55 protein-coding genes, 1 tRNA gene and 2 pseudogenes (2 of these 58 running past the window's edge) are annotated in these 55476 nt (G+C 73.1%); 32 read left to right on the top strand and 26 right to left on the bottom strand.

The window, feature by feature from the left end; genetic code table 11:
- Window positions 1-428, top strand: the 3' portion of a protein-coding gene (locus tag ABZO31_RS33220) for a DUF6882 domain-containing protein (protein ID WP_406865047.1). It extends 58 nt beyond the left edge of the window; 428 of the gene's 486 nt are visible here — the last part of the coding sequence; the start codon falls outside the window, past its left edge; it ends in the stop codon at window positions 426-428.
- A gap of 16 nt (window positions 429-444) precedes the next feature.
- Window positions 445-1080 (top strand): hypothetical protein, encoded by a 636-nt coding sequence (locus ABZO31_RS33215; RefSeq protein ID WP_406865046.1) that lies wholly within the window; start codon window positions 445-447, stop codon window positions 1078-1080.
- A gap of 121 nt (window positions 1081-1201) precedes the next feature.
- On the opposite strand, the gene ABZO31_RS33210 is transcribed toward ABZO31_RS33215, so the two are convergent.
- The 5 genes from ABZO31_RS33210 to ABZO31_RS33190 all read right to left on the bottom strand — a co-directional run bounded on the left by ABZO31_RS33210 (window position 1202) and on the right by ABZO31_RS33190 (window position 6968).
- Window positions 1202-2119, bottom strand: a complete 918-nt coding sequence (locus tag ABZO31_RS33210) for an RNA polymerase sigma-70 factor (protein ID WP_406865045.1) — start codon at window positions 2117-2119, stop codon at window positions 1202-1204.
- Window positions 2116-3309 (bottom strand): NAD(P)/FAD-dependent oxidoreductase, encoded by a 1194-nt coding sequence (locus ABZO31_RS33205; protein ID WP_406865044.1) that lies wholly within the window; start codon window positions 3307-3309, stop codon window positions 2116-2118. The genes ABZO31_RS33210 and ABZO31_RS33205 overlap by 4 nt, the downstream gene beginning before the upstream one ends.
- A 183-nt stretch (window positions 3310-3492) precedes the next feature.
- The gene (locus ABZO31_RS33200) at window positions 3493-4350 is read right to left on the bottom strand and encodes a maleylpyruvate isomerase N-terminal domain-containing protein (protein WP_406865043.1); all 858 of its coding nucleotides are present in this window, start codon (window positions 4348-4350) and stop codon (window positions 3493-3495) included.
- Between the two features lie 78 nt (window positions 4351-4428).
- Window positions 4429-5310: a diacylglycerol/lipid kinase family protein gene (locus ABZO31_RS33195; protein WP_406865042.1), complete on the bottom strand. Its 882-nt coding sequence runs from the start codon at window positions 5308-5310 to the stop codon at window positions 4429-4431.
- Window positions 5311-5372: 62 nt separating this feature from the next.
- Entirely contained in the window at window positions 5373-6968 is a 1596-nt protein-coding gene (locus tag ABZO31_RS33190) for an FAD-binding oxidoreductase (protein WP_406865561.1), read from the bottom strand.
- A 128-nt stretch (window positions 6969-7096) separates the two neighbouring features.
- Here ABZO31_RS33190 and ABZO31_RS33185 point away from each other — a divergent pair, with 128 nt between their 5' ends.
- The 4 genes from ABZO31_RS33185 (at window position 7097) to ABZO31_RS33170 (ending at window position 11623) form a co-directional block, all read left to right on the top strand.
- On the top strand, window positions 7097-7696 hold the full coding sequence (locus ABZO31_RS33185) for a TetR/AcrR family transcriptional regulator (RefSeq protein WP_406865041.1): 600 nt from the start codon (window positions 7097-7099) through the stop codon (window positions 7694-7696).
- A complete protein-coding gene (locus tag ABZO31_RS33180; RefSeq protein WP_406865040.1) occupies window positions 7693-9258 on the top strand; it encodes a glycerol-3-phosphate dehydrogenase/oxidase in 1566 nt (521 codons plus the stop codon). Before ABZO31_RS33185 ends, ABZO31_RS33180 begins: the two co-directional genes overlap by 4 nt.
- 140 nt (window positions 9259-9398) lie before the next feature.
- On the top strand, window positions 9399-11012 hold the full coding sequence (locus tag ABZO31_RS33175) for a serine/threonine-protein kinase (protein WP_406865039.1): 1614 nt from the start codon (window positions 9399-9401) through the stop codon (window positions 11010-11012).
- Window positions 11009-11623 carry a hypothetical protein gene (locus ABZO31_RS33170; RefSeq protein ID WP_406865038.1) on the top strand — a complete coding sequence of 205 codons (615 nt, stop codon included), beginning with the start codon at window positions 11009-11011 and terminating at the stop codon, window positions 11621-11623. The genes ABZO31_RS33175 and ABZO31_RS33170 overlap by 4 nt, the downstream gene beginning before the upstream one ends.
- A gap of 16 nt (window positions 11624-11639) precedes the next feature.
- On the opposite strand, the gene ABZO31_RS33165 is transcribed toward ABZO31_RS33170, so the two are convergent.
- The 3 genes from ABZO31_RS33165 to ABZO31_RS33155 form a co-directional block, all read right to left on the bottom strand.
- Complete coding sequence (locus ABZO31_RS33165) at window positions 11640-11891, bottom strand: type B 50S ribosomal protein L31 (protein ID WP_406865037.1); 252 nt, start codon at window positions 11889-11891, stop codon at window positions 11640-11642.
- Window positions 11892-11994: 103 nt separating this feature from the next.
- Window positions 11995-13179, bottom strand: coding sequence for a helix-turn-helix domain-containing protein (locus tag ABZO31_RS33160; RefSeq protein ID WP_406865036.1), 1185 nt, complete (start codon window positions 13177-13179; stop codon window positions 11995-11997).
- A 23-nt stretch (window positions 13180-13202) separates the two neighbouring features.
- The gene (locus tag ABZO31_RS33155) at window positions 13203-13352 is read right to left on the bottom strand and encodes a hypothetical protein (RefSeq protein WP_406865035.1); all 150 of its coding nucleotides are present in this window, start codon (window positions 13350-13352) and stop codon (window positions 13203-13205) included.
- Window positions 13353-13537: 185 nt separating this feature from the next.
- Between ABZO31_RS33155 and ABZO31_RS33150 the strand changes: the two genes are divergently transcribed.
- The 8 genes from ABZO31_RS33150 (at window position 13538) to ABZO31_RS33115 (ending at window position 24136) form a co-directional block, all read left to right on the top strand.
- Complete coding sequence (locus ABZO31_RS33150) at window positions 13538-14521, top strand: DUF3068 domain-containing protein (RefSeq protein ID WP_406865034.1); 984 nt, start codon at window positions 13538-13540, stop codon at window positions 14519-14521.
- A 248-nt stretch (window positions 14522-14769) separates the two neighbouring features.
- On the top strand, window positions 14770-15999 hold the full coding sequence (locus tag ABZO31_RS33145) for a glycosyltransferase family 4 protein (protein WP_406865033.1): 1230 nt from the start codon (window positions 14770-14772) through the stop codon (window positions 15997-15999).
- On the top strand, window positions 15996-16715 hold the full coding sequence (locus ABZO31_RS33140; protein WP_406865032.1) for a class I SAM-dependent methyltransferase: 720 nt from the start codon (window positions 15996-15998) through the stop codon (window positions 16713-16715). The genes ABZO31_RS33145 and ABZO31_RS33140 overlap by 4 nt, the downstream gene beginning before the upstream one ends.
- Window positions 16712-20884 carry an alpha-(1->3)-arabinofuranosyltransferase domain-containing protein gene (locus ABZO31_RS33135; RefSeq protein WP_406865560.1) on the top strand — a complete coding sequence of 1391 codons (4173 nt, stop codon included), beginning with the start codon at window positions 16712-16714 and terminating at the stop codon, window positions 20882-20884. Before ABZO31_RS33140 ends, ABZO31_RS33135 begins: the two co-directional genes overlap by 4 nt.
- On the top strand, window positions 20884-22158 hold the full coding sequence (locus ABZO31_RS33130; RefSeq protein ID WP_406865031.1) for a condensation protein: 1275 nt from the start codon (window positions 20884-20886) through the stop codon (window positions 22156-22158). The genes ABZO31_RS33135 and ABZO31_RS33130 overlap by 1 nt, the downstream gene beginning before the upstream one ends.
- 50 nt (window positions 22159-22208) lie before the next feature.
- On the top strand, window positions 22209-22940 hold the full coding sequence (locus tag ABZO31_RS33125) for a class I SAM-dependent methyltransferase (protein WP_406865559.1): 732 nt from the start codon (window positions 22209-22211) through the stop codon (window positions 22938-22940).
- A 4-nt stretch (window positions 22941-22944) separates the two neighbouring features.
- Window positions 22945-23832, top strand: coding sequence for a hypothetical protein (locus ABZO31_RS33120; RefSeq protein ID WP_406865030.1), 888 nt, complete (start codon window positions 22945-22947; stop codon window positions 23830-23832).
- Between the two features lie 112 nt (window positions 23833-23944).
- Entirely contained in the window at window positions 23945-24136 is a 192-nt protein-coding gene (locus ABZO31_RS33115) for a Trm112 family protein (RefSeq protein WP_406865029.1), read from the top strand.
- A 3-nt stretch (window positions 24137-24139) separates the two neighbouring features.
- On the opposite strand, the gene ABZO31_RS33110 is transcribed toward ABZO31_RS33115, so the two are convergent.
- Window positions 24140-24841 (bottom strand): bleomycin resistance protein, encoded by a 702-nt coding sequence (locus ABZO31_RS33110; RefSeq protein WP_406865028.1) that lies wholly within the window; start codon window positions 24839-24841, stop codon window positions 24140-24142.
- Between the two features lie 133 nt (window positions 24842-24974).
- Between ABZO31_RS33110 and ABZO31_RS33105 the strand changes: the two genes are divergently transcribed.
- On the top strand, window positions 24975-25541 hold the full coding sequence (locus ABZO31_RS33105) for a GNAT family N-acetyltransferase (protein WP_406865027.1): 567 nt from the start codon (window positions 24975-24977) through the stop codon (window positions 25539-25541).
- Between the two features lie 281 nt (window positions 25542-25822).
- Here ABZO31_RS33105 and ABZO31_RS33100 read toward each other — a convergent pair whose 3' ends face one another.
- Both ABZO31_RS33100 and ABZO31_RS33095 read right to left on the bottom strand, forming a co-directional pair.
- The gene (locus ABZO31_RS33100) at window positions 25823-26548 is read right to left on the bottom strand and encodes a dienelactone hydrolase family protein (RefSeq protein ID WP_406865026.1); all 726 of its coding nucleotides are present in this window, start codon (window positions 26546-26548) and stop codon (window positions 25823-25825) included.
- A gap of 269 nt (window positions 26549-26817) precedes the next feature.
- On the bottom strand, window positions 26818-27300 hold the full coding sequence (locus ABZO31_RS33095; protein WP_406865025.1) for an SRPBCC family protein: 483 nt from the start codon (window positions 27298-27300) through the stop codon (window positions 26818-26820).
- A 64-nt stretch (window positions 27301-27364) separates the two neighbouring features.
- Between ABZO31_RS33095 and ABZO31_RS33090 the strand changes: the two genes are divergently transcribed.
- Window positions 27365-27958, top strand: a complete 594-nt coding sequence (locus ABZO31_RS33090; protein WP_406865024.1) for a TetR family transcriptional regulator — start codon at window positions 27365-27367, stop codon at window positions 27956-27958.
- A 560-nt stretch (window positions 27959-28518) separates the two neighbouring features.
- Here the strand turns inward: ABZO31_RS33090 and ABZO31_RS33085 are convergent.
- The gene (locus ABZO31_RS33085) at window positions 28519-29397 is read right to left on the bottom strand and encodes a hypothetical protein (protein ID WP_406865023.1); all 879 of its coding nucleotides are present in this window, start codon (window positions 29395-29397) and stop codon (window positions 28519-28521) included.
- Window positions 29398-29594: 197 nt separating this feature from the next.
- Between ABZO31_RS33085 and ABZO31_RS33080 the strand changes: the two genes are divergently transcribed.
- Entirely contained in the window at window positions 29595-30137 is a 543-nt protein-coding gene (locus tag ABZO31_RS33080; protein ID WP_406865022.1) for a transposase family protein, read from the top strand.
- Between the two features lie 134 nt (window positions 30138-30271).
- On the opposite strand, the gene ABZO31_RS33075 is transcribed toward ABZO31_RS33080, so the two are convergent.
- The 4 genes from ABZO31_RS33075 to ABZO31_RS33060 all read right to left on the bottom strand — a co-directional run bounded on the left by ABZO31_RS33075 (window position 30272) and on the right by ABZO31_RS33060 (window position 33764).
- Window positions 30272-30856 (bottom strand): DinB family protein, encoded by a 585-nt coding sequence (locus tag ABZO31_RS33075; protein WP_406865021.1) that lies wholly within the window; start codon window positions 30854-30856, stop codon window positions 30272-30274.
- A 233-nt stretch (window positions 30857-31089) separates the two neighbouring features.
- Window positions 31090-31851 (bottom strand): maleylpyruvate isomerase family mycothiol-dependent enzyme, encoded by a 762-nt coding sequence (locus ABZO31_RS33070; protein WP_406865020.1) that lies wholly within the window; start codon window positions 31849-31851, stop codon window positions 31090-31092.
- Between the two features lie 103 nt (window positions 31852-31954).
- The gene (locus ABZO31_RS33065; protein ID WP_406865019.1) at window positions 31955-32617 is read right to left on the bottom strand and encodes a response regulator; all 663 of its coding nucleotides are present in this window, start codon (window positions 32615-32617) and stop codon (window positions 31955-31957) included.
- Window positions 32592-33764, bottom strand: a complete 1173-nt coding sequence (locus ABZO31_RS33060; RefSeq protein ID WP_406865018.1) for a sensor histidine kinase — start codon at window positions 33762-33764, stop codon at window positions 32592-32594. The genes ABZO31_RS33065 and ABZO31_RS33060 overlap by 26 nt, the downstream gene beginning before the upstream one ends.
- A gap of 175 nt (window positions 33765-33939) precedes the next feature.
- Between ABZO31_RS33060 and ABZO31_RS33055 the strand changes: the two genes are divergently transcribed.
- Both ABZO31_RS33055 and ABZO31_RS33050 read left to right on the top strand, forming a co-directional pair.
- Window positions 33940-36210: an MMPL family transporter gene (locus ABZO31_RS33055; protein ID WP_406865017.1), complete on the top strand. Its 2271-nt coding sequence runs from the start codon at window positions 33940-33942 to the stop codon at window positions 36208-36210.
- Window positions 36211-36587: 377 nt separating this feature from the next.
- Window positions 36588-36887 carry a DUF6506 family protein gene (locus ABZO31_RS33050; RefSeq protein ID WP_406865016.1) on the top strand — a complete coding sequence of 100 codons (300 nt, stop codon included), beginning with the start codon at window positions 36588-36590 and terminating at the stop codon, window positions 36885-36887.
- Between the two features lie 15 nt (window positions 36888-36902).
- Here ABZO31_RS33050 and ABZO31_RS33045 read toward each other — a convergent pair.
- A pseudogene (locus tag ABZO31_RS33045) lies at window positions 36903-37615 on the bottom strand (IS5 family transposase).
- Between the two features lie 48 nt (window positions 37616-37663).
- Window positions 37664-37996, bottom strand: a complete 333-nt coding sequence (locus tag ABZO31_RS33040; RefSeq protein ID WP_406865015.1) for an ArsR/SmtB family transcription factor — start codon at window positions 37994-37996, stop codon at window positions 37664-37666.
- 100 nt (window positions 37997-38096) lie between these two features.
- On the opposite strand from ABZO31_RS33040, the gene ABZO31_RS33035 reads away from it, so the two are divergent.
- Window positions 38097-39089, top strand: coding sequence for a quinone oxidoreductase family protein (locus tag ABZO31_RS33035; RefSeq protein ID WP_406865014.1), 993 nt, complete (start codon window positions 38097-38099; stop codon window positions 39087-39089).
- Window positions 39090-39455: 366 nt separating this feature from the next.
- Here the strand turns inward: ABZO31_RS33035 and cpt are convergent, their stop codons facing one another.
- Window positions 39456-39977, bottom strand: coding sequence for a chloramphenicol phosphotransferase CPT (cpt, locus tag ABZO31_RS33030; protein ID WP_406865558.1), 522 nt, complete (start codon window positions 39975-39977; stop codon window positions 39456-39458).
- Between the two features lie 21 nt (window positions 39978-39998).
- The gene (locus tag ABZO31_RS33025; RefSeq protein ID WP_406865013.1) at window positions 39999-40448 is read right to left on the bottom strand and encodes a nuclear transport factor 2 family protein; all 450 of its coding nucleotides are present in this window, start codon (window positions 40446-40448) and stop codon (window positions 39999-40001) included.
- 157 nt (window positions 40449-40605) lie between these two features.
- Between ABZO31_RS33025 and ABZO31_RS33020 the strand changes: the two genes are divergently transcribed.
- The 9 genes and pseudogenes from ABZO31_RS33020 (at window position 40606) to ABZO31_RS32980 (ending at window position 47462) form a co-directional block, all read left to right on the top strand.
- Window positions 40606-41409 (top strand): helix-turn-helix transcriptional regulator, encoded by an 804-nt coding sequence (locus ABZO31_RS33020; protein ID WP_406865012.1) that lies wholly within the window; start codon window positions 40606-40608, stop codon window positions 41407-41409.
- A 71-nt stretch (window positions 41410-41480) separates the two neighbouring features.
- Entirely contained in the window at window positions 41481-42560 is a 1080-nt protein-coding gene (locus ABZO31_RS33015; protein ID WP_406865011.1) for a questin oxidase family protein, read from the top strand.
- 79 nt (window positions 42561-42639) lie between these two features.
- The gene (locus ABZO31_RS33010) at window positions 42640-43173 is read left to right on the top strand and encodes a hypothetical protein (protein WP_406865010.1); all 534 of its coding nucleotides are present in this window, start codon (window positions 42640-42642) and stop codon (window positions 43171-43173) included.
- A 15-nt stretch (window positions 43174-43188) separates the two neighbouring features.
- A pseudogene (locus ABZO31_RS33005) lies at window positions 43189-43320 on the top strand (acetolactate synthase); the annotation flags it as partial.
- Between the two features lie 295 nt (window positions 43321-43615).
- The gene (locus tag ABZO31_RS33000; protein ID WP_406865009.1) at window positions 43616-43816 is read left to right on the top strand and encodes a hypothetical protein; all 201 of its coding nucleotides are present in this window, start codon (window positions 43616-43618) and stop codon (window positions 43814-43816) included.
- A 104-nt stretch (window positions 43817-43920) separates the two neighbouring features.
- Window positions 43921-44448 carry a MauE/DoxX family redox-associated membrane protein gene (locus ABZO31_RS32995; RefSeq protein WP_406865008.1) on the top strand — a complete coding sequence of 176 codons (528 nt, stop codon included), beginning with the start codon at window positions 43921-43923 and terminating at the stop codon, window positions 44446-44448.
- 43 nt (window positions 44449-44491) lie between these two features.
- On the top strand, window positions 44492-45088 hold the full coding sequence (locus tag ABZO31_RS32990) for a TlpA family protein disulfide reductase (RefSeq protein WP_406865007.1): 597 nt from the start codon (window positions 44492-44494) through the stop codon (window positions 45086-45088).
- A 12-nt stretch (window positions 45089-45100) separates the two neighbouring features.
- On the top strand, window positions 45101-46999 hold the full coding sequence (locus tag ABZO31_RS32985; protein ID WP_406865006.1) for an ABC transporter ATP-binding protein: 1899 nt from the start codon (window positions 45101-45103) through the stop codon (window positions 46997-46999).
- 34 nt (window positions 47000-47033) lie between these two features.
- Window positions 47034-47462, top strand: coding sequence for a S26 family signal peptidase (locus ABZO31_RS32980; RefSeq protein ID WP_406865005.1), 429 nt, complete (start codon window positions 47034-47036; stop codon window positions 47460-47462).
- Window positions 47463-47475: 13 nt separating this feature from the next.
- Here ABZO31_RS32980 and ABZO31_RS32975 read toward each other — a convergent pair whose 3' ends face one another.
- Both ABZO31_RS32975 and ABZO31_RS32970 read right to left on the bottom strand, forming a co-directional pair.
- Window positions 47476-48000, bottom strand: coding sequence for an HAD domain-containing protein (locus tag ABZO31_RS32975; RefSeq protein ID WP_406865004.1), 525 nt, complete (start codon window positions 47998-48000; stop codon window positions 47476-47478).
- A gap of 37 nt (window positions 48001-48037) precedes the next feature.
- Window positions 48038-49516 carry an amidase gene (locus ABZO31_RS32970; protein ID WP_406865003.1) on the bottom strand — a complete coding sequence of 493 codons (1479 nt, stop codon included), beginning with the start codon at window positions 49514-49516 and terminating at the stop codon, window positions 48038-48040.
- A 131-nt stretch (window positions 49517-49647) separates the two neighbouring features.
- On the opposite strand from ABZO31_RS32970, the gene ABZO31_RS32965 reads away from it, so the two are divergent.
- A complete protein-coding gene (locus ABZO31_RS32965; protein WP_406865002.1) occupies window positions 49648-50217 on the top strand; it encodes a TetR/AcrR family transcriptional regulator in 570 nt (189 codons plus the stop codon).
- A 43-nt stretch (window positions 50218-50260) separates the two neighbouring features.
- The gene (locus tag ABZO31_RS32960; protein ID WP_406865001.1) at window positions 50261-51217 is read left to right on the top strand and encodes a hypothetical protein; all 957 of its coding nucleotides are present in this window, start codon (window positions 50261-50263) and stop codon (window positions 51215-51217) included.
- A gap of 42 nt (window positions 51218-51259) precedes the next feature.
- Here the strand turns inward: ABZO31_RS32960 and ABZO31_RS32955 are convergent, their stop codons facing one another.
- Together ABZO31_RS32955 and ABZO31_RS32950 are read right to left on the bottom strand one after the other, a co-directional pair.
- The gene (locus tag ABZO31_RS32955; RefSeq protein WP_406865000.1) at window positions 51260-52645 is read right to left on the bottom strand and encodes an FAD-binding protein; all 1386 of its coding nucleotides are present in this window, start codon (window positions 52643-52645) and stop codon (window positions 51260-51262) included.
- Between the two features lie 248 nt (window positions 52646-52893).
- A tRNA-Met gene (locus ABZO31_RS32950) sits at window positions 52894-52967 on the bottom strand.
- Between the two features lie 398 nt (window positions 52968-53365).
- Here ABZO31_RS32950 and ABZO31_RS32945 point away from each other — a divergent pair.
- Window positions 53366-53728 carry a hypothetical protein gene (locus tag ABZO31_RS32945; RefSeq protein WP_406864999.1) on the top strand — a complete coding sequence of 121 codons (363 nt, stop codon included), beginning with the start codon at window positions 53366-53368 and terminating at the stop codon, window positions 53726-53728.
- 182 nt (window positions 53729-53910) lie between these two features.
- On the opposite strand, the gene ABZO31_RS32940 is transcribed toward ABZO31_RS32945, so the two are convergent.
- Both ABZO31_RS32940 and ABZO31_RS32935 read right to left on the bottom strand, forming a co-directional pair.
- A complete protein-coding gene (locus ABZO31_RS32940) occupies window positions 53911-54654 on the bottom strand; it encodes a helix-turn-helix transcriptional regulator (RefSeq protein WP_406864998.1) in 744 nt (247 codons plus the stop codon).
- A gap of 169 nt (window positions 54655-54823) precedes the next feature.
- Window positions 54824-55476, bottom strand: the 3' portion of a protein-coding gene (locus tag ABZO31_RS32935; protein WP_406864997.1) for a LacI family DNA-binding transcriptional regulator. Its footprint extends 370 nt past the window's final position; the window shows 653 of its 1023 coding nt (coding positions 371-1023); its start codon lies beyond the right edge, outside the window; it ends in the stop codon at window positions 54824-54826.

The raw sequence follows: 55476 nt of genomic DNA, 5'->3' as shown, positions 1-55476 counted from the left end.
GCGAGCGCGCCCGTGGGCGGCAGGCCCGGATGGTGGAGGACTTCGGCCTCTCGGGGGACGTGCAGTACGACTGGTCGACGGACGACGCGCGGATCACCTGGTCGCGGGCGGGCCGGGTGTTCCTCACCGGCCGGCTCACCATGATCGGCAGCGTGAGCCTGCCGCAGCAGACCTGGCTCTGGGCCTGGGCGAACGAGGGGCTGCCGGCCGCGGTCCTGGGCGACATCGCCCGGGTACGCGCCTACGGGGAGGCGCACGGTTTCCCCGTCCTGCCGTGGCCCGGTTTCCGGTACGACCCCGAACTCGTCGCCGAGGCACGGATGGTCGCCGCCTCGGTGCTCGACGCCGAGGGCCTGTGGGCGGACACCGTGGACGACGTCCAGCTCCACTTCCTGGTGCACGACCTGACGCCCGTACCGAACGGCTGAGGGGGACGGCCCTACCGTGGGGACCGACATACACGGCTTCGTCGAGTGCCGGACCTGGGGACCCGGCCTCGACCACGACGAGACCGCCTGGTTCGCGGCCGTCGAGCTGTCCATGCTCGGGATGACCCGCGACTACGCCGGCTTCGCCTGCCTCTTCGGCGTACGGGACGTCGGCGGCCGCTGGCGTCCGGTCGCCGCCGACCGGGGTCTGCCCGACGACGTGTCGGAGACCGCCCGCGCCGAGCATGCCTCCTGGGGCGAGGCCGCGTTCGGGGCCTCGTGGCTGGGCTGGGACGATGTGCTCGCCGCGGATTGGGACGAGCCCGCGATCCCGAGGGCGACCCGCATCGCGCGGTACCGGCGCCGGCCGGACGGCGGCCTGGAGCTGCTGCACCGGCACGACTGGAGCCGCGGGTTCGCCCGGGCCGCCGGGATCGACACGCTGACCGTCGACCCCGACCGCATCGCGGACCTCTGGGCCGAGGGCACGGAATGGGACGCCGGTACGACCGTCTTCCGCGCCGAGCGGGAACGGCGTCGCGACGCCGTTCCCGCCGACGGCCCCTGGGAACCGGTGTGGACGGTCATGCGCGCTCTCGCCGGCGTGCACGGCGAGGGCAACGTCCGGCTCGTCGTGTGGTTCGAGGATTGAGCCCTCCCCGCCCTGAAGGGATGTGATTCGCGTCCGCTTCCACCTGGGCAGGGGCTGTGCCGGGGCGGCGGGTCCGGGCTCGCACAGCGGTTGCGGAGGGTGTCGACAACGATCGGGCGGCTCACGGGAGTTCGTGCCGAGTTCCGTCGGCGACTGCGTAGAGTTTGTCGGGGTTGGCCACGTTGTGGATGGTCGAGATGCGGCCTTCCGGGTCGAAGTCGAAGGTCAGCGTGGCGACCACGCGGTCCGGGCCCCGGAAGACCACGCCCGGGCCGCCGTTGATCCGGGTGAGCTCGGCCCGCATCTGCCCGGGCTCGATGCCCTGGTAGGTCGTGGTGCCGAGCGCGGCGAACCAACGGGCCACGGTCTCCAGGCCGACGACCGGCTTGAGGGCCTGGCGGACCTTGCCGCCGCCATCGGTCCACAGCGTCACGTCCGGGGAGAGCAGCTCCATGAGGGTGTTGATGTCGCCGCCGGCCGTCGCCGCGAAGAAGCGCTCGGTGACGTCGCGTTGGCGGGCGCGGTCCGCGGTGAAACGGGGCCGGCGGGCCTGGACGTGCTCGCGGGCGCGGTGCGCGGCCTGCCGGACCGCCGCCTCCGAGCGTTCCACCGCCTCCGCGATCTCCGCGTAGCTGAAGGCGAAGACCTCCTTCAGCACGAAGACCGCCCGCTCCAGGGGACTCAGCGTCTCCAGCACGACCAGCAGGGCCATGGAGACAGAGTCCGTCGTGGCGACGCCGTCAGTTGTGTCCGGACCGGTGAGGATCGGCTCGGGGAGCCATGGCCCGACGTAGGTCTCGCGCTGGTGGCGAGTCGAACGAAGCCGCTCCATCGCCAGGTTGGAGACGATACGGGTCAGGTAGGCCTTGGGGTCGGCGACCTGGGAACGGTCGGCCGCCGACCACTTGAGCCAGGCGTCCTGGACCACGTCCTCGGCATCGGCGGCGGTGCCGAGGATGCGGTAGCCGACGGAGAAGAGCAGGGTGCGGTACTGCTGGAAGGCAAGCTGGTCGGGGCCGGCCTGCTGCGGCTGGGTCACTTGGCGCTCCGAATCCGGGTGTAGCGGCCGCCGCGCGGCCAGAACGCGCCCGAGGCGGGCATCTTCTTCATACGGGCGAACGTCGGCCACGGCGCGGCGCTGACCGTCTCCTTGTACTTCACGGCCCGCTTGCCGGTCAGCACGATCCGGCGCGGGCTGTCGTCGGGGTGGGTGAACTGCACGACGGCATCGTTCCGGCCCAGGCTGACAGGTGTGTGGTAATAGCCGAAACGGAAGGGCTTGGGCTCCTTGCCGGCCAGCACCCGCAGGATCGACAGGGCCGCGTGCACGCCGGTCGGCATGCCCCCCTGACATGTCCCGTGCATCACGCCGTAGCCCTGGCGGATCGCCGCCGCGTCGCCCACGGCATAGACGTCCGGGTGGGAGACCGAGCGCAGCGCGTTGTCGGTGACCACACGGCCGCGCTCGTCGACGGTCAGGCCCGCGGCGGCCGCCAGCGGCGAGACACGGGTGCCGATGGTCCACAGCACCGCGCCCGCCGGGATGCCGGAACCGTCCGCGAGCTCGACACTGTCCGGCAGCACCTTGGCCACCTCGACGCCGCTGCGCACCCGCACGCCGAGCCGGGCGAGTGCCGCGTCCAGGTGGGCCTTGGCCTTCGGGTGCATGCTCGCGCCCGGCTCCTGCCGGCCCAGCAGCACCACCTCGAGCTCCGGGTACCGCTCGGCGATCTCCGCGGCGGCCTCGACGCCGGTGAGGCCGCCGCCGCCGACCACAACGGTCCCACCGTCGAGCCGGGCCAGCCGGTCGGCGAGGAGGGCGGCGTCCTCCGGGCTGTCGAGGGTGTACACGTGGTCGTCCACGCCGGGGACGGCGGCGGTGTCCGCGATGCTGCCCAGGCCGTAGACCAGAGTGTCGTAGCGCAGGACCCGGTCGTCGTCGATGCGGACGGTCTTCGCCTCGGCGTCCACGGCGGTGACCCAGCCGCGGACGAAGCCGGCGCCGGTGCCGTCCAGCAGCTCCGGGATGTTCATCTCGGCCGTCTCCTGACCGGTGGCGGTCATGTGCAGCCGGAGCCGCTCGGTGAAGGTGTCGTAGGGGTTGACCAGCGTCACTCGCAGGCTCCCACGCTTCCTGGTGCGGGCCGCGAGCTGGATCGCGGCGGAGAGCCCGGCATAGCCGGCACCCAGGACCAGGACCTCGTGCTGCTGCGCTGCTGTCGCGTTCATCGCTCTGCTGCCTCTTTCGTGTGGGTCGTTCCCGCCGTACGGACGACCACCAGACGCAGGCTGACTTTCCGTTCGTGACATGGGGCCGACGTGACCCGCGTCACATGGCGAAGAGAGAGCGCGGGACAGTGACCGCGACCTGGAGACCTGGACCTCCTGGGAGAAATCAGGTGACGCCGGGCATCACGGTGTCGCGATGAGGCGGCTGAGCTGGGTCGCCAGCCACGGCTTGCGGCCGCCGGCGCGCATCCGGCCGGTGGCGATCACCTTCCAGAGCGGGACGCGGCGGAAGGAGGCCAGCAGGAACGCGGTCGGTTCGGCCGTGATCCGGCAGTCGTAGCGGCGCGGCAGGGCGTCACGGGTGACCGTGACCGTTCCGTCGTCGACGACGACCGCCAGCCGCGGGCCGCCCTTGACCGCCAGGTCGAACGCGATCCGGACACCCCGCGCCCGCTCGCGGTTCACGGCCAGCGGCATCATCGTCGGCATCGACTGGCCGATCACCAGGCGCGCCTCGTCGGGGTCGACGGGCCAGGGGCGGCGTGCGCCGCGTGCGATGTCCAGGCCGTGGACCAGGCATTCGCCGAGCAGCGTCCCGGTCGCGGCGTCCAGCGGCACGGTCGCGCCGTCGCCCAGCCACGGGGCGGGGACCGGGGTGTCCGGAGCGAGGCCCTTCGTCGCCCGCAGGAACGCCTCGCCGCGTTCGGCGACGATCTCGCCCAGGCGGGCGCGCTCCGTGCTGCCGACAAGACTGACGGACAGCGCGTTCACGGCCGCGACCCGCTCGCCCAACGGCCGGTCGCCCGGCGGCACGACGGCCTCCCACTGCATGGGGTCACCCGTGAAGGTCGAGCCGTACGCGAGGTATCCGGCCGCGAGGTGCACGCCGACGTCGCCGACCGTCCAGTCGGGGACGCCGGCGGGCGCGTCCATGTCGGTGACCTCGCCCAGCATGCGGACCAGCCGCTGCAGCGCCGTGCTCAGCACGTCGCGGGTGCGCTCGTGCTCGGTGACGGGATCGAACGTCGTGACGGTGCCCATACCACTCCCCCATGTCGTGGACGGGCCCGAACATTACCGCCGGGTAAGTACCTTGCGGTAGTGCTCGGGCGTCACGTGTCAGGCCAGGACCTTCAGCGCCCCGGGCTGGACCCGGACGGTCACCGGCAGGGTCGCGTCGACCTCGCCGTCCGCGCCGTACGGGATCGGGCGGTCGGCCTCGATTCGGATCTCCTTGCCGCGCAGGACCTCGACCTGAGGGCGCTTCAGGTGGTCGCCGGTCTTCAGTTCGTTCATCGTGGCGAAGAAGTGCCGCTTGGGCGCGTCGCCGATGACGACGATGTCCAGGACGCCGTCGTCGAGGCGGGCACCGGGGGCGATGTTGCGGCCGAAGCCGTAGTAGCCGGAGTTGGCGGCCACGACCGTGTAGCCGCTGCGCTCGTGCTCGACACCGTCGACGGTGATCCGGTACGCGGCCGGCCGCCAGGCCACGACCGCCCGGAGACCGCCCGCGTAGTACGAGGCGGCGCCCCGCAGCAGGCGGGACCGGTTGGCGTGGCGGTTGGCGACCGCGTCGACACCCGCGTACACGCTGCCGAGTACGGAGATCCCCGGGTGCACCGCGGACTCCACCGCGATGGTGTCGACGGCGCGCGGCTCGGCCTCGAGGAGCACCTTCGCGAGCGCGGGGGCGTCGGTGGGCAGTCCCAGCGCGCGGGCGAAGTCGTTGCCGCGCCCGGCGGGGACGAGCCCGAACACCGTGTCCGTGCCGCTCAGGGCGCCGCCGATGCAGCCCGCCATCCCGTCGCCGCCGACGGCGAGCACGACGTGCCCCTGTTCGCCCGCCCGGTGGGCGAGTTCCTGCGCGTGCTCCAGGCTCCGGCTGTACACGGTGTCGAGCCGGGCACCGGCCTCGCGCAGCAGCCGGGCCAGCGGGAGCAGGCCCGCCGCCCCGCTGGAACCCCCTGCGGTGGGGTTGACGACGGCGGTGAACTGTCGCATGGATCAGGCCTCCGGACGGGCAGAAAGGGGTGGGCGGTCGGGCAGCGGGGGACGGTTGGCGGTCAGCGGACCGGGATCAGCACGCCGGGGCTGAGCACGCCCGACGGGTCGATCTCGGCCTTGACGGCCTGGAGCATACGGATGCCCAGCGGACCGATCTCCCGGGCGTACCAGTCGCGGTGGTCGGTGCCCACGCCGTGGTGGTGGCTGATGGTGCCGCCGGCCGCCAGGATCGCGTCGTTGGCGGCGGCCTTGACGGGCTCCCAGTGAGCGACCGCGTCCTCGCCCTGGGCGGAGACGACGGTGAAGTACAGCGAGGCGCCGTTCTCGTACGTGTGCGAGATGTGGCACATGATCAGAGGCGGGGTGCCCGCCTCGGTGAGCCTGGCCGTGAGGGCCTCGCGCACGCCGGCGTACAGCTCGGGCAGCTTCGACCAGAAGGCGGCGGTCTCCAGCGTCTCGGCGAACGCACCGGCGTCGAGCAGGGCGTCGCGCAGGTACGGGGCGTTGTACCGGCCGTGCTCCCACTTGTCGCCGGGCTCCTCGCCGAGGTACTCGCCGCCGCAGGCGAGCAGGATCTCGCGGGCGGCGGCGCGCCGGACGGCGGTCTCCTCCTCGGTGCCCTCGTAGCCGGCGATCGCCATGCAGCCGCCGGCCTGCGGCGCGTCGCCGGCGCCGATGGCGTCGGGCTGGGCGAGGCCGATGAAGGTCTCGGTCTCGTCGGACAGGCGCAGCACGGTGGGCCGCGGGCCGTCCTGGGCGAGGGTGCGGAGCGCGGCGGCGCCCGCCTGGAAGTCGGCGAAGCGCCAGCCCTCGTAGACGCGCTTCTGCGGCAGCGGGCGGATGCGCACGGTCACGGCGGTGATCACGCCGAGCGCGCCCTCGGAGCCGAGGATCAGCTGGCGCAGGTCGGGGCCGGCGGCGGAGCGGGGTACCCGGCCGGTCTCGAGGGTGCCCTCGGGGGTGGCGACGGTGAGGGCGAGGACCATGTCGTCGAAGCGGCCGTAGCCGGAGGACGCCTGGCCGCTGGAGCGGGCCGCGGCGAAGCCGCCGACGGTCGCCCACTCGAAGGACTGCGGGAAGTGGCCGAGGGTCCAGCCCTGGGCATTGAGCAGGGCCTCGCACTGCGGGCCGCGCAGGCCGGGCTGGAGGGTGGCGGTGCGGGAGACCTCGTCGACGGCGAGCATCTGGTCGAGGCGGCGCAGGTCGAGCGCCACGAACGGCCGCTTCGTCTCGGGGCGGAGTCCGCCGACGACGGAGGTGCCGCCGCCGAACGGCACGGCGGACAGGCCGTGTACGGCGCAGGCGCGCAGTACGGCGAGGACCTCGTCGTGGCTGCCGGGCAGGAGGACGGCGGCAGGAAGGTCCTCGACCTCGCCGGCGCGGATGCGCAGCAGGTCGGGGGTGGACTTGCCACGGGTGTGCCGGATGCGGCTCTCGGCGTCGTCGCGGAAGCCGTCCTCGGCGGCGAGCGCGGCCCGCAGCGCCTCGCGGGCCTCGGCGGTCAGGGCCGGGGCGGGGACCTGGATGTCGTCGAGGGTCGCCGGGCCGGTCTCGCGGGGGGTGACGCCGAGCAGGTCGCGCAGCAGTCCGGTCACCGCGTCGGGCAGCGGGGCCGCCTTGGCCGGGTCGCCCCAGCCGCTCCACAACATGTCCACTTCGAACGTCCTCACGGTCTTGTTCATGGTCTGTTTCGCGGCCATTTCACAGCTTCTCGGTGGTTCGTCATGCTTCATCTCACCGAGGGAGCTGCCGTTCGGCCCGCTCTGCCATTACACTGTGACAGATGACGCCCATTCGTCACAACCACTCGGACGCAGATCCCGTGCTCGACGCCGCACGGGACTGCGTGCTCGCCGTCGGTGTACGGCGCACGACCCTGACCGACATCGCCCGCCGGGCGGGCGTCTCCCGGATGACCATCTACCGGCGCTGGCCCGACGTGCGGAGCCTCGTCGGCGACCTGATGACCCGTGAATGGGTCGCCGTCGCCGAGGACGCGATGCCGCCGGCCGACGACACCCGGCCGGTACGGGAGCGGATCGTGGACGGGCTCGTCGCGGGAGCGGCCGCCTTCCGGGCCCACCCGCTGTTCCACAAGATCCTCGACGTGGACCCCGAGCTGCTGCTCCCGTACGTCCTCGACCGCCGCGGCGCCAGCCAGGAGGCCCTGCTCGCGATCCTCGCCGCGGGGCTCGACGAGGGGCACCGGGACAAGTCCGTACGCGCCGGGAACACCGACCTGCAGGCCCGGTCGCTGCTCCTCGTCGTCCAGTCCTTCACGCTCTCGCTGCGCACCATGACCGACGAGACCGATCCCGAACTGAGCGAAGCCGCCTTCCTCGACGAGCTGCGCACCCTGCTGGAGAGGACCCTCACCCCATGAACCCCACGAGCAGTCCCGCCCTGACCGGCTCCTCCCTCGACGCCGAGCGCCGTGGCCGCGAACTCGCCGAACTCGCCGACGGCGCCGAGGTCGACGTCCTGGTCGTCGGGCTCGGCGCGACCGGCGCCGGCGCCGCGCTCGACGCGGCCACCCGCGGGCTCCGCGTCGCCGCGATCGACGCCCACGACCTCGCGTTCGGCACGTCCCGCTGGAGCTCCAAGCTGATCCACGGCGGCCTGCGCTACCTGGCGGTGGGGCAGCTCGACGTCGCACACGAGAGCGCCGTCGAACGCGGCGTCCTCATGGAGCGCACCGCCCCCCACCTGGTCCGTGCCCAGCCCTTCGTGCTCCCCCTCACCCCGCTGGTCGGCCGCGCCCAGGCCGCGCTCGCCCGCGCCGGGTTCCTGGCGGGCGACATGCTGCGGGCCGCCGCCCGCACCTCGCGGTCCACGCTGCCCGCGCCGCGCACCCTGTCCGCGGTCGAGACCCGGCACCTCGCCCCCGCGCTGCGCACCACCGGGCTGCGCGGCGGACTGCTGTCCTGGGACGGCCAGCTCACCGACGACGCCCGCCTGGTCACCGCGATCGCCCGCACCGCCGCCGCCCACGGCGCGCGGATCCTCACCCGCATCCGCGCCCTCGAACTCGGCGGCGACGGGGCGCTGGTGCGCGACGAGACCACCGGCGAGGAACTGCGCATCCGTGCGCGCACGGTCGTCAACGCGGCCGGTGTGTGGGCGGGCGGCCTCGTCGACGACGTCCGCCTGCGGCCCTCCCGCGGTACGCACCTGGTGCTGCGCTCCGAGGACCTCGGCCGGCTCTCGGCCGGTCTGCACATCCCGATCCCCGGCGAGACCAACCGCTTCGTCCTCGTCCTGCCCCAGGGCGACGGCCGGGTGTACGTGGGCCTCACCGACGAGCCCGTGGACGGCGACATCCCGGACGTGCCGGAGGTCCCCGAGACCGACATCGGCTTCCTCCTCGACGTCCTGGGATCCGCGCTCGACGTCACCGTGCAGCGCGCGGATGTGGTCGGGGCGTTCGCGGGGCTGCGTCCGCTGCTCGACACGCAGAATTCGGACGGCAGCACGGCGGACATCTCGCGCAAGCACGCCGTGCTGACCTCGCCCGATGCCGTCGTCACCGTCGTCGGCGGCAAGCTGACCACGTACCGGCGGATGGCCCAGGACGCCGTCGACGCCGCCGTGGCCGCGCGCGGACTGGCCGCCGGCCCGTGCCGCACCACGTCCGTACCGCTCGTCGGCGCCGATCATCCGCGCCGCCTCGCACAGCTCGACGTGCCCGCCCGGCTCGTCCGCCGCTACGGCACGGAGGCCGCGGCGGTGCACGCGCTCGGCGTCGAGGACCCGGAGCTCGCCCGCCCCGTCGTCCCCGGCCACCCCGTCACCGGGGCCGAACTGCTGTGGGCGGTCCGGCATGAGGGCGCGCTCGACGAGGGCGACGTCCTGGACCGCCGGACCCGTGTCGGTCTCGTCCAGGAGGACCGGGGCGCGGCGGAGTCGGCGGCCCGGGAGGCGCTCGCCAGGGCGGCGACCGTCTGAGGCCGTTCCGAATGCGTTCCGAAGCCGCCCCCTCGTCCGCTACGTAAGGTTTTCCACAGGCCTGTCGGGAACCGTCCGTGGCTGGAATCCTGTCCCTGTCGACGGGGTTCGCGCGGCAGCGCGACGCCGAGGGGGGACGGATGAACGGATGGACGGTCCCGGGCTACACGGAGCACCGGGAGCTGGGGGCGGGGGCGAGCGGTCGTGTCGTGCTCGCCGTGCACGACATGACCGGGGTGCCGGTGGCCGTGAAGTACCTGAGCGAGGAGCTGTGCGCGGACGAGGCGTTCGTGCACGGCTTCCGCGCCGAGGCCAGGCTGCTCGGGGCGCTCCACAGCCCGCATGTCGTGGGGTTCTTCGAGTACGTGGAGGCGCCCGAGGGCGCGGCCATCGTCATGGAGCTGGTCGACGGTGTGCCGCTGCGCGCGCTGATCGCTCAGGAGGGCGCGACCGGCCCGGAGGCCGCGCTGGTGGTGCTGAAGGGCTCGTTGCTGGGCCTGGCCGCCGCGCACGCGGCGGGCGTCGTGCACCGCGACTACAAGCCGGCGAACGTGCTGGTCGCCGCCGACGGCCACTCCAAGCTGGTCGACTTCGGCATCGCGACCGGCCGTGGCAGCACGCCGGGCGCTGCCGGTACGCCGGCCTACATGGCGCCCGAGCAGTGGCGCGGTGCCCCGGCCTCGCCGTCGGCGGACGTGTACGCGGCGACCGCCACGTTCTTCGAGTGCCTGACCGGCCGGAAGCCGTACCCGGGCGCCAACGTCGCGGAGCTGGCGCTGCAGCATCTGGACGCGCCGGTGCCGGACGGGCAGGTGCCGGAGCCGCTGCGGCCGCTGGTCCGGCGGGGGCTGGCCAAGAGCCCGGAGGAGCGCCCGCAGCACGCGGAGGCGTTCGTGACCGAGCTGGAGGCGGTGGCGACGGCGGCGTACGGGCCGGACTGGGAGGAGCGGGGTCGCGGCCGGCTCGCGGCGCTCGCCGCCCTGCTGCCGCTGCTGTTCCCGCTGTCCGCCGGTGTGGCGGAGGGAACGACGGCGCTGGCGACGACGACACTGCCGCGCCCGTGGTGGCGGATCCCGTACGGACTGCCGGCGGCCGTCGCCGCGCTCGTCCTGGCCGTGCTGATCGCGATCGCCGCGAGCGCGGGCGTCCCGGACTCCGACGTGGAGGAGACCGCCGCCCGGGCGCTCGCGACGACGAGCGCGGTGCCGGAGGAGCCCGAGCCGAGTACGAGTACGGGGCCGGAGTCCCCGTCGCCGAGCGCGGAGCCGTCGGCCTCGGCGACCAGTACCGAGCCTCCCCCGACGCCCACCACCGAGCCCTCGGACGAGACGTCGACCGAACCGCCGACGCCTCCCGGGACCACGACCACCACACCTCCGGTCGAGCCGCCGACCACGCCTCCGACCACGTCCGAACCGCCGACGCCCGTCGTCTCGGTGACCTCGGTGTCGGTCACGAGCCTGCGCCAGATCGGGCCGACTTCGGCCGAGGCCGTCGTCGAGGTCACGACGGACGGGCCCGGGGCGGTGACGGTGGCCGTCGACTGGTTCACCAGTGACGCGAAGGGCGTCCCCGGCGCGTCGGACGGCTCCGAGTCCTTCCGTCGCGAGGGCGCGACGCAGTACACGCTGACGCTCCGCCACACCGTCCAGGGCGGGGGCTGCTACTGGGGCGTGCGCGCCACCACCGACCCCGCCGCGGCGAACGGCGGTTCCCTCCAGCAGGTCTTCATCCGGCGGTGCACGATCACATGAACGACGACGACTACAGCGCCACAGAACTCGGCAGCCACTGGATCCAGCGCCCGGTGTCCGACACCGCGGCACCCGACCGGGTCGACGGCGCGGTCCTGCGCTTCGGACCCGGCGTGACCGCGGCGGCGGTGCACCGTGCGCAGAACACACCCACGGCCGCGCAGATCTGGCACGGCACCCTGCCCGGGGGGACGCCGGTACCGGGCCCGCCGCCCCGGCGCCGCTGGGCGCGCCGGTACGCGCTCGCGGCCGTCGTGCTGGTGGTCGTCCTGGCGATCCTCGCCTGGTGGCGCTTCGGGCCGGGAGTGGCGGTGCGGTCGGTGGCCGTCAGCGCCCCGCAGGGCGAGCTCGGCTGCGACGGCACGGCGGACGTGGTGGGTGTGGTCCGCACCGACGGCCGCCGGGGCGTGCTCACGTACCGCTGGGAGCGGAGCGACGGCACGGTGTCGCAGCCGCTGACCGAGCGGCTGGCGCGCGGTCAGCGGGAGGCCCGGCTCCATCTGCTGTGGACCTTCCACGGGCCGGGCGTCCACCGGGCGACGGCGCGCCTGGTGATCACCGACCCGACGGTCCACCACGCGACAGGGAGCTTCACGTACCGCTGCATATGAGGCGTGAGGGCCGGGGCTACTCCTTGCCCTCGCCGTACTTGCGCTCGAACTTGGCGATCCGGCCCTCGGCGTCCACCGTGCGGGCCTTGCCGGTGTAGAAGGGGTGGCTCTCGGAGGAGATCTCGACGTCGACGACGGGGTAGGTGTTGCCGTCGTCCCACTCGATGGTCGTGTCGCTGTCGGCCGTCGAGCGGGTCAGGAAGGCGAACCCGGCGGAGCGGTCCCGGAAGACCACCGGGCGGTACTCCGGCTGCTTGTCCTTCTGCACGTCGTCTCCTCACACGGGCTGCCTTGCGCGTACCCGCCCAGCCTGGCGGCAGCCGGGACGGGCGACCAGTGCCGCCGGGCCGACCGGGTGACGCCCTGGGGCGTCAGTCCGGGTCGGCGGGGAGTTCGCCGCGCAGCCGCTGGGCGCGCAGCACGAGGAGCAGTTCGAAGCGCCGGTCGGGGTCGTCCAGGGCCTCGCCCCACAGTTCGCGGATCTGGCGGATCCGGTAGCGGGCGGTCTGAGGGTGGATGCCGAGGCGGCCCGCGACTTCCGGGGCGCCGCCGGAGGTCTCGATCCAGGCGAGCAGCGTCGCGGCGAGGCGGCGCGCCTGGGTGGGGCCGACGCCCTGCAGCGGGGTGAGGCAGCGGGGTGCGGCGGCGTCGATGAGTTCGCGGGAGGGCAGCAGGACGAGTTCCTCGGTGCGTTCGGCACAGTGCTGGACCTCGCCGCGGGGCAGCAGGCCGTCCTCGATGAGCCGTACGGCGGTCTCCGCCCAGCGCAGCGAGGCCGGGGCCTCGCCGAGGGGCACGGACGGCCCGATCGCGCCGGACCAGCCGGTGGTGGCGCGGCGTACGAGGTCGGCGCGGCCGGCGGTGTCGGGTTCGGGGATGACCATGCGGGGCTGCTCGCTCTCCATGTCGAGCAGGATCCCCTGGCCGACGGCGGGGGCGACGGCCTCGCGGGCGGGCCGGATCAGCACGCCGACGGCGATGGTGGCGGGCAGTTCCCAGCCGATGCGCGCGGCGCGCTCGCCGAGGGTGCGCTCGGGGTCGGTGTGCGGAGCGACGAGCATCCGGTCGATCAACTGCCGCTGCAGGCGCAGCCGTTCGCTCTCCTGGCGGGCGGCGGCCTCGGCGTAGCCGCGGACGGACTGCTCGACGAGTCCGTCCAGGTACTCGAAGCCGGACTCGGCGAGTTCGTACATGGCGGGCGCGGCGATGTCGACCTGCTGGCCGATCTCGGCGAATCTGCGCCAGGCGAGGCGCACGCCGAGCCGGTACACGGCCTGGAGGGAGTCGAGGCTGCGTCCGTTGATCCCTTCTCCCTTGCCGAACTCCTGGAAGACCTCGGGCGGCATCCGCGGATCGGCCGCCCCTGCCGCCAGGTGCTGGACGAAGGCCTCGATGGCCCGGCGGATGCCGACGAGCGCCTTGGGCTCGCCGGACTCGTCCTCCATGAGCCGCAGTTGGGGGAACTCGCTGCGGATCTGACCGAGGATCGTCTGTGCCAGGTCGCCCGACTCGGCGAGGGCGATCGCGGCGAACCGCTCCACCTTCAGCCGGGGCACCTCGCTCCACGCGGTTCGGGTCCTCAACGTGTCGCGGCCGTCTCGTAGGTGATCAGGGGAACGTTGGGCTGCTCGGGCGGTGCCTCGAGCAGGGCCACGATGCCGAAGGCGGCGCCGGCGGCCAGGGCCGCGGCGAACAGCGCGGTGGTCAGTGCGGCGAGCAGTCTGCGCATTGTGTCGGGTCAGCTCCTCGTGTGGAGACGATCCCACCCCGGCCGGCCCCCACCGGCTGAGCGCCCAGTGTTGACGTGACATTGACAATCCGTCAAGTGCGGGCCTACGGTCTGCGCCACGAGGGCTCGACCGGCCCTGGGGTCCGTGCGTCTCCGTGCGAGTTTCTCGAACCAGGAGTGCCCGGATGCGCCGTTCCGCCTCACCGCCTGCCCTGACGCTGTTCGGCGTCGGGGTGTTCCTGCTGGTCCTGGCCCCTTTGCTGGTGTGGTACGTGCAGCCGCACGCGAAGCGCACCCCGGTGGACGTCGACACCACGACCGTGTTCACCGGCACCGGCCGCTACTTCGACATCGGGCGCCTGAAGACCCTGGACGGACAGCGGCTCACCATCACGCGCAAGGTCCGCGGCGACGTCGCCGACAGCGTGAAGAGCGGCAACGCCGTCTGGGACGTGTCCACCTCGGTCGACACCGACGCCACCCTGCCCGCCTCCGACACCCGCGACTCGCTCCAGTGGACCCTGGAGCGCTGGGTGACCGACCGGCGCACCAACGAGCCGGTGCACTGCTGCCGCGAGACGCCCGCCTTCGACGGCGAGGCGTACCTGAAGTTCCCCTTCGACGTCCAGGAGCGCGACTACCGCTGGTGGGACAGCACGCTCGGCAGCGTCGTCCAGCTCCGGTACGAGGGTCCCCGCACCGTGCAGGGCTACCAGGGCCTGCGCTTCACCGGGAGCGTGCCGCCCACGCGGACCGGCGTGCGGCAGGTCCCCGGCCGGCTCGTCGGCCTGCCGAGGACACCGCAGGTGCTCGCCGAGGAGTGGTACGCCAACAGCGGTATCGAACTGGTCGCGGACCGGCGCACCGGACGCATCATGTACGCCGCCATCGGCCCGCGGAAGACGCTGCGCGCGCCGGGTTCGGACAAGGACGCGGTGGTGCTCCTGGAGAGCGACGAGCTCGCCTTCACCGACCGGACGCAGCGGCAGCAGGTGGACCTGGCGGCGGCGGACAGCCGGAAGCTTGAGCTCCTCGGCAGGACCGCGCCGCTGGTGGCCGGCGGGCTCGGCGCGGTACTTGCGCTGGTCGGAGGCGTCCTCGTGGCGCGGGGACGGCGAAGCGGGCCCGAAGCGCCGAATGCTCACCTGGTGACGAATCAACTCGTCTGAGTGCGCGACAAGTTGTCATACCGGTGAGTAGCCGCGCATCGAACACGTACCGAAGACTGGCGTTCCCAACCAAGCACGGCCCCACCCGGTCACCCCCGCCCCCTCCGCAGGCCCCACCGCAGACGCACCCGCAGACCCACCCCCACACCCCAGTCCCCCTGCGGCCCCCCTCCCCACTCCCCCGTGGGCGTCCCCTCGCTGCACCCCTCTCCCCCACCCCCCGCACCCCGACACGAGTTGGAGCACCCATGCCCCAGCACGTCCCGCCGCCGCGGCTCCGCCCCGCGCCACCGCACCCGCAGCCGCAGCCGCACCCGCAGCCGCTCCAGTGGCCGCTCGGCAGCCGTTCCCCGGCCCGTCCGCACGGAAGCGGGGAGGTACCCCGGCGCATCGCCTTCCTCGCCCATCGCGACCTCGGCAACCCGGCCGCCGGCGGCTCCGAGCTGCTGATCGACCGGCTCGCCTCCGGCCTCACGGAGTTGGGCCATGACGTCACGCTGCTGTGCGGCGGCCCGGCGGCCGAGCGGCCGTACCGCGTCGTGTCGGCGGGCGGCACGTTCGGGCACTTCGTCGGCGCGAGGTCCGCGTTCGCCCGTGAGGTCGGCTCCTGCGACCTGCTCGTCGAGGTGTGCAACGGCATGCCGTACCTGTCCCCGCTGTGGCACCGCGGCCCCACGGTCTGCCTGGTGAACCACGTGCACACGGAGCTGTGGGGGATGCGCTTCCCCGGCCCGGTGGCCCGTGCCGGCCGGCTCCTGGAGCACTGGGCGCTGGCCCGGGCGCACCGGGGCAATCTGCTGGTGGCCGTGTCCCCGTCGACCGCGGCGGCGCTGCGGGCGATCGGGGTGCCGCAGGAGCAGATCCGCGTCGTGCACAACGGCGTCCAGGAGCCCGGGCCGTCCGCGCCGCGCTCGGCGTCGCCCGTGTTCGTGGCCCTGGGCCGGCTGGTCGACTACAAGCGGATCGATCTGCTGCTGCGGCTCTGGGAGCGGGTCCGGCCGGTCGCCGGCGGACGGCTCGTGATCGTCGGCGACGGACCCGAGCGGGCGCGACTGGAGCAACTCGCCGGTCCCGGTGTGGAGTTCCGGGGCCATGTGTCGGAGGAGGAGAAGCACCGGCTGCTGTGCGAGGCGTGGCTGCTGCTGCATCCGGCGGCCGTCGAGGGCTGGGGCCTGGTGGTGACCGAGGCCGCGGCCCGGGGCACGCCGACGCTCGCGTTCGACGTGCCGGGCCTGCGGGACTCCGTGCAGGACGGCGTCACCGGTCTGCTGGCGCGCGGGGAGTCGTCCTTCGCCGCGGCCTGGTGCACCCTCGCGCTCGACGACGCACGCCGGGAGGCCATGGGCAAGGCCGCAGCGGAGGAGGCCGTCGCGTACCGGTGGAGCAGCACGGTACGGCGGTTCCGGACCGTCGCCGAGGAGGCCGTGCGCCGTACGGGAGCCGCCAAGGGCCCGCAGGCGGAGGGCGTACGGACGTGAAGGACCCCTCGTTCCGCCGTTCCGCGGCCCTCTTCCGGGCCTTCCTGCGCGAGCAGGACGATCCGCACACCGCGTACGAGCTGCTGGCCCGCGACGCGGCCGACCAGGTCGAGCGGCATCTGTCGCTGCACGGCCGGGTGGTGGCCGACGTCGGCGGCGGACGCGGCTACTTCACCCGGGAGTTCCGCCGCCGCGGCGCACACAGTCTCCTCTTCGAGCCGGACGCCGCCGAACTGGCCGCCGAGCCGGAGGCCGGGACGGTCGTCGCCGACGGCTATCTGCTGCCGCTGGCCGACGCCGCGGCGGACGTCTGCTTCTCGTCCAACGTGCTGGAGCACGTGCGCGACCCGGACACCTTCCTCAGCGAGATGGTGCGGGTCACCCGCCCCGGCGGGCTGATCCACGTCTCCTTCACCAACTGGCTCTCGCCCTGGGGCGGCCACGAGTGGGCCCCTTGGCACTACCTCGGCGCCGAGCGGGCCCGGGCGCGGTACGAGAAGCGCACCGGCCGGGCCGCGAAGCACCGGCTCGGCGAGAACCTGTTCGCGATCGGCGTCGGGCCGACGCTGCGCCACGTCCGGGGCCGGGACGACGTGGAGGTCGTCTCCGCCCGCTCCCGGTACTGGCCGGTGCTGCCGGAGCTGGTGCCCCGGCTGCCGGTGGTGCGGGAGTTCGCGACGTGGAACCTCCTCCTCATACTCCGGCGGTGTTCATGACCAGCGCGATCCACGCCCGTCCGCCGGCCTCCCCGGCCACGCCCGGTCCCCCGCCGGGCGCGCCGGGCGGGCCTCCGCCGCACCGGCGCTCGCGGCGCTGGCTGCTCGGCTTCTGGGCGGCGGTGTTCGCGGCGTTCCTGGCCGTGTCGCCGGGGCGGATGACGTTCGAGACGAAGCTGGGGGTCGTCGCCGACCCGTGGCAGTTCCTGCGTGATCTGGGCCAGTTGTGGCACGACCGGGCCGGTTTCGGCGGGATCGCCGACCAGTACGTCGGCTACGCGATCCCCATGCTGCCGTTCCACGCGGCCGCCGATCTGGCGCGGCTGCCGGTCTGGCTGGCGGAGCGGCTCTGGCTCTCGCTCGTCGTGACCACCGCGTTCTGGGGCGCGCTGCGGCTGGCGGAACGGTTCGGCGTCGGGTCGCCTGCCTCGCGGCTCGTCGGCGCGGCGGCGTACGCGCTCTGGCCGACGTACACGATCGTCGTCGGCTCGACCTCGGCCGCCGCGCTGCCGGGTGCGGTGCTGCCGTGGGTGCTGCTGCCGCTGACGGACCCGCGGACGAGCGCGCGCCTGGCCGCTGCCCGCTCGGCGCTGATCATTCCGCTGATGGGCGGGGTGAACGCGGCGTCGACGCTGGCGTCGCTGCTGCCCGTCGGCCTGTATCTGCTGTCCCGGCCCGGCGGGAGCCGCAAGCGCGCGCTGATCGCCTGGTGGACGCCGTGCGTGCTGCTCGCGACGGCCTGGTGGGTCGTGCCCCTGCTGCTGCTCGGCACGTACGGCGAGAACTTCATGCCGTACGTGGAGTCCTCGCAGACCACCACGGCGACGATGTCGGCGGCCGAGGTGCTGCGCGGCGCCGGGAACTGGGTGGGCTACCTGCACTTCGGCGAGGCATGGCTGCCGGCGGGCTGGTCCGTGGCCACCTCGGCGGTGGTGATCACCGGTTCGGTACTGGCCGCGGCGCTCGGCCTGGCGGGGCTAGCCCGCCGCGACCTGCCGGAGCGGCGCTGGCTGGTCCTGACCGCGACGGTGACGGCCGTGATCACGCTCGCCGGGTACGGCGGCGCGCTCGGCGGCCCCTTCCACGCGACGGTGCAGGACTGGCTGAACGGGCCGCTGGTGCCGTTCCGGAACATCTACAAGTTCCAGACCGGTCTCGCCCTCGCGCTCGTCCTCGGCCTGGTGCATCTGGCGGGCACGGCGCTGCCGCGGGCTCTGCGGCGGATGTCCGCGCCGGTCCTGGTCCGCCGCCTCGTGCCGGTGCTGGCCGCGGTGCTGGTGCTGCCCGGCCTGGCCTGGCCGTACGTCAACGGCTCGATCCTGCAGCCGGGTTCGTTCCGGGGACTGCCCACGTACTGGAAGGCGACGGCGGACTGGCTGGCCGAGGAGGCGCCCGACGACCGGGCCCTGGTCGTCCCGGCGACCGCGCACGGCATCTACACCTGGGGCTCGCCCATCGACCAGCCGCTCGACGTGCTCGCCCGCTCGCCGTGGGCGCAGCGCGACTACGTGCCGTTCGGCACGGCCGGCAACCGGCGGGCGCTGGACGCGGTGGAGCAGGCGCTGACCTCCGGCGGCGAGGTGCCGGGGCTCGCGTCGTTCCTCGCGCGGGCGGGGCTGTACCACGTCGTGGTGCGCAACGACCTCGACCCGGACCAGATCGAGCATGTGCCCACCGCGACGGTGAAGCGGACGCTGGAGGCCTCCGGGTACCGGCGCGTGACCGGCTTCGGTCCGCTGCTGACCGACGGCCGGATCGCCGACGACACACCGGTCCAGGTGGAGGGCCTGTACCCGCTGCAACGTGCGGTCGAGATCTACGAGCCGCCGTCCGGCACGCCGCGTCCCGGCCGGGCCCGTATGACGCCGGCCTCGGAGACCGCGGTCGTCAGCGGCGGGCCGGAGTCGCTGCTGCCCCTGTCCGGCTCGGGCGTCCTGGACGGGCGCGCCACGGTGCTGTCCGGCGACGCGCATCCGGGCGTCGACTCTCCCGCGCTGTACGCCGCGGGCGACGGCATGCGGCGCGCCGACACCCGGTTCGGGCTGGTGAAGTCGGGGACCTCGTACACGTACACCCGCGACGAGCGGAACGCGGAGCGGTCGGTCCAGGACCCGGGCGAGGAGCCGCGGCAGATCCTGCCGCTCGACGGGGTCGAGCACCAGACGGCGGCCGTGCTGCGCGGTGCGGAGTCGGTGACCGCGTCCTCGGTCGGCAACTGGCTGTTCCATCTGCCGCAGTACGACCCGGTCAACGCCTTCGACGGCAATCCGGACACCGGCTGGGCCGAGGGCTCGCCCGGCTCCCCGGCGGGCGAGTGGGTGCGGATCGGGTTCACCGGCCCGACGCGGATCCCGGGGACGCTGGACGTGACGCCGCTGCCGAGCGGCAATGTGCGCGCCGCGCCCACGGTGGTGCGGGTCGAGACCGACCGGGGCAGCCGGGTGAGCCCGCTGCGGCCGGACGGCGGTACGCAGCAGATCGCCGCGCCGGAGGGCGAGGCGAACTGGCTGAAGGTGACGATCCTGCGGTCGCAGCAGGGCCGCCCGGGGCTGACCGGTGCGGGGTTCTCCGAGATCACGGTGCCGGGTGTGCAGGTGACCCGGATGCTGGAGCTGCCCGGCGACGCGCCGCGCGGGGTGTCCGGGTCGGTCGGCATGCCCGTCGTGTACGCGCTGTCGCGCGGCAGCGACCCCGGTGGACTGTCCGCGGTCTCCGCCGAGGTGGGGCTGCACCGGCAGTTCGACGCGATCACGACCGGCGACTACACGGTGCGGGCGAGTGCGCTGCCCGTACCCGGCAAGGAGCTGGACGACCTGCTCTTCGCGCTCACCGGGCAGCGGGACAAGCTCGTCGTCGGCGCCGACTCGACCGCCCGGCTCGGCACCAACCTGAGCCCGCGGAACCTGACGGACGGCGATCTGACCACGGCCTGGGTCGCGGGCGAGCGGCCCGTCCTGCATCTGCGGTGGCCGGAGAAGACCTCGGTCGGCGAGATCGTGCTGGCCGCGGCGGGCGGGCTCGCCACCCGGCCCGAGCAGGTGCAGATCAGCTCGCCGGACGGCACCGCGATCGCGGCGGTCGACGAGAACGGGCTGGCGCGCTTCTCCCCCATCACGACGGACCGGATGGACATCACGATCTCGCGCGTCGCGCCGCTGACCATGCACAATCCGGTCGCCGACGAGGATCTGCAACTTCCCGTCGGACTGAGCGAGTTGCACATCCCGGCACTGGAGAAGTACCGGGCGCCTCAGCCGGATCCGGCCAAACGGTTCACACTGCCGTGCGGCAAGGGGCCGATCGTGTCGGTCGACGGCCGGTTCCTGGAGACCCGCGCCGAGGGCCGGGTACGGGACCTGACGGAACGCCGGCCGATCGCGGTCACCCTCTGCACGGAGGGCAGCCGGGTAGCCCTGGAGCGCCGCACGCACACCGTGGAGGCCGGTGACACCGGGCCGCTGGCGGTCACCCGGATCGACCTCACGGCCGGTGCGGCGCGGGGCGTGACGTCCGCGCCGCGCAAGGTGGAGTCCGTGTCGGGCGGCGGGGACGAGCGCACGCTGCGGGTGGCCGCCGGCGAGGCCGCGTACCTGCAGCTGCACGAGAACCACAACGCGGGCTGGAAGGCCACGCTGGACGGGGAGGAGCTGCGGCCGCTGCGCGTCGACGGCTGGCAGCAGGCCTGGCTGGTCCCCGCCGGCAAGGGCGGCACGGTGACCCTGGTCTACGAGCCCTCACGGGTGTACGGGGCCGGGCTCGTCGGGGCCGCGGCGCTGCTGGTGGTGCTGGCGGCGCTCGCGGTGTTCGGGCGGTCGTCGGGGCGGCGGCGTGCGGTGGAGCTCGCGGCGACGCAGCCGCCGCCCGGTCCGGGGTTCGTCCTCGGGACGGTGGTGCTGACACTGGCCGGTGCGGTGATCGCGGGGCCTGCCGCGGCTGTGGTACCGGTGCTCGCGGTGGTCGCGTGGCTGCGTCCGGGGCTGCTCGGTCCGCTCGCGTTCGCGGCGATGGCCGGGGCGGGCGTGGCGGTGCTGGCCGGGAGCGGCGAGGCGGCGGCGCTGGGCCGGGGGGCGTACGGGCCGGTGGCCCAACTCCTCGCGCTCACAGCGCTGTTCGCGGCGCTGGTGGCGGTGGGCGACCGTCGGGAGCGTGGCGGACGAGGGGATCTGTGATGGCGGGCCAGGGGGTCGGGGCGACGCGTGTGCCGTTCGCCGTCGTGGACGAGATCGCCCGCCATTGCGCGGACGATCGCGAGCCGAACACGGTGCACATCGAGATCCACCTGCCGGGCCGGGTCGAACCGGTCCGGCTGCGGGAGGCGTTCGCCCAGGCGCTCGCCCGGCATCCGCGGGTGCTGATGCGGGAGCGGGAGCGGGGCGTGCTGGCGCTGCGGTACGAGTGGGAGCTCGTCGGGGCGCTGGGAGCCGACGCGGTGTCCTTCCCGCCCTGCGTGCCGGGGGCGCTGGCGAGCGCCCGGCAGCGGGCGCTCAGCGAGGCGCCGTCGCTGTTCGCCGCGCCGCCACTGCGGCTGGAGGTGGTGGAGGAGCCGGGGCGCGACGGGTGCGTGCTGCTTTTTACGGTGCACCACACAGCGCTCGACGGTCCGGCATGTCTGCGGATCGCGGCGACGGCGGCGGAGATCTACGGCGGTCGCGCGGCGGAGCCGGTACCGCATCCGGTGCGGCAGCCGGCCGTCGAGTCGCGCGGGGCGTCCCCGGCGGTGGCCCGCCCCGCACGCGTGGCGGCGGGCCGGGCGGCGGACGGGCCCGGCAACGGGATGCTGGTCACCGAACTCCCTGTACCACGAAGGGAGTCGGGCGCGCCCTACACGGTGAACGACCAGCTGATGGTCGCGACGGCACTGACGGTCGCCGACTGGAACCGGGAGCAGGACGTCCCCGACCGCCCGCTGCGCATCACCATGCCGGTCGACGACCGCACCCGCGGCCCCGCCATGCCGATCGGAAACGGCACACGGCTCGTCGAGGTCGGCTTCACGGCGGCGGAGACGGCCGCGGACACGGACGTGGACGCGCTGCTGCGCCGTACGGCGGAGCGGACGCGCGCCCTGAAGGCGCGCCCCCGACCCCAACTCGGGCGGGGCGCATCGGTGTTGACGGCTCCGGTGCTGCCGGTCGCCGCGCGGGCCGTGCTGACCCGCGGGGTACGGCGGCTGGCCGCGTCGTGGACGTCCACGACGCTGCTCAGCAACATCGGCCGCATCCCGTATCCGCTGGACTTCGGCGAGGCGGGCCGGGCGCGGGCGGTCTGGTTCTCGGCCCCGGCGGGGATGCCGCGCGGTCTGACGTTCACGACGGCGTCGACCGGGGGCCGGCTCCACCTGGTGCTGCGCTGGTCCCGGGCGCTGCTGGGCGACGAGGACGGGGCGCGCTTGCGGGAACTGTTCGCGAGCAGGCTGGCGGCGACGGACGGGGAGGGGCTGTGAGCGGGGAGACGCTGACGACGGAGGGGCGGGCGGCGGGGCCCGCGCCGACGATCCGGGAGCAGGGTGGGGAGCCGACCCCGGCTCTGCGGGACTTCTACGAGAACCCGGCCGTCCCGGTCGCGTCGGGCGACGCGCGGAGCCGCCGGCAGGCCCGGCTGCTCGCGGCCGCCCTCGCGGCCACCCCGGGCGCCCTGGTCGTGGACGTGGGCTGCGGGGACGGCACGGCGGCGGCGGTGGCGGGCCCGATCCTGGCCGGACACCGGATCGTGGGCGTGGACTGGTCGCAGGACGCCTTGCGCCGGGCGCAGCCGAGGATCGGGCAGGTGGTGCGGGGCGCGCTGGACGACGGCGGGCTCCCGTTCGCGGACGGCTGCGCGGACGCCGTGCTGTTCAGCGAGGTCGTCGAGCATCTCGTGGACCCCGACGCGGCGTTGGACGAGCTGCGGCGCATCCTGCGCCCCGGCGGTCACCTCATGCTGTCCACCCCGAACCTCGCCGCCTGGTACAACCGCGGGCTGCTGCTCGCGGGCGTGCAGCCGGTGTTCTCGGAGGTGAGCCTGCGGGGCATCCACGGACGCCCCGGCACCGAAGTGGTGGGCCATCTGCGGCTGTTCACGTCGCGGGCGCTCCGCTCGTTTCTGCTGTCGGCGGGCTTCGAGGACGTACAGATCACGGGGGCACCGTTCCACGGCGTGCCGCGCGGGCTGCGTCTGATCGACCGGGCGGCGTGCAGCGTGCCGTCGACGGCGTCGATCCTCCTGGCGCACGCGCGGCGGAGGTAGCGGGATGTGGTGGGGCGTAGGAGCGGCACTGACCGCGAACCTCCTCTACAGCGTCGGCTTCGTCCTGGAGAAGCGGGCGCTCGGCTCGCTGCCGCCGCTGTCGGCGGACCGGCCGCTGCGGGTGGTGGGGCTCCTCATCACCAGCCCCCTGTGGCTGGCGGGCTCGCTGGCACTGGCGGCCGGGTTCGTCGCGCAGCTGGTGGTGTACCGCGCGCTCCCGATCGCCGCCGCGCAGGGCATCTTCGTCTCCGGCCTCGTCCTGCTGCTCCTCCTGTCGTCGGCGGTGCTCGGCGAACGCCCGTCGGGGCGTGAGCGGCAGGCGCTCGGGTTGGTGCTGGTGGCGCTGCTGATGGTGGTGGCGTCACTGAGCAAGGGGGACGAGGAGGTGAGTACGGGGGCGCCGTGGATGCTGGTGCTCCTGGTGTCGGTGCCCACGCTCGCGGCGGGGCTGCTGCTGTACGAGCGGGTGGAGCGCCGCGCCCGCCGCCGGCACCGGGTGCCGACGAACGGCATCGGGTACGGGGTGGCCGTGGGCCTGCTGTACGGCGTGAGCTCGCTCGCCATCAAGGGCGCGTCGGGCCGCCTGACCAGTACGAACGTGATCGAGTCGGCGAAGGCGCTGCTGGGTTCGCCCTATCCGTACCTGCTGCTGTTCACGGCGGGCGCGGGTCTGGTCATGTCGCAGGCGGCCCTGCAGCGGTGCCGCGCCTCGCTGATCGTGCCGGTGTGTACGACGGTGACCTGTCTGTTCACGGCGGTCGTCGGCACGCTGACGTTCGGCGAGCGCCTCCCCGAGGACCCGTGGCTGCTGACGTTCCGCGTCGCGGGGACGGCACTGGCCCTGTCGGTCCTCCTGATCATGCCGCGGCACGACGAACCGCAGCCGGCGTGAGGCGACGGTACGACGACAGGACGACGCCACGACGCCACCCCTACGACATCCTCCTTCGACATCCCCCTTCGACATCCCCTTCGACATCCCTCGACGACCGAGTGAGGCAGCGATGAGCCCCGAAGACCCCCTGCTGACGATCCTGGCATGCCCCCTGGACAAGGGCCCGTTGACGCTGGAGCCGGACCAGGAGGCCCTGTACAACCCGCGCCTGCACCTCCGCTACCCGATCGTGAACGGCATCCCGCAACTCCTCCCGAGCTCGGGCGTCAGGGTCACGGTGCGGGAGGAGGGAAAGGAATAGCCGTCACCCCGGCATCTCCTCCAGACGACCGAGATCGTCCCGCACCGCCTCACGCTCTCCTGGGGTGAGATCGAGGGCGGCGGCCTGCGCGAGAAAGGCCGCCGCGGCGGAGTCGTCCCCGAGTCGCAGGGCGACGTCCCCGCGCAGCACGAGCAGGCGAAACAGCTGAGCCGGTGAGGGAGTCTTCCCCTCCCCCCGAAGAGCGCGATCGAGGACGCGCGCGGCCCCCTCGGGATCCTCCTTGGAGTCCGCGAGCAGCGCCGCGTGATGCAGGGCCTTGCCGAAGGGGTCCTTGGGCGCGGCCCGATGATGCAGGTCCTGGCCGATCGGCTGCCCGACGCGCAGACAGTTCCCGCCCGGATCGGTGACGAGGAACTGCCGTACCCCGTGCGAGGTGTCCCTCAGCGCTCCGATTCGCGGCAGACCACGGCTGGGCACCCGCCCGTAGACCGCCTTCAGCCCGCTCCGGAACTCCGCGTGCAGCCGGTCGACGTCATCGGTCCGCACGACGCAGGTGCTGTAGGACGAGGCGGGCTCGTAGTGCTTCATCCCGAAGAAGTGCAGCTGGATGCCGCCACGTTCGACGACGGCGTAGGGATGGGGACTCCTCTGCTGAAAGGTCACCTCGAAGCCGAGGGCGACGTAGAAGTCGAGGACAGGCAGGAGGGTCTGGCAAGGCAGGACCGGAATCGTCTTCTCACCCATGCCGGCGACTCTAGTAAAACTTGACTACTGAGGCAACGCCGCACGAAAACTCAGGCGACAACCAACCCCTCCCCGGCTACCGTCGCCGCCGAAGCGGCATGCCCGGAGACGACGGAATTGGTGGGGCGGGGCGATGAGCGACATGTGGACCGGTAAGCGGATCCGGCTGCGGGGTGTCGAGCCGGAGGACTGGGAAGGCTTCCGCGACCTCGCCGGCAACACCGTCGACGTCCGCAACGCCGACATGGTCGAACCGCCCCGGTCGGACGCGAGCTTCCGCGCGTGGACCGAGGAGCGCGCCGGCCGTTCGCCGCAGACCGAGTCGTTCCGCCTGGTGATCGAGACGCTGGCCGACCGCGCGTTCGCGGGCTCCGTGACGGTCGGCGAGACCGACCGCCGCGCCGGCCGCTTCAAGATGGGCATCGAGGTCTCCCGCGACCACCGCCTCAAGGGCTACGCGACGGAGGCGAACGAACTGGTCCTCACGTACATGTTCGCCGAACAGCGCTACAACAAGTGCGAGGTGGAGGTCTACGCCTTCAACGAGCCGTCCCTCGCCCTCTACCGCAAGCTGGGCTTCACGGAGGAAGGCGTCCTCCGCCAGCACGAGTTCTTCGCCGGCGCCCACCACGACCTGGTACTTTTCGGCCTCACCGCCGCCGAATACTGGACCACCCACCGCACGCCGACGTTGCACTGACCGCCAGTCGGGACACCCTTGAAAGCCACCCCGTCAGCCAGGGAGCCGCAGTGCAGAAACCCGGCAGCGCCGCGACGTAGGCCCTCCCGACGGCGGTCACGCGGGCACAGCGGGCAGAGCGGACCGCTTCGATCCTCTGCTGCTGGACAGCCCGCTGGTGACCGACTGTGATCGACCTCGGCTCTGCGCGAGACCCTGACCGAGCGACTCGCCCGCGTACGCCCGGGACACCCCTGGATCGCGGGCCTGTAGCCAACGGTTTACCGGGGTTGCCGACCGGATCACTCCGTTATGGGCAGGCACTCGGCGAGCAGGTCGACGACGTCCCGCCAAGCTCGCTGCGCGTGCTGAGGGTGAAAACCGACCCCAGGAAGCACGATGTGGTCGACCGGTGGGTGATGGAAGGCGTGCAAGGCGCCGCCGTAGACCACGAGGCGCCAGTCAACGCCCGCAGCCTGCATCTCGGCAGCGAATGCGTCCCGTTGCGCGGGCGCCATGATCGGGTCTTCCGACCCGACCCCGGCCCACACCGGGCAGTGAATGCGCGCCGTCTCGCCTGGTCGGCCCGTGGTCAGTCCGTTGACTGTCGCGATCGCGCGCAGGTCGACGCCGTCGCGCCCGAGTTCCAGCGCGATGGCACCCCCGGTGCCGTAGCCGACGGCGGCGATCCGGTCCGGGTCGGTCCGCGGCTCGGCGCGGAGCACGTCGAGCGCCGCGTGGCCGATGCCTCGCATCCGGTCGGGGTCAGCGAGCAGCGGCATGCAACGGGCCAACATATCCTCAGGGTCGCCCAAATAGCGCCCGCCGTGGAGGTCGAAGGCCAGCGCCACGTATCCCAGCTCGGCGAGCACATCGGCCCGGCGGCGCTCGACATCGCTGAGCCCCACCCCCTCGGGCCCGACCAAGACGCCGGGCCGGCGGTCGACACCGGCCGGGAGCGCGAGATGCCCGACCATCGTCAGGCCGTCGGCCGCGTATTCGATCGTGTGCGTGGTAGCCGTCGTCATGAGCCTGGACTGTAGTGATCGTCGAGCCCGGTCGGGCCGGTGTTCTGCCGCCGGCAGAAGGCAGGTCTCCGGCGTATTCCGGAACCACCCCCTCAGCGGTTCAGCTCAGAGCCTGTGAACAAACCGCCGTCCGCCCGAAGGGCGGGCGCACCGGACGCTGCTGCTCACAGACGGGGTCAGGCCGGCGGGATGCAGGGTCGGTAGCAGGGTTCATACTTTCGCGGTTTCCGATGTGCTCCAGCAGCGCTCCGTCCAGGCCGGGACCCCGGTCAGTCCCCCTTCGCGGCCATGGCTGCCATGAGGAGGCGGACGTACGGGGACCAGCGGGCGGGCCGGGCCGGGCGTTCGGCGAGGTCCAGGCTGTCCTCCAGCAGGGCGTCGTGGAGCCAGCGATAGGCCAGCGGCCAGGTCAGGCGGGCCGCGCCGCTGACCCGCATCGAGAGGGTGTGGCGCAGGACCGTCCGCTCCTCGTCGACGGGCAGGACGGCGTACTCGTGGAAGCCGTGGAAGCCGCGGGGTCCGGTGAAGGTGAAGCGGATCCAGGTCCCGGGGACGTACGCGGCGACGGCGTAGCGGACCGGTCCGTGCCCGCCCTTCGCGCCTGGCGACATCGGGCGGTCGAATTCCATGGGGGGCCAGGTGTCATGCGGCCAGAGCCGGTCGGCCGGTCCGGCGGACAGGGAGTCGAGGAGGGCGCCGGCCTCCTTGGGGCCCATGGGCAGTAGGCGTTCGTGGACGTTGTGGACGGGCATGGGTGTCCCCGCTCTCTCAATTGGAGATGAGCCTCTAATTAATATGGAGAGTACTCTCTGATTCATGGCGAGACCACCCCGCTTCGACACCGGCGAACTCCTTGACGCTGCCGTCCTCCTCGCCGCCGACGGCGGCCCGGCGGCCGTCACGATGTCCGCGGTCGCCCAGGCCGTAGGAGCGCCGAGCGGATCCGTGTACCACCGCTTCGCCGGACGCCCCGCACTGCTCGCCGAGGTGTGGCTGCGCACGGTCGAGGGCTTCCAGGAGGGCTACCTCGCCGCCCTCGACGACGACCCCGACCCACGGCGGGCCGCCCGGGCCGGCGCCCGGCACGTCGTCGACTGGAGCCGGGCCCACCCCCGGGAGGCGGCGCTACTCCTGTACGGCGCCGAGGAGTTCGGCCGCTCGGGCTGGTCCGAGGAGCACCGAAAGCGCGCCGACCGGGGCAACGCGCGGGTGTTCGCCCGCCTCGGCGGACTCGGCGCGGCCCTCGGCGCGACGGGGCCCGAGGGCCAGGACCGCGTCGTCCTGGCCCTGATCGACCTGCCCCTCGCCGTGATCCGCCGCCCGCTGCGCGCGCGGCTCCCTTTGCCCCCACACGCTGAAGACCTCGCCGAGGAGTCGGCCGCTGCGCTGCTCGGGGAGGAAGCGATCTAGAGCGTGTCGCTCCGATGGGCCACGTCGAGGCCGCGCGGGAGGCCACCCGCACTCCACCCGCGCCACGATCCTCGCCTGGACCCGACACTGACCGGCGGGACCGTCTTCCCGAGGAGGACCGCGCCTCCCATCGGTACTACGTCACGCCGGCGGAACTCCTTGTGCGCCTCGGGAGCTTTGAGCTGCGGGAGTTCGACAGCACGAGCTGGGACCTCTGCACCGCGGATGCCTCGATCAGCACGACGAGTTGAAGCTGTTCTTCTCTACGGCGATCCCGACATCGGGAGCACATACGTGATGCCACGTGAGACATGGGCATAGTTGTTTTGTCGATCGCTGCGCGGCGGGATGCCCTGGGCATCGGACGGCACGTGCGGCGAACACCCGTCCCGTGGGACAACCTCTCACGACTTTGTACGCGAGGGAGGTCGGGGCGTGCCGGCCTGGCGGCTTGACTGGTGGGTGAGCAACAGGCCGTCCGCCGTTGCGCATGAGTTCGGTACTGGTCCGGCGCCGGGCCGGTCTGCTGGCCGCGTCCCGCGCGTTCACGCGAAGGCGGACTACAGGCCCAGGCCGCGCAGGGCCACCGCGACGTGGCCCCGCAGGGAGCGGTCCCAGCCCTCAACGGCACCGGAGACCGCGACCGCGTCGGCCTGCACGAGGACGGTCAGTGCCGCGTCGGGCAGTGCCGTCGCCTGTCGGCGGGCCAGGGCGATCGCGGCCGTGACCCGTACCACTTCGTCGGGTGAGGCAAGGCCCGTCGTCAGGGCTCCGAGTTCATCGGAGCCGGGGTGTCCGGGCAGGTGGGCAAGTGCGAGGTTCGCCGACGCCCGCGCGTCGGCGGTGTCGCACGACACGGCGGCGAGCGCGCCCGGCAGTCCGGGCACCGGGGAGAACCAGACCAGCAACGCCGCCGCGAGGGTCACCACGGCGGGGTCGGGATCGTGCAGCCACCTCAGGAAGGAGGCCGTATGACGCTCGGCCGCACGGTAGGCCTCGGCGGCCCAGTGCAGTACCACGGCGTCGGCGACGTCGGCGACGGCATCGACGTCCGGGTCCTCCTCCTCGCAGAGAACCCGGAGCACCGCATCCTCGTCCGCCGGGCGGACTCGGTCGGCGTCGGCGAAGGCCCGCGTGGGGTTGAAAGGCAGTTCGTCGTCGCGCAGGTCGCCGATGGCGACGGCATGCAGTACGTGGAGGACGGTGTCCCGGTCGGGAGTCGAGGGAGTGTCGACGAGGGCGACGAGCGGAGCCACCACATGCGCGCTGGCCGGCCACCGGGTGCCCTGGTGGTAGACGCTACTGGTGAGGGCCGACGTGGCCGCACGGCGTACGGCCGGGTCGGAGCTGGACAGTGCCTCCAGATGCCCCGGGACGTCCGCCGCCCGGCCGTAGGCGTGGTACAGGCCGGCCCAGTCGGTCGACGGTGGGATGCTCACGGATCAAGAGCCTAACAACGTGTTGCCCGGTGGCGCGGGGCCGGCCGTGACATGACGACGGTCGCGTGGGTTGAGTGGATTGTGACGCCCTTCTCCGCCCAGCGCGGTCATGTCTCACCCTGCTCTCACCCTGCCCCTGCCTTCTGTGGCCTTGACCGTGCACATCCCGGCGATCTGATCAAGGAGTTGGCCGGTTCGTGGACGCCGCGGCGCGAAGCCGCGCTCCGGGAAGACGCGGGCGCGACCGTCAGCGGGCGGCTGGTGCCGGACCCGATCACCAGCTGGTCTTCGTCGACCGGGTGCTGGTCATCCTGGTCTGTCTGCGGCTGCAGCTGCCGCACGCGGCACTGGCCAAGCTGTCTGGGGTAACCCGACTTACCGTCACCCGCGCGATCCACGAGATCCGTCCGCTGCTGGCCCGGCGTGGCTTCGGCGTCCCCCAGCAGCCCGGCGTGCGGCTGCGCACCTTGGCCGACGTCTTCGCCTACGCCGAGGCCGAGGAGGTCGGTCTGCGCGTCGACGGCACCGAGGTGCAAGTCCGCCGTCCCCCCGCCGGGCGAGCAGGCCGCAAGTCGTTCGTGACCGGCAAGAAGAAGCAGAACACCGCCAAGACCACCACGATCAGCGACGGCTCCGGGCGGCTGCTGTGGGCCGGGGCCCACCGGCCCGGCCGCATGCACGACCAGACCGCCGTGCGCACCGAGGGCATCGCCGAGAGTTCCGCCTGCACTCGAGGGTGAAAGCCGAAGTGGACGAGGGCTATCGAGGACTGGCCAACGAATTCCCGGACCAGGTCAGCGCCCCACCGAAGAAATCGAAGGACGACGCCCCGCTCGGGGAGCGGCGTGCCTGGCGTGAGCGGCGCCGACGCGCACTAAGCCTTGATCGGTGCGGCCGACCTGGCCGCCTGCTCGATCTTCGCGCAGTGGGCTGCACGGGCTTTCTCGTCGATCTGCTGCTCGTGTTCGGCGCGCACGCCGGTCCGGCCGTCGAGGCCCTCGCGCAGGATGTCGGCGTGCCCGGTATGCCGGACGGTCTCGCCGAGGACATGGACCATGACGGCGAACAGGTTCGTGCTGGGATGGGGCTCCGGCCACCACGGCACGTGGCCGGGGGCGTCGAGGGGAAGCTCGCTGATCGTCGCGTCCGCGTGTTCCCACGTGCGCCGATAGAACCCGGTGATCTGATCGCGGGTCTCGTCCTCGCTCGCCCATAGATCGCTGCCGTCAGAGTCCTGCCACCGGCACAACGGTTCCGGGGAAGGGCGGTCGAAGACCTCGCCGAAGTACCTGGCCTCGACGGTGGCCACGTGTTTGACGAGGCCGAGGAGGTTGGTCCCGGTCGCTGTCAGAGGCCGGCGGGCGTCGTATTCGGACAGGCCGTCGAGTTTCCAGAGCAGCGCCTCGCGATCCCGCCGCAGTCTCCGGTGCAGGTTGTCCTTCGCGAATTCGTCGATCATGCGGCATGAGCCTGCCATGGGCTGCTCATGGTCTCAAGATCCCCTGCCTCGTCCGCAACGACCGGCGGAGCCGAGGCCCGGCCATGGCCCAGGCCTGACCCGCAATCAGAAGCTCGCGGAACTTGCCAGCGAGACATGAGCCGTACGGGTCGTCCGCCGCGCGGAGGCGGAGCTGTTCGCGACGTTCACCGACGCGGACGTCATCGAGGCCGTCCGCCGGCGGGATCGACTTGCTACTCCTCGGGCTCCCAGGCGATCAGCCGCTCGAACACCTGCTGGTCGCCCTCGATGGTCAGGTCGCTCAGTGTGAGGCGGCCCCAGACGACGAGGAGCAGCTGCTCGGCGGTACCCGTGGCCGCGGCGGAAGCGGGCGCGGCGTCGTCCGTGAGGGGCGCGGGCCAGGCGCCGGTGCCGTCCAGGGTGAGGAGCCAGGAGCGGCCCTCGGTGGCGTGGTAGTGGATGGTGGCGGCCTCGTGCGGCCAGGCCGCCGGGGTGGAGTTGCAGGTGTCGAGGAACTCGGCCACGCCGTCGATCGCGATGTCCGCCGGCATCGGCTGCACGGCGCCTGCGGCGAGCTGGGCGTCGTAGGTGTGCACCAGCACCTCGTGCACCCGGCGCCGGGCAACGCCCCAGGCATTCGCCGGTGACACGCCGGCGGCCCACCACGTCCAGCACTCGCGCTCCGGGCCGGCCTCGCGCAGCGCACTCAGCAGCTGCTCGTTCGACTCGGCGTACCAGGCCAGCAGCGCCTCGAGCTCGCGCGGCGCCTCCGCGGCATCCTTGGCCGGCGGAGCCTCGGCCGGGCCCGCGGCGACGATCGCGGCCCACCAGCGCTGGCCCGTACCCAGGTGCTGCACCAGATCGAACAACGTCCACGCGGGGCAGGACGGCACCGGCGCGTCCAGGCTGGGCGCGGCGGCGACCGCACTCCGGAACACGGCCGACCGCTCGTCGATCAGTCGCAGCAGGGCGGAATACTCAAGACTCTCTGTCACATCGTGTGCCTATCACCCCGGCTCAGCCCACGGCACCCCGTTTTCCAGGCCGTCAGCTGCAGGAGTTGGAGCACCTGATGGAAAGCCTGGTCAGGGCATCCGGTCAGGTTCCGGGGAGGATACGGCGCGTTTCATAGGCCCACATCGCGATCTCGACCCGGTTGCGGGCGCCGAGTTTGGCCATCAGGCTGGCCAGATGCGTCTTCACCGTGCTGAGGCTGATGTGCAGTGCATCGGCGATCTCGGTGTTGGTCAGCCCGCGAGCGACGGCGAGCAGCACCTGCTCCTCGCGGGCGGTGACGGGGGAGACCGGCTGGGCCACGGGCCGGCCGGCGGGCAGGTCCGCGAATGCCTGGAGCAGACGGACGGTGACGCTGGGCGCGATGAGCGCCTCACCGCCGGACGCCGACCGTACGGCCTGGGCCAGAAGGTCCGGTCCCGTGTCCTTGAGGAGGAATCCGCGGGCGCCGGCACGCAGCGCGCCGTAGACGTACTCGTCGAGATCGAACGTGGTGATGACGACGACGGCCAGCGGGTCGGCGACGCCCGGGCCGGCGACCAGCCGGGTGGCCTCGAGCCCGTCGAGTACGGGCATGCGGATGTCGAACAGACAGACCTCGGGGCGCAGTTCGCGGGCCAGACGTACCGCCTCCCGCCCGTCGGCGGCCTCGCCGACCACCTCGATGCCGGGCTGGGCGTTCAGCATGATCCGCAGCCCGGTGCGGATGATCGTCTGGTCGTCAGCGACGAGGACGCGAATGGACACCGCTCTCGCTCCTCGCTCCCGGCAGTTCGGCATCGACACGCCAGCCCCGGTCGGTACCCGGGCCGGCTCGTAGTGTGCCGCCGAGCAGCGTCGCGCGCTCGCGCAATCCGGTAAGTCCGTATCCGTCGCGCCCCCGGCCGGTGCGCCGGCCGTTGTCGCGCACGCTCACCCGCACCATGTGCCGTTCCGCGGCGACCCGGACGACGACCTCGGTCGCGTCGACCGCATGGCGCAGCGCGTTGGTCACCGACTCCTGCACGATCCGGTAGACGGCCGCGTCCACGGCCGGGGGCAGCGCGTCCAGCTCGCCGTCGAGCCCCAGGTCGACCCTGAGGCGACCGCCCGGGGTGCGCACCAGGCGCTCCAGATCCGCGACGCCGGCAGGGGGCGCCAGCTCGGCGCCGACCCCGCGGTCGCGCAGCGCGGCGACCATGGCGCGCATTTCCTCCAGCGTGCGCGCCCCTTCCTCCTCGACCCCCTCCAGCGCCTCGACGGCGGCGGACGGGTCGGCGCCCGCGAGCACCCGGCCCGCCTGGGCGATGATCACCATGGCCGACACGTGGTGGGCCACGGTGTCGTGCAGTTCCCGGGCGAGCTGCTCGCGCTCGCGGGAGCGCACCTGCTCCAACTGCCGATCGCGAGCGGTTCCCCGGAACCGCACGGCGGCCCCGATCACGCCGGGCAGCGACAGGAAGACGATGCCCACGACGTTCTCGAAGACCGGGGTCTCGTCCGTGACGGAACACAGCGCGCCGGCCGCGAGGATCACCGCGCCGCCCAGCACGATCTCCCGTCCCGACCCCCACCGGGGCAGCGCGTACACCAGCACGAGCACGACCGCGCCGGTGTACAGGCCGATGGGCTCGCTCGGTGCGCCGACGAGCGAGGCCACCGGAAGCAGGACCACCGAGCCGAACGCCAGCGTCACCATCGCCAGCGGTCGGGTCCGGCGCCACAGGGGCAGCAGGCACAGCCATACGGCGAACACCACCGCCACCGGCCGCCACACCACGTTCTCCCGCAGGGTGGCCTCCAGCGCCACACCGGCAAGGCCTGCCGCGAGCAGCGCCCAGTCCCGCCACACCCGGGCGGGCGGGTCGGGCGGCCGGGGTTCGGTCCACAGGGTTCGCAGGTCGTCTCGGAGCACGGTTCTCAGCCTAGGGACTGTGGCGTGCCGCGCATCGGCCGAAAGGACGGGTCGTCACTCCGCCCCGGGGCCGACGGATCCGCGGCCCGCGGGCCGATGCCGCGGAGCGCCGTGGCGACGAACCTCGGCACCGGCGGCCGTACAAGGACGGCCGACGAGGTGGTTGGAGGACCCGATGCTCTCGAAAGCCCTGTTGCGCCTGGGCGCAAGCGCCGCCCGCCATCCCTGGCGGGTGATCGCGGTATGGCTGGTCGCCGCCACGCTCGCCGTCCTCGCCGCCGTCGCCTTCGGCGGGCGGACCGCGGACTCGATGACCGCTCCGGGACTGGACTCCCGACGGGCCGCGGAACTGATCGAGCGGGCAGGCACCGGCCAGGAGGGGATGACCGCCCAAGTGGTCGTCACCCCCCTCGACGACGGTGCGACGTTCTTCGACGACGACGGCGCGCGCACCGCTCTCACGCGGCTGCAGACCGAGGTGAAGCGGCTGCCGCACGTGCTCGGCACGAGCGACCCGGCGAGGGCGCTCGACGTGGGCGGGGACACCGCCGTGCGCGGCGGCCTCGTCTCGGCCGACGGGCGGATCGCGGTCGTCCGGGTGCAGTACCCCGACCAGAGCCGGCTGTCGGCCGAAGACCTCCACGCCCTCGTCGATCTCGGCGACCGGCTGCGCCCCGAGCTGCCGCTGCGCATCGAGATGGGCGGGAACCTCTTCTACGCCTTCTCCGACCCGGACGGCGGCGTCAGCGAGTTGATCGGCCTCCTCGCCGCGGCCGCGATCCTGTTCCTGGCGTTCGGTTCGCTCGTCGCCGCCGCGCTGCCGATCGGCATGGCGGTCTTCGGACTGACCGTCGGGGTCGCCACGATGACGGTACTGGCGGGGGTCACGGACGTCCCCACCTTCGCGCCGGTCCTGGGCAGCATGGTCGGGCTCGGAGTGGGCATCGACTACGCGCTGTTCGTGCTCGCCAGGCACCGGGAGTACCTCGCGTGCGGGCTCGATCCGCAGGCGGCGGCCGGACGAGCGGTGGCAACGGCGGGGCGGCCGGTGGTCTTCGCCGGCGGCACCGTCGTCGTGTCGATCCTCGGCCTGGCGGTCGCGAACGTGCCGTTCATGACGGTGGGCGGGGTCGCCGTCTCGATCGTCGTCCTGACGATGGTGCTCGCGTCGGTGACGCTGCTGCCGGCCTTCCTCGGCGCGGCGGGCCCGCGGCTGGGCCGGGCCGGGCGGATCGGCCGGGCACTTCGGGCCGGGCGGTCGCGCCGCCTCGGCCGACGCCGGGACACGGCGGCGGGCGCCGTCGGCGCCGCCGGGTGGCGGCGCTGGCTCGGGCACGTCGGCCGGCACCCGGTGCCGTACGCGGTCGGCGCCGCGGCGCTGCTGCTGACGGCGACGCTGCCCGTGCTCGGCCTGCGCGTCGGCCTGCCCGACGACGGGTCGCTGCCTCAGAGCCGTACCGAGCGCCGCGCGTACGACCTCGTCGCCGAGGGGTTCGGCCCGGGCACCAACGGTCCCCTCGTCATCGCCGCGGACCCCGCCGGTGATCCGGGAGTCGTGGACCGCCTCGTCGGGGGGGTCGCGGCGGATCCGGGCATCGCGTCCGTCGCGCCGGCGCGCATCGACCGGGCCACCGGCGTCGCGACCCTCGTGGTGTTCCCGACCACCAGCCCTCAGGACAAGGCCACGACCGACACCATCGCCCGGCTGCGCACCGACGTGCTGCCGACGGCGATCGGGCACGGCCCGGCCAGGGCCCACGTCGGCGGCGCCGCCGCGAGCCTGTCCGATGTGGGCCGACGCACCAGCGAACGCCTGCCGGCGTTCGTCGCCGCCGTGCTGGCGCTCTCGTTCCTGCTGCTGATGCTGGTCTTCCGCTCGGTCGTCGTACCGCTCAAGGCGGTACTGCTGAACCTGCTGAGCATCGGCGCGGCCTACGGCATCATGGTCGCGGTGTTCCAGTGGGGCTGGGGAGGCGCACTCATCGGGCTGGAAGCGACGGTTCCGATCGTGTCGTTCATCCCGATGTTCCTCTTCGCCATCCTGTTCGGCCTGTCGATGGACTACGAGGTGTTCCTCCTCTCCCGCGTACGCGAGGAGTACCTGCGCACCGGCGACAACGGCACGGCGATCGTCGAGGGCGTCTCGCGCACCGCACGGATCATCACCTCGGCCGCCCTCATCATGGTGGCGGTCTTCCTGTCCTTCGCCGTCGCCGACGACCCCTCCACCAAAATGTTCGGGCTCGGCCTGGCCACCGCGATCTTCATCGACGCCACGGTCGTACGCATGGTGCTGGTACCGGCGACCATGACACTCCTCGGCCGGGCCAACTGGTGGCTGCCGAAGTGGCTGGACCGGCTGCTTCCCCGCGGCCCGGTCGGCACCGACGACACCGACGCGGAATCCACGGGTGAGGCCCTGCGTCCACGTCTGGCCGACCGCTGACTCGACTCCTGCCCGCCCTTGGCGTGCGGCACCTCGGCGTGGCCTTCTTCTCCTCGGCCGCGGCTTTCTCCAGGGCGGTGACGACGTCCTCGTCCAGGTGCATCCCGGCCGCGTCGTGGTGGGCTCACGTCACGTAGGACCGCCTATCGGCCCGGACCGTGCCACGAAGGCGCGCATCCCGCGAATTGATCACGACTCGATACGCGCCCTAGGAGTTGTCCGGCGGATCATGCGCTAGCGGGCCGTGTCGCCGTACCCGGACGGTGCGGGCGTCCGGAGTGCGGCGTAGATCACTCACGGCTTGTCCCCGTTCCAGGCCATTCCCGCCCTGGCTCTGCTTGGCTGGTGGCTCTGACGATCACAGGAGGTCGATACGTATGGCGCTCACGCACTGGGGGTTCATCTACACGGCGGACGGCAGCGCGGCAGGTGGCGACGTCAGCGTCGTGGACACGGGTACGTGCCGCAGTGTGTTCGTCGGGGTGGAGAAGCCCGAGGAGGGCATCGAGGCCGCGCGCCGCCTGGTGGGCGAGGGCGTGCAGCTGATTGAACTGTGCGGGGGATTCGGGCCGGTATGGGCCGGGCGTGTGATCGAGGCGATCGACGGCGCAGTCCCCGTGGGCACGGTTGGCTACGGACCCGAAGCGGTCGATCAGGTGCACGCGATCTTCTCGTGACGGATGCCGGCTCCTTCACTGCGATAGGGACCGGAGCCAGAGCCGAACGGCTGCGACGGTGACGGTGCCGTGAAAGATGTAGGCCCTCTTGTCGTATCTCGCCGCGACCGCCCGGGAGTTCTTGAGCGCGTCGATGGTGCGTTCCCCTTCGTTCCCGCGCTTGTAGATCGTCGTGTCGAAGCCGGTGGGCCGGCCGCCCCTGCTGCCGCGGTGCTGGCGGTTGGCCCGCTGGTTCTTCGGTGCGGGGATGGTGTGCTTGATCTGGCGTCGGCGCAGGTAGCGGCGGTTCCGCCGGGATGAGTACCGCCCCGGGAGCGGCCGAGCCCCTCATCGGGGCGGTGCTGCCGGGGCGTCCGTCTTCCCGGAACCCGGGGTGGCTTCTTGCGTGCTCCGGCGGCGTTCCGGTGAGCGCGGCAGGACGTGGAATCCACGCTCACCGTCGACCAGTCGATGCAGCCCGTCGCGTCCGCGTCGGCCAGGACGGCCTTGAGGATCCTGTCCCACATGCCGTCCGCAGACCAGCGCCTGTGCCGCTCGTACACAGTCTTCCACTTGCCGAAACGCGCAGGCAGATCCCGCCACGGCACCCCGGTGCGCTGTCGGAAGAGAATCCCGTTGGTCACCCTGCGATGACTCTCCCAACGCCCGCCCCACTGACCGCACTTCGGCAGAAGCTGCTTCAGCCGCAGCCATCCCTCATTCGTGAGATCTCCCCGCCCCGTGAACATGCCAACGACGTGAACCCGGGACAGGTCACATGATCCGTCGGACCGGCCCTAGTCCCCCTCGGCCCTGCGCAGGACCAGGTCCAGGAGTCCCGGGAAGCGCGTGTCGAACTCCTCGCGGCGGAGGCGGTTGACGCGCTTCGGGCCCTGGTCTCGTTGCTCGACCAGGCCGGCTGCGCGGAGGACGGTGAAGTGGTGGCTGAGGGCCGCCTTGCCGACCGGGACGTCGAAGCTGCCGCAGGCGCGGGACCAGTCCTCGGAGTCGGCCAGTTCGCGGACGAGGGTGAGGCGTACGGGGTCGGCGAGGGCGGACAGGGCCGTGAGGACGGGGACATCGTCGGGGTGGGTGTGCTCGGGGGCGGCGCGATGACTGGCGGCGGCCATGTGTCCTCCCGTTCGGGCGTCGAGGTTGCGGAGTGTTCGATCCAGATCATACAGTCGGGAGTGTTCGCTTTTCATTGAACAGTCGAGCCGGAGGTGCGGCATGCGCGCGATCGAACTGGTGGAACACGGCGGTCCCGAGGTCCTGAAGGTGGTCGAGGCCGAGGTCCCGGAGCCCGGCGCGGGGCAGGTGAGCATCGACGTGGCCTACGCGGGCGTCAACTTCGCCGACGTGCTCGCACGCGGCAGCGGGTACCGGGTGGAGGCGCTGCCGTACCGGCCCGGGCTGGAGGTCTCCGGACGGGTACGGGCGCTCGGCGCCGGCGTCACCGGGCTCGCCGTCGGCCAGGAGGTGACCGCCCTGACCGGCGGCGGCGCCTACGCCGAGGTGGCCGTGGCGGAGGCGGCGGCGGTGTTCCCGCTGCCCCCGGGCATCGGCCTGCAGACCGCCGCCACCCTCCCGACCGTGCTGCCCACGGCGTACGCGCTCGTGCACACGGTGGGCCGGCTCCAGGCCGGAGAGACCGTCCTGGTGCACGGCGCCGCGGGCGGAATCGGCACCGCCGTCGGCCAGTTGGCGAAGGCGGCGGGCGCCGCGGCGGTGTACGGCACGGTGTCCTCGCCTGCGAAGGCCGCGCACGCCCGCTCGTACGGCTACGACGACGTCCTCGTCGGCGACTTCCAGCAGGACGCCGCCGCGCTCGAGAAGGCCGTCCGCGAGGCGACCGGCGGCCGCGGCGTCGACCTGGCCCTGGACCCCGTCGGCGGCGAGAGCCTCAAGGGATCGCTGGCCTCGCTCGCCGTCTTCGGCCGCCTCGTCTCGTACGGGAACGCCGGCGGGGCCGAGCCGTGGCGCGTGGGCCAGCCCGACCTCGCCCCGACCGGCAACGCGGTCGCGGCATTCTCCGTCCTGACGCTCGCCCGCAGCGCACCCGACGCCCTGCGCGACCTCGCCGAGCGGGCCTTCGCGAAGGTCGCCGACGGCACGGTCACCCTGCCCGTCACCGCCGAGTTCGACCTCGCCGATGCTGCCGACGCCCACGTGTCGATGGGTTCGCGGACGAGTACCGGCAAGCTGCTGCTCAAGGTCCGCTGAGCGGCGCCGACCGCGCCGCCGGCGCTCCGGGGCTGCCGGCGGCCGAGTACGAGTGGGCCCCGCGTCCGCGCCGCGAGCGCACTGTGGGACATCGGCGGTACATCCGAGGCCGCGGTCGTCGTGGAGCCACTGCTCGCCGCCTGGGAGTCGAACGACGCGACGTCGAACCACGTCCCGGCCCGCCTGGAACGCATGGGCGCCGCCGCCGAGCCCGCCCTCCCCCGCATCCGCGCGGAACCGGCCCCGGACGCGTCGGTCCGGCCGCTTCGGCGGCATCGAGAACGACGAGGAGGTACGCGCCTGGGCCGCACCGTCCTGGCCCGACTCGCCCGACACCAGCGCGTCGTGGACGTCTCAGAGCACCCTTCAGACGACGTGCGCCGCGATGGTCCGCGCGCACGCCGGCGCTTCGGTACGCGTCGTGTCCACCTCCAGGTCGTACGACACGCCCTCGTGCACGAGCTCCGCCTGCGCTGCCGCCATGCCCGGGGTGCGGTCGCCGCGCGCGACCTCGCGCCCCGAGGCGACCGCGCTGTCGCACCTGACGCCCACCCACAGGACGGGCAGGTCGCCCAGCGCCTTGAGCCAGCGCTGCTGGGAGGCCGCCCCGCCGAGGAAGACCTCGTCGACGACGATCTTCGCCCCCGCGCGCGCCATCGCCACGATGCCCTCCGTCCACGCCTCCTCCAGTTCGCGGAACTCCGTGCCGACGCTCACTCCGCCGTCCGCGGCGAAGACGATCCCGTCGTCCGACGTCCGCATGCGCGCGGGGAGGGCGTCGACGAACGAGTCGCATCCGAACGCGAGCCACTGCTCGGGGAGTTCGGCCTGCAGGCAGCGCACGATGCCCGTCTTCCCCGAGCTGGAACCGCCGTTGAGGATGATCATTCGAGTCGTCACCGTGACACTCTACGACTTCGCCGCCAGGGTCAGGATGTCCTTGTTCCCCTCGCCCCAGCCCGCGGTCATGACGATCTCGTCGATCTTCCATCCGTCGGCCGTCCGGGCCAGCCCGAACCGGTACGCGCCGTAGAAGGTCCACTGCGGCGATCCGTACGGGTTGGCCAGCCGGTGCGAGGTCTGGAAGGAGGCGGTGAGCGTCCCGCGGTCGCCGTCGACGGTGACCAGGTGGTTGCCGAGCAGATGCTGGGTGGCGTCGAAGACGCCGATCAGCTCCGACCACGTCGCGGTGACCTCGGCCGCCGTCAGGTGCTGCGGTTCGCCCCCGTAGATGCTGGTGAAGTCGTGCACCACCTTGTCGCCGAGAAGTCCCGGCAGCGCCGCCCAGTCACGGGTGTCGACGCTCCACATCATCAGCGTGCAGGTCTCGATGATGTCGTAACGGTCCTGAAGCTCCATGACTGACTCCTCGGCGAGGGACGGACGCGGCGGCGACGCGGTTCGCGCCGCCCGGCGTCCAGGCTGCCGCTTCGCGGCGGGGCGCCCCAGGCCCGGCCTGTACGGGTACGGCGAGGGCCACCCAACGCGCATCCGCGCAGCCGACATACTGGCGAACATGGAAGATCTAGGAGCGTTCCTGCGGTCTCGACGGGCCCGCTTGACCCCCGAGTCCGCCGGCCTGCCGTCCGGTGCCCGCCGCCGGGTGCCCGGCCTGCGCCGCGAGGAGGTCGCCCAACTCGCGGGGATCAGCGTGGAGTACTACCAACGCCTCGAGCAGGGCCGGTCGGCCGGTCCCTCCCCCGAGGTGCTCGACGCGCTCGCGCGCGCACTCCGCCTGGACGACGTGGAACGCACCCATCTCGACGCTCTCGCCCGCCCTCCGCGCCACCCTGACGGTCACCCACCCACGGAGGTCCGACCGGAACTGCGCCTCATGCTCGACGGCATGGTGGGCGGGGTAGCCGCCCTCGTCATCGACGACCGCTTCGACGTCCTCGCCTCGAACCGGCTCGGCACCCGGCTCTTCAGGCCGGTTCTGACCGATCCGGACGCAGAGGGCAACCTGGCCCGCCACCTCTTCCTGAGCCCGGCCGCCACCGACTTCTACGTCGACTGGGACGAGGTCGCCGCAGCCACCGCCGCCCAACTCCGGCTGGCCCGCGCCCGCAATCCGGAGGACGACCGACTGGCAGGTCTGATCGACGACCTGGACCGGGCGAGCGGGTCCTTCCGAACCCACTGGTCGGCCGGCGACGTGGAACTGCGAGCTTCCGGGGTCAAGCAGCTCCGAGACCCCGACGCCGGCGTGCTGACCTTGTACTACGAGAACTTCGACCTGCCCGGGGACCCCGGACAGCGCATCGTCGCCTTCATCCCCACCAAGGCCCGCACCGCCGCAGGTCTCCGCCCCCAGCCCTAGGTCCCCGCCCCCGCCCGTCCTACGTCCGCGGCCCGTTACGGCGTCGCCCGCTCCCGCCTACCGTCGCTCCCATGGATACGGACATGGGCAAGGGCAAGAGCGACAAGGCGCCCACAGGCATCGGCGCAGACCCGACCGGCACCCTCGACGAAGCGCTCCACCGCCTGCACGGCTTCGGACCCGAGCGGCTCGGGCGGCTGACGAATCACGCGCCGATGGCGGTGGAGGCGCTGGCCGCCCGGGGCCAGGCCTCCGGCGTGCACCGGTGGCTCGACCTGTACGCGGGCAAGCTCGAGGACTACCCGGACCGCGTCGGACCGATCACCGCCACCGACTGGCACTCCGCGCTCGGGGACCCGCGCCGCGCGGCCGACTGGATCGACCACTTCGCCCGCGAACTCGCCGAACGCCCCTGGCGCGACGTGCTCGCCGCGTGGTGGCCGCGGCTGCTGCCCGGCATGTACGGCGGCTCCACGCACCCCGTGATCCGCGTCGGCCACGCCGTACGCACCCTGCTGGCCGGGGAGATCACCGAGCCGCGCCTGACCGAGCTCGCGCACGGCCTCGGTTACTGGGCCGCCCGCCACCGCCCCGTCTCCGTACGCAGCTCCGTCCTGCCGCACGCCGACGGCACGCCCCGCACCGCAGCCGCCGCGCTCGACGCGGTCGTGCCCATCGCCGAACGGGACGGCGGCTTCCCCACCCGGCTCGCGCGGGTCGCCGAGCTGCCGCTGTGGGCGGACGCGGTCACCGACCCCGAGACCGTACGGGCACGCCTCGCCGAGCTCGTCCGCGCGGCCACGCACCGGTACGCCACCCACGGCCACGGCGAGGAGACGATGCTGGTCCACGCGGCGACCGCGCCGAACGCCGTTCTGCGCGCCCTGCCCGCGCTCCCCCACGAGCTGTGGGCGCCGAGCCTGCGGGCCGCCTGGACGGCGTCCGCGGCCGTCACGGCGATGTACGCACCCGACGAGCCGGTCCCGTACGTCCCGCCCGGCACGATCACGGCCGAGGAGGTGGTCGAACGCGCCCTGGCCCACGGCGACGAGCACGTCATCAAACTCACCGACACCGCCCTCGACTCCGCCGACGGCCCTGCCCTCGCGGCAGCCCTGCGCGCCATCGAGATCAGCGCTCCCCTGCGGTAGCCGCCGCTTCCCGGCAGGGACGGGCGGGCGGGGCGGGAAATCGCTCGACCGGTCCCGGCCGCGCCGCGATCATGGGCGGATGAATCCGACCGACTCAGCTGCCCTCCGCCTCCAGGACCTCGCCGCGCTCTGGAGCGTGGGCGAGTGCCGCGCCGCCGCGGTCGTCGACGCGGCCTGCGACGCACTGGTGGCCGGACTCGACAGTCCGTCTCTGCGGATCCTGGCCGCCTGCACGCGTGCGGAGGCGGACTACGACGTGCACGAGTTGCTGCCGCCGGCGTTCGACGAACTCGGGCTCGTCCACTCTCCGTTCGGGGACGAGGAGGACGCCCTGGAGGACGCCGCGCGGGCGTTGGCCCGCCGGATGCTGGCCGGCGAGCTGACGCCCCGGGAGTTCACGCGACGCGTCCACGCGCGCTACGGGCATGAGCTGGAGCTGACCGAACGGGTCGCCGAGCTCGACGACGAGTACGACGATGCCGAGTACCACGACCGGACGCCGACCGACGTCGAGGCCGCAGTCGTCGCCGAGGCCCGGCGGCTCGCGGCACAGGGACACGGCGGGCTGCTCATGCCGACTCCGCCTGCGGCGCGAACCACAGCTCCCTCCTGACAACCGGGTCGTCCAGGTCCCGAACCGGCGCGGCCGGACTTCGTCGCCCTCGCGGAGGCCCTGGCGAAGGCCCTCGCCGCCCCGGGTCCGTCGGTCGTCGTCCTCCCGGCCCTGATGAGGATGTTCGCCCCGACGCACCTCGCCTGACCGCGGTACCTCGCCTGATCACGGCCCGCCGCGTGCGACAGCAGTCTCCCCTCCTGTCGCACGCGGCACACCCGTTTCAGCATATGGACTAGACCAATCCTGATCCGGAATACCGACGGCGCGCCGCTCGCCCTTCGCGACCTGCGCAGGCACCGGCCGAGCGGACGACAACCACCCTCCCCCACAGGGAAGTTGGTCTAGACGTTTCCCGGAGTGGCTCATTAAGTTGCCCCGCGAACGATCAAGGGAGCTCCCGGTCCCACTGTCGTCCTCACTCCCATTCCGGAGGAATGTCATGGTCAAGGCTCTGTCCGACCTCGCCGGTCGCGCGCTCGCCCGTGTCCTGCCGCAGAACGAGGCCGCCGCCGCGTGCGCCTGCCCGGCCGGCACCAAGAGCTGGTGCTCCGGCGACAACCTGTACACCCGTACGTGCTGTTCCTGGAACTGCGCGGTCGCGCCGACCTGCACCACGTACGTCATCGTCGGCGCCTGCTGACGTTCTGTCGCACTCTGCGGAGTCCCGTCGGCGGTCCCTGCCGCCGACGGGGCACCGTCCGCCGGTCGCTCCCACGCTCCGGCGCTCCGACTCGGGAGAAGGACATGGACTACCTGCTCTTCGGCGTCCGCTGCGCCCTCGCCGTCACCCTGGCCGCCTCCGCGCTCGGCAAGCTGCGCGCGCCCGGCGAGTTCCGGGAGACCGTGCGCGACCTCGGCTTCGTACCCGCATCGCTCACCACTGCCGTCACCGGCGCCGTCATCGCCGCCGAAGCCGCGCTGGTCGCCCTGGTCTGGCTGCCCGGGGCGCTCGGGGCGGCGGCGTTCGTCGCCGCGGGGCTGCTCCTCGTGGCGTTCACGGGCGTGCTGGTCGTCCTGATCCGGCGCGGCTCCGACACGTCCTGCGCGTGCTTCGGAAGCTCGCGCACGCGGGTGGGTCCGGCCCATCTCGTCCGCAACGGGGTGCTCGTGGCGATCGCCGCGCTGGGGGCCGTCGCGGCCTCCGCGACGTCCGGCGGCGCGCTTCCCCCGGAGTTCCCGGCCGCGTTCGCCGCCGCGCTCGCCGCCGTCGTGGTCAGCGCGCTGGTGATCTCCACCGACACGCTGGTCGACCTGCTCGCCCGCCCGGCGTGAACCACCGTCTCTCCCCCGTGAACCGCACCGAAGTGAGGCCCACTTGTCCGCCGTCACCGCCGTCGTCACCTGTCTCAACGCCGTCATCGGTGTCCTGAACCTGTTCCTGCTCCTCGCGCTCGCCCGCCGCGTCGCCTCCGGCGACCACGCCGGCCACGGACACGGCTCCCAGGGCGAGGCCGCGGTCGACATCCCCGAGAACCGGCTCGCGGACGGCTCCCCCGTGCCCGACTTCCGGGTGATGACCCGTCAGGACGGTGTGCTGACCGGCGCCGACGTCACCGACGCCACCGCCGTGGGCTTCTTCTCCACCACCTGCCGACCCTGCCGCGAGCAGGCCCCGGGCTTCGCCCGCATCGCCGCCTCGCTGCCCGGCGGCCGCGACCGGGTCGTCGCCGTCGTCAAGGGCTCGGGCAAGGTGGCCGAGGACCTCGTCGAGCTGCTCGCCCCCGTCGCGAGGGTCGTCGTCGAGTCCGACGACGCGAACGACCCCACCCTGCGGCCCGAGATCAGCCTGCTGTCCGAGGCTTTCGGCATCGTCCGCTGGCCCAGCTACGTCGAGGTCGGCGCCGACGGCCGGATCGCCCACCGCGAGGCGACGTCGGAGCTGTTCGCGGACGTCGCGCCGCAGGCCGCCTGAGGCCGGCGCACGGTGTTCGGAGAAGACTTCGGAGCGGCCGACACGAAGGAGCCCCGCCGGTACGGCGAGGCCCTGCGGTCCGCGGCGGCCGCCGTCGCCCTGGCCTGGCGGTCGAGTCCGGGCAGCGTCACGGCGTACGTGACCGTGAGCGTCGCGAGCGGCCTGCTGCCCACCGCCGCGGCCCTGCTGGTGAGCCGTCTCCTGGACGGCCTCACCCGCCCCGGGGACGAGGGCCTCACGACGGTCACGCTGCTGCTGATCGCCGCGACGCTCGGGACGTCCCTGACCGTGCCGCTCGCCGACTTCCTGCGCGGCCAGTCCACCCGGGCGCTGCGGCTGCGCGTCCAGGACGAACTGTTCGACGGCGTCAACCGGCTGCCCGGACTGCGGCACTTCGAGGACCCGTCCTTCCTGGACCGGCTGCGGCTCGCCCAGCAGGCCGCGAGCAGCGCCCCCGACCTGCTCGTGGGCTCGCTGGTGAGCAGTGTGCAGGCCGCGGTGATGCTGGCCGGCTTCCTGGTCACCGTGTTCGTCATCAACCCGGTTCTCGGCGTCGTCACCCTGCTGCTCGCCCTGCCCGCCCTGCGCACCCAGCTCACCGCCGGACGCCGCCGGGCGGAGATGCTGCGCGACACGATGAACAACAGCCGCCGCGAGATGTTCTACGGGAGTCTGCTCACCGACACGGACACGGTGAAGGAGATCCGCCTGTACGGCCTGCAGCGCTTCTTCAGCGACCGGGCGGGCGCGGAGCTGCGGACCGTCGTCACCGCCGAGCGCGGCACCGAAGTGCGCAATCTGAGGCAGCGTACGCCCGATCTGCTGCTCGGCGTCGCGGTGTTCGGCGCGGGCCTGCTGTGGGCGGTGCGGGCCGCCCGGCAGGGCGAGCTCAGCATCGGCGACGTGTCGGTGTTCATCGCCGCCACGGCCGGAATCCAGCGGGGGGTCGGACAGCTCGCCGGCACGGCCTCCGTCGCGTACCAGGCGTCGCTGACCTTCACCGCCTTCCGGACGCTGGGCGAAGTGCCCGTCGACCTGCCGCTGCCGGCCGCGCCCGAGGCCGTCCCGCCGCTGGCCGACTGCCTCGAGCTCCAGGACGTGTGGTTCCGGTACACACCCGAGTCGCCGTGGATCCTGCGCGGTGTCGATCTCACGCTGACCGCGGGCACGGTCACCGCGCTCGTCGGTGTCAACGGCACCGGCAAGAGCACGCTCGTGAAGCTGCTGTGCCGGATGTACGACCCGACGCGCGGCCGGATCCTGTGGAACGGCGTCGACATCCGGGAGTTCGCACCGGACGCACTGCGGGAGCGGGTCGCGGCGGTGTTCCAGGACTACAGCCGGTACGACCTGACCGCCGGCGAGAACATCGGGCTCGGCCGGGTCGACCGCCTCGACCGGGAGGACCTGGTGACGGAGGCCGCCACGGCCGCAGGCATCCACCCGCGGCTGTCCCGGCTCGGCGACGGCTACCGCACGATGCTCAGCCGCGTCTTCGCCGCGACCGGAGCGGCGGGCGCCGCGGAGGGCGAGCTGCTGTCCGGCGGCGAATGGCAACGGGTCGCCGTGGCACGGGCGTTCATGCGGCGCGACGCGGACATGATGATCCTCGACGAGCCGAGTTCGGGCCTGGACGCGGCCGCGGAGCAGGAGATCCACGACAGCCTGCGGGAGTTGCGCGCCGGCGCGACCGTGCTCGTGATCTCGCACCGGCTCAGCACCCTGCGCGACGCCGACCGGATCGTCGTCCTCGGCGAGGGCCGTGTGGCGGAGAGCGGTACACACGCCGAACTGCTGGACCAGGAGGGTGAGTTCGCACGGCTGTGGAAGCTGCAGGCGGCGGGCTACGAGGCCGGGGACGACGCCGGCGCGCCCGCGGAACCCACACCCGTCGCCGCGCCGGGACTGTGACCTCGTACGTCAGGGAAGGGAGTTCCGATCACCGATGCCGAATCTCGCCGTGGCGGTCCTGGCACCGCTCGCCGTCCTCGTCGGGCTGTTCCTCGTGGCCCGACAGAGGCTGCTCGTCGTCACCGTGCACGGCGCGAGCATGACGCCGGCGCTGGTGCCGGGTGACCGGATCCTCGTGCTGCGGCGCTCGGCGCGTCGGCTGCGGGACCGGCGCATCGTCGTGCTCCGCTCCGACCGGATCCCGGCCTCGGGCCGCGGCGACCTGGTCGTGAAGCGGGTCGCCGCGCTGGCGGGAGCGCCCGTACCGGCCGGGGCCGGTCTCGTGCCCGACGGCCATCTCGTCGTGCTCGGGGACAACCCGGCCGTCAGTACCGACTCCCGCGTCTGGGGTCCGGTGCCGGCGGCGAGCGTGGTGGGCGTGATGGTCGGGCGGGTGGGACGCGCGGACGCCGGAAGGCCGTGACGTCGCCGGCGGGTCAGAAAAAGGCCCGCAGCCAGGCGGCCAGTTCCGCGTAGTCCCTCTCGGTCAGGCCGAGTCGCGGATCGACGCGGTGGAGCAGGGCGGGGCCGGGGTGATGGGCGGTGACCCATGCCCGGTCGGCGGCGGAGATCTCGTCGTCCACCCAGGCGAAGGCCCGGCCCCCGGCCCGGGCGACCAGCGCACGGGTCTTCCCGTGCAGACCGAGGCGCCGGTCGTCGAGGTCCGCCCCCTCCGCCTCCTCCGGCCAGGGCATGACGGGCAGGTCCGGCAGCCCGAGGCGCGGGGCGACGCTCTCGTTCGCCTCCTCCATCCAGGTCGTGGCCCAGACCAGTTCGCACGGCAGCGCCGCGAGACGGCGTCCGTGCGCGGGGTCGAGCCGGGCCAGGAGCGGATTGGCCCGCGGATCCGTCCGGGCCGGATCCGGTGCGTAGGTCGGGTACGCGCCGGGCTCCCCACCGAAGGGGATGAGGGGTCCGTCGACGTCGAGGAAGAGCAGCGGACGCTGCGCGGAGCCGGTCACGGCAGCACGATAGCGATCGGCTCCGACGTGTCGACGCTCAGAGCGGCGGCTCCTCGTCCGCCCACGGCCGCTCCGCCTCCAGCTGCGTCGCCAGCGACAGCAGGACGTCTTCCCCGCCGAGCGGACCGACGAACTGGACGCCCAGGGGCAGTCCGTCGGGCGTGCGGTGGCCGGGGACGGACATGGCCGGGCGGCCGGTCATGTTGGCGAGCTGGGTGAAGGGGACGGTGGAGAGGTTGGCGAGGACGACCTGCTGCCACAGGCTGGTCCGGGCGAGCCCGCCGATGAGCCCGAGCCGCATCACCGCCTGGCCCGCGGCCTTGACGACGGCCGGGGTCTCGAGGGCGCCGATGCGGACGGGCGGTTCGGCGAGCGTGGGGGTGAGCAGCAGGTCGTACGTCCGGTGGAAGGCGGCGAGCGCGCGGGAGTGGACGTTGCGGCGCTGAATGGCCAGGTGGTACTGCGGCGCGGGCATGGCGCGGCCGACGGCGGCGAGGAGCAGGGTGTCGGTCTCGAAGTCCTGGTCGCGGGCACCGGCCCGGCGCAGTTCGGCGACGGTCGCCGCGGTGCCGGCGTACCAGGCGGTCATGAAGTCGACCGCCAGCGCCTTGCCGTCGACTCCGGGCTCGGCCGGTTCGACGTCGTGGCCGAGCTTGGTCAGGAGCCCGACCATGTCCTCGACGGCGGCGACGGCCTCCGGGGAGACCGGCGTGCCGATGGGCGAGGCGGTGGTGAAGCCGATGCGCAGGCGCCGCGGCGTGCGCCGGGCGAGTTCGGCGTACGAGATCTCCGGGCGGGCGGCGAGGTAGGGGCCGCCGGGGTCGTGGCTGGTGGTGAGGACGTCGAGCATCGCGGCGGTGTCCCGGACGGTGCGGGAGAGCACGCCGTCGGTGGCCAGGCCCTGGTCGTACTCGCCGTGGGCCGGCCCGGCAGGCACGAGCCCGCGGCCGGGCTTGAGGCCGAAGAGGTGGCAGCAGGCGGCGGGGATGCGGATCGAGCCGCCGCCGTCGTTGCCGCCCGCGACGGGGACGATGCCGGCCGCCACGGCGGCGCCTGAGCCGCCCGAGGAGCCGCCGGGGGTGTGGTCGGTGTTCCACGGGTTGCGGGCGGGGCCGTCGACGGTGGGTTCGGTGATCGACTTGAGGCCGAACTCGGGGGTGTTGGTCTTGCCGAATACGACGAGGCCCGCGTCCAGCCAGCGCCGAACGGCCTCGCTGTGCCGCTCGGGTATGTTCCGGCGGCCTGCGCGCGAGCCGCTGCCGGTGGGCAGTCCGGCGTAGTCCTGAAGCAGATCCTTGATCAGGAACGGGACGCCGGCGAAGGGCCCGGCGAGCTCGCCGCCCGCGCGGTCGCGGGCGAGGTCGTGCATGGGCCGCACGATGGCGTTGAGCCGCCCGTCGACCGCCTCGGCGCGCTCGACCGCGACGTCGAGCAGCTCCTGGGCCGACACCTCGCGGCGGGCGACCAGTTCCGCGAGTCCCGTCGCGTCGAAGCGCCGGTATTCGTCGTACCGCATGGGCATCCCATCACCTGTGGAGTAGTAGAGAGGGCGGATAAAACTAGAGGTCGTAGTTTTAGTTAGGCTAGCGAGGTCCCGACGGCCGGGACAAGAGCGGAACGAGACCGAGAACAGGCAGCAGGAATCCCGTGGCACGCCCCAGTACGCGGCTGATCACCCGCGAGCGCATCATGACGACGGCGCTCCGGCTCGTCGACGAGCACGGCCCCGAGGCCCTCACGGTGAGCCGGGTCGCGGCGGAGCTGGGCGTGAAGGGCCCCTCGCTGTACAACCACATCGCGGGCAAGGCCGAACTGGTCGAGGGGCTACGGGAGTTGCTGACCGAGCGGATCGGCACCGGCCCCGCGGAGCTGCGCCCGTGGACGGTCGCGGCGACCCGTTGGGCGCACACGTACCGCACGGTCTTCGCCGCCCACCCGCGCGTCGTCCCGCTGCTCACCGCCCAGCCGATCCGCTCCGCGGCGACGCTCGACGCGTACGAGCGGGCGTACGAGGTGCTGCGCGAGGCCGGCTGGCCGGACGCCGAGGTCCCGGCGGTCGTCCGCGCCATCGAGTACTTCGTCGTCGGCTCGGCGCTCGACCTGATCACCCGCGACCCCGACGAGGCCGAACTGGGCTTTGAGATCGGACTGAGTTCGCTGATCGGGGGCCTGGAGGACCGGCTGCGGCGACACCTGGAATCCGCGGGGCGGGCGTAAACGCGCTTGGGCGGCGGGTGGGGCGCTTGAGATCATGCCCACCATGGCGAACTGGGCGATGTACCTCGTGATTCCCGAGGACGGCGGCGCGTACGAGGCGTACGCGCCGCGGTTCGGGGCGGTGGGGATCGACCTCGACCTGCTCGCCGGTCCGGACGTCGTCCTGTCGCGCCTCCGCGCCCGCGAGCAGTGGGCGAGGGACTGGATCGACGAGGGACGGTGCGAGGCGGCGGCGTTGATCGACCTGCCGCGCCGGACGCTGTTCCTGTTCGCCTGGGAGGGGCCGATCACGGAACTCCGGCACCGCGCCGCGACCTGGGAGGCGCTGGGCGCGGCCTGGCCCGGCTGGGAGCTGCGCTGGACGTACGACGGGCCGGCGGACCTGCGGGAGTACCTGGGCCTGGACCCGGAGGGCGTCCGCGAGCCCGAGCTCGGGCTCGGGGTGTTCCCGGAGTACGCGATGGAACCCGGCGACGAGGAGTTGGCCGAACCGGACCCGATGGTGCGGGTCGTCACGATCGGCGCGGACCGCTGCCACGTGCTGTCCTCGTGCAACGACCACCCGATCGTGGAGGGACCGGCGCTGCTCGGGCGGCTGGCGGACGCGCCGGACCACCGGGTGTGCACCGCGGCCGCCGATTCCGGGATCCACGTCGATCCGGAGCGGCGACGGGTCGGCTGGTGGCTGCTCGGCGCGTCGGCGGGCGCACGGCGTGCGGCCGAGCACTGGCCCGGCTGGACGGTGGAGTTCTGGGCGGACCGGTGGGAGGAGCATGTGCGTGCGGCCGGGGGCCGGTTCGCCCCGCCGGCCGTCGACCGCAGACAGGCGCGGGCAGAGGTCCGCGCGGAGGCGCTGGAGCGCTGGTCGCCGGACGGTCCGCGCGAGCTGCAGGACTGGATGCAAGCCGCGGCCCTCGCCCCGGACATCGCGACGGGGGTGGCGAGGCTGTTCGAGGACGGGCCCGCCGCAACGGGTGCGACGGGCCCGGTCGTGGCGTAGGTGGGCGGTGGCTGCATCTCACCGACCCCACGGCGCCACCGGTCAGAAGATGTTCTGGCCCGGCGCGAGGATGCCGGCGGGGTCGTAGCGGTGGCGCGCGGCCTCGAACTCGGCCCAGAAGGAGCCGAAGTGGCGCGCCCACTCGTGCTTGGTCAGCGGCACGGACCCGATGGGGTACCAGCAGCCGCCCGCGGCGCGCGTGACGTCGTACTGAGCGCGGTTGGCGGCGACCATCTCCTCGGCGGAATCCGCTCCGGGGGACGCGGTCTTGAGGAGCGAGAAGAGGTACACGAGATCCTCGTCCGGCATGACCGGGAGCGGGGTCGTGCACCTGGCGGTCGGAACGGGGTAGAGCAGGATCACCGGCGTCGCGCCGATCGCACTGCTCTTGAGGCCGGCGAGGGTGTCCTCGACGACGGCGTTCACGCAGGACGCGGGGAGGAAGCTGTCGTACCAGGGGTGGGGCCGCTGCCACTCGCCCATGGCCTTGAGCGCCTCCACCCCCGGCGCGAGCCGGTTGACGAAGTCGAAGTAGGGGACGTCCCGGACCTCTGACGTGGCGGGGGCCAGGTCGCGGGTGAGCCGCTCGTCGTCGGCCGCGGTGCCGTCGTACACGGCGGCCTCGATCATGAAGCTCCAGCCGTCGGGGGACGGCAGGGCCTGGCCGACGACGTAGTCGAAGCGCCCGTCCTGGATCACCTTCGTCTGCTGCGTGGTGATCGCCTCGACGGTCGGGTAGGTCAGGACGTAGTGGCGAACGGAGCGGGGGGCGGGGACGAGGGAGATGGTGGCCCGGGTGATGATCCCGCACTGGCCGAGACCCCCGAGGACGGCCCGGAACAGGTCGGCGCGCTCGGTGGGCGAGCAGGTCGTCAGCTCGCCCGCGCCGGTGACGACCTGGAGTTCGCGCACGTTGTCGACCTGCGTGCCGTAGCGGCCGATCTGCCCTCCCAGGCCGCCGGCCGAGAGCGTGCCGCCGACGGACAGCTCCAGGTAGTCGGTGAAGGCGGGCGGGGTGAGTCCCTCGGCCAGGGTGGCCCGGAGCAGGTCGCTCCAGAGCACGCCGCTCCCGACGACGGCTGTGTCGCCGTGGACCTCGATCGTGTTCAGCGCGCTGAGCCGGATGACCAGCCCGGACGGCACCTGGGCCTGCCCGTAGGTGGAGTGCCCCTCGCCCCGGCCGGCGACCTTGATTCCGCGCTCCCGGCAGTATCGGACGGCGGTGGCGACGTCGTCGGCCGAGCCGGGTCTCAGGACCGCGGCCGGCCGTCTGCTGACGAGTCCACCGAAGTCGGTGGACGCCGCGTCCAGGGCGGCCGGGTCGAAGCACAACTCCCCGTCCAGCGCGGGCATGTCGGCGAAAGGACGGTCCGCGCGGAGGGCCTCGACCGCGTCGTCCGGCTGCGGGGTGGAAAGGTCAGACGTCACACTGACTCCAGAACGGCTGGGTAGGAGAACAACGGCGGCGTGCCGCTCCCCGGCGCGCACTGTCTCCGGGGCAACGACACACTTCCCGCACATTGTGTGCATTTCCGGGACGGAAGATCTACCTGCCGCATGTCTTGAAATGACGCCCACTCAGGCACTCACCCGCCAGGGCCTGTTGCCCCGCGTCCGCTCCCCCACCGCACGCAACCGGGCCCGCCGCAAGGCATGCGACGGGCCCGGTCAAGAAGTGGCCGAGGCGGGATTCGAACCCGCGACCTTTGGGTTATGAGCCCAACGAGCTACCGAACTGCTCCACTCGGCGACCTCCAATGTAGGACGCGGTCCGGCACGAGCGCCAAGCATTTATCGGCCCCCCGACGAGCACGCCCGGCACGTTGTCGACGCAGATCAGCGCTCCGTCCCGAAGTTCTCGATCCCTCGCCTCGCGATGACAGCCGGATACGCGTTGCGCTCGAACCCATCGGGAGCGCCGGGCAGTCGGCCGCGGACCCTCGACCTTGCGTCGGCCGGGAACGACGGGCGCGGAGCAGGCGGACGCCCTTCACGGTGTAGACACCGGTCGTGAGCGCGAAGCCGACGGGAGAGCGTGCCACCGACGTCGCCCCCGAAATTGCGTCGGCCGGGGCCCTGTTCGGCGGTATCGTCCCTCGTCCCGGCAGGCCGCGCAGCGCGGCTGTCCTGCGCAGAGAGCGATGTGTCATGTCCAGCCGCACCACGACGACCCCGACGACGACCTTGTGGCGACCCACCGGGCCGAAGGAGTTGGAGTTGGTGCGCCAGGCCGAATGGCGGGCCTGGCCGGCGCGGTTGCCGGAGCAGCCGATCTTCTACCCGGTGCTCAACGAGGACTACGCGATCCGCATCGCGCGGGACTGGAACGTCAAGCACAGCGGGGTCGGGTACGTGACGCGGTTCGAGGTGGAGACGGAGTTCCTGAGCCGGTACCCCGTCCAGCAGGCCGGCGGGCGGACCATCCTCGAGCTGTGGGTGCCGGCCGAGGAGCTCGAGCTGTTCAACGCGCACATCGTCGGGACGATCGAGGTCGTGCACGAGTTTCGGTGACCGGGTCCGGCGGCACTGGTCGCCCTACGACTGGTAAGCACTCCGGTAAGCGCTTCCTTTCTTCCTCTTTCGACCCATGGCCCTCCCGCGCCGTCATGGTTCATGCTGGGTCCGGCCCGAGGGGAGCCGGGGATTCCTTTTGTGTCGGTCCGGCACGGGGGGCCGGGCCGGCGCAGGAGGACTCAGGGCGCCCACGCGCGGGCCAGCGCGACCCGGTTCGGGCAGCCGGACTTGCGGCGGGCGGCGGCCAGGTGTTTCTTCACCGTGCCGATGTCGACCACCATCCGGCGGGCGATCTGCTCGTCCGTGAGTCCTTCCGCCAGCAGTGCCACCGCCTCCGTCTCGCGGGGCGTGAGCAGGTCCGCCCAGGGCGGGCGCGCCGCCTGCAGGCCCGCCGCGATGCGGGCGATCGCCGGGCCGAGGAGTCCGAGCAGGGCCACCTCACGGGGGCCGAAGGCCCGCTCGTATGGGTCGAACAGGGCGATCCCCAGCTGCGGGCCGGGCTCCGGCGGGGACGACCACGACTTGGCCAGCACCGCGCCGATCCCGTTCGGGCGGAGGAAGTCGTCCACGAAGGGGCGCCGCTCCCCGTCCACGAGGTGCGCGACGTCGAGCAGGGTCAGCGGCGGCGCCGGGTCACCACGCAGCGCCGCCTCGGCGGCCGCGGCGGCGATCGGATCGAGGCGGTGGAAGCGCTCCCGGTACGCCTCCATCGCCGGTGCGACGATCCCGGAGGCCTGGGCGGTGGAGTCCTGGAAGAGGCGGGGGCGGGTGTCCCCGGTGAGCACGGCGGCGTTCCGCAGGCCCAGTCGCGCGGCGAGGGACTCCGTGAGCAGCCCGCCGAGTTCCGGCAGCGTCCGCGCGGCGTGGCAGTCGGCGACGACGGCGAGCAGCCGCTCGACGTCCGCCACGGGTAACCGGTCCACGCGAACCTCCGGGATTCCGGCCTGCACAGCCTTCCGCGCGTGATCGTACGGCGACCGCCCCCACCCCGCCTCCCCGCGTGATGCCTCCTCGCGTGACGCCTCCCCGTATAACGGCTCACCGCGTGACGGCTCACCGGGTGCGACACTCAGCGGGCGCGACGGCATCCCCTCACGACGATGCGCGGACCATCAGTTCCGTCGGCAGGACGCGCTTCTGCCGGTCCGCCGACGGCTCGGCGAGCTCGTGGAGCAGCATGCGGGCCATCGTGCGGCCCATCTCCTCGATGGGCTGACGCACGCTGGTGAGCGGCGGGTCCATCAGGCGGGCGACCGTGGAGTCGTCGACGCCGACCAGGGCGACGTCGTCGGGGACGCGGCGGCCCGCTTCACGGAGGGCGGCGCGGGCGCCGGCGGCCATGACGTCCGAGGCCGCGAAGACGGCGTCCAGGTGGGGACGGCGGGCGAGGAGCTCGCGCATGGCGCGATGACCGCCCTCCTCGGTGAAGTCCCCCGTGGCCACCAGGGCCTCGTCCGCGTCGAGACCGGCCGAGGCGAGGCCCTCGCGGTAGCCGTCGAGGCGGGCGCGGGCCACGTACATGTCGAGGGGGCCGGTGATCGTGGCGATGGCGCGGCGGCCGCGGCCTGCGAGGTGGTCGACGGCGGCGCGGCCCGCGCCGGCGTTGTCGGAGTCGACGTACGGGACGGGTTCGTCCTCCGTGCGCCGGCCGTTGAGCACGACGGGCAGGCCCAGTTCGCGGACGAGTTCGGGCAGCGGGTCGTCCGCGTGCACGGACGCGAGCAGCACGCCGTCGACGCGCTGGG

It is taken from the genome of Streptomyces solicamelliae (genome assembly GCF_045348655.1).
In the GTDB taxonomy this organism is placed as follows: Bacteria; Actinomycetota; Actinomycetes; order Streptomycetales; family Streptomycetaceae; genus Streptomyces; species Streptomyces solicamelliae.
This window is presented reverse-complemented; position numbering and strand designations above follow the sequence as displayed.

Bases quoted from the DNA above. Each gene is read 5' to 3' on its own strand.
- ABZO31_RS33205 (WP_406865044.1), bottom strand. From the start codon at position 3,309: ATGAACGCGACAGCAGCGCAGCAGCACGAGGTCCTGGTCCTGGGTGCC.
- cpt (WP_406865558.1), bottom strand. From the start codon at position 39,977: ATGATCATCCTCAACGGCGGTTCCAGCTCGGGGAAGACGGGCATCGTG.
- ABZO31_RS33075 (WP_406865021.1), bottom strand. From the start codon at position 30,856: ATGATCGACGAATTCGCGAAGGACAACCTGCACCGGAGACTGCGGCGG.
- ABZO31_RS33015 (WP_406865011.1), top strand. From the start codon at position 41,481: ATGGATACGGACATGGGCAAGGGCAAGAGCGACAAGGCGCCCACAGGC.
- ABZO31_RS33105 (WP_406865027.1), top strand. From the start codon at position 24,975: ATGAGCGACATGTGGACCGGTAAGCGGATCCGGCTGCGGGGTGTCGAG.
- ABZO31_RS33120 (WP_406865030.1), top strand. From the start codon at position 22,945: ATGTGGTGGGGCGTAGGAGCGGCACTGACCGCGAACCTCCTCTACAGC.
- ABZO31_RS33035 (WP_406865014.1), top strand. From the start codon at position 38,097: ATGCGCGCGATCGAACTGGTGGAACACGGCGGTCCCGAGGTCCTGAAG.
- ABZO31_RS33110 (WP_406865028.1), bottom strand. From the start codon at position 24,841: ATGGGTGAGAAGACGATTCCGGTCCTGCCTTGCCAGACCCTCCTGCCT.
- ABZO31_RS33025 (WP_406865013.1), bottom strand. From the start codon at position 40,448: ATGGAGCTTCAGGACCGTTACGACATCATCGAGACCTGCACGCTGATG.
- ABZO31_RS33185 (WP_406865041.1), top strand. From the start codon at position 7,097: ATGACGCCCATTCGTCACAACCACTCGGACGCAGATCCCGTGCTCGAC.
- ABZO31_RS33020 (WP_406865012.1), top strand. From the start codon at position 40,606: ATGGAAGATCTAGGAGCGTTCCTGCGGTCTCGACGGGCCCGCTTGACC.
- ABZO31_RS33135 (WP_406865560.1), top strand. From the start codon at position 16,712: ATGACCAGCGCGATCCACGCCCGTCCGCCGGCCTCCCCGGCCACGCCC.
- ABZO31_RS33100 (WP_406865026.1), bottom strand. From the start codon at position 26,548: ATGACGACGGCTACCACGCACACGATCGAATACGCGGCCGACGGCCTG.
- ABZO31_RS33095 (WP_406865025.1), bottom strand. From the start codon at position 27,300: ATGCCCGTCCACAACGTCCACGAACGCCTACTGCCCATGGGCCCCAAG.
- ABZO31_RS33180 (WP_406865040.1), top strand. From the start codon at position 7,693: ATGAACCCCACGAGCAGTCCCGCCCTGACCGGCTCCTCCCTCGACGCC.
- ABZO31_RS33195 (WP_406865042.1), bottom strand. From the start codon at position 5,310: ATGCGACAGTTCACCGCCGTCGTCAACCCCACCGCAGGGGGTTCCAGC.
- ABZO31_RS32970 (WP_406865003.1), bottom strand. From the start codon at position 49,516: ATGCGGTACGACGAATACCGGCGCTTCGACGCGACGGGACTCGCGGAA.
- ABZO31_RS33200 (WP_406865043.1), bottom strand. From the start codon at position 4,350: ATGGGCACCGTCACGACGTTCGATCCCGTCACCGAGCACGAGCGCACC.
- ABZO31_RS33050 (WP_406865016.1), top strand. From the start codon at position 36,588: ATGGCGCTCACGCACTGGGGGTTCATCTACACGGCGGACGGCAGCGCG.
- ABZO31_RS32945 (WP_406864999.1), top strand. From the start codon at position 53,366: ATGTCCAGCCGCACCACGACGACCCCGACGACGACCTTGTGGCGACCC.
- ABZO31_RS33010 (WP_406865010.1), top strand. From the start codon at position 42,640: ATGAATCCGACCGACTCAGCTGCCCTCCGCCTCCAGGACCTCGCCGCG.
- ABZO31_RS32960 (WP_406865001.1), top strand. From the start codon at position 50,261: ATGGCGAACTGGGCGATGTACCTCGTGATTCCCGAGGACGGCGGCGCG.
- ABZO31_RS33170 (WP_406865038.1), top strand. From the start codon at position 11,009: ATGAACGACGACGACTACAGCGCCACAGAACTCGGCAGCCACTGGATC.
- ABZO31_RS33055 (WP_406865017.1), top strand. From the start codon at position 33,940: ATGCTCTCGAAAGCCCTGTTGCGCCTGGGCGCAAGCGCCGCCCGCCAT.
- ABZO31_RS33040 (WP_406865015.1), bottom strand. From the start codon at position 37,996: ATGGCCGCCGCCAGTCATCGCGCCGCCCCCGAGCACACCCACCCCGAC.
- ABZO31_RS33130 (WP_406865031.1), top strand. From the start codon at position 20,884: ATGGCGGGCCAGGGGGTCGGGGCGACGCGTGTGCCGTTCGCCGTCGTG.
- ABZO31_RS32995 (WP_406865008.1), top strand. From the start codon at position 43,921: ATGGACTACCTGCTCTTCGGCGTCCGCTGCGCCCTCGCCGTCACCCTG.
- ABZO31_RS33150 (WP_406865034.1), top strand. From the start codon at position 13,538: ATGCGCCGTTCCGCCTCACCGCCTGCCCTGACGCTGTTCGGCGTCGGG.
- ABZO31_RS33145 (WP_406865033.1), top strand. From the start codon at position 14,770: ATGCCCCAGCACGTCCCGCCGCCGCGGCTCCGCCCCGCGCCACCGCAC.
- ABZO31_RS33000 (WP_406865009.1), top strand. From the start codon at position 43,616: ATGGTCAAGGCTCTGTCCGACCTCGCCGGTCGCGCGCTCGCCCGTGTC.
- ABZO31_RS32980 (WP_406865005.1), top strand. From the start codon at position 47,034: ATGCCGAATCTCGCCGTGGCGGTCCTGGCACCGCTCGCCGTCCTCGTC.
- ABZO31_RS33175 (WP_406865039.1), top strand. From the start codon at position 9,399: ATGAACGGATGGACGGTCCCGGGCTACACGGAGCACCGGGAGCTGGGG.
- ABZO31_RS33115 (WP_406865029.1), top strand. From the start codon at position 23,945: ATGAGCCCCGAAGACCCCCTGCTGACGATCCTGGCATGCCCCCTGGAC.
- ABZO31_RS33155 (WP_406865035.1), bottom strand. From the start codon at position 13,352: ATGCGCAGACTGCTCGCCGCACTGACCACCGCGCTGTTCGCCGCGGCC.
- ABZO31_RS33090 (WP_406865024.1), top strand. From the start codon at position 27,365: ATGGCGAGACCACCCCGCTTCGACACCGGCGAACTCCTTGACGCTGCC.